The 57,138-nt window shown below is 60.2% G+C and carries 46 protein-coding genes (1 of these 46 only partly in view); 38 read left to right on the plus strand and 8 right to left on the minus strand.

Features of this window, described 5'->3' with window-relative positions:
- The 10 genes from EXY20_RS15970 to EXY20_RS16015 form a co-directional block, all read left to right on the plus strand.
- Positions 1-1,421 carry the 3' portion of a GH116 family glycosyl hydrolase gene (locus EXY20_RS15970; protein ID WP_135552843.1) on the plus strand. The gene continues 1,063 nt to the left of window position 1, outside the view, so the window shows 1,421 of its 2,484 coding nt (coding positions 1,064-2,484); the start codon falls outside the window, past its left edge; its stop codon occupies positions 1,419-1,421.
- Positions 1,422-1,442: 21 nt separating this feature from the next.
- Positions 1,443-3,800, plus strand: a complete 2,358-nt coding sequence (locus EXY20_RS15975) for a helix-turn-helix domain-containing protein (protein WP_135552845.1) — start codon at positions 1,443-1,445, stop codon at positions 3,798-3,800.
- Positions 3,801-3,983: 183 nt separating this feature from the next.
- Positions 3,984-5,432, plus strand: coding sequence for an ABC transporter substrate-binding protein (locus tag EXY20_RS15980; protein WP_135552847.1), 1,449 nt, complete (start codon positions 3,984-3,986; stop codon positions 5,430-5,432).
- A gap of 45 nt (positions 5,433-5,477) precedes the next feature.
- Entirely contained in the window at positions 5,478-6,368 is an 891-nt protein-coding gene (locus EXY20_RS15985; RefSeq protein ID WP_135552849.1) for a carbohydrate ABC transporter permease, read from the plus strand.
- Positions 6,369-6,381: 13 nt separating this feature from the next.
- Complete coding sequence (locus EXY20_RS15990; protein WP_235885975.1) at positions 6,382-7,215, plus strand: carbohydrate ABC transporter permease; 834 nt, start codon at positions 6,382-6,384, stop codon at positions 7,213-7,215.
- A 201-nt stretch (positions 7,216-7,416) separates the two neighbouring features.
- On the plus strand, positions 7,417-7,671 hold the full coding sequence (locus tag EXY20_RS15995) for a hypothetical protein (protein WP_135552851.1): 255 nt from the start codon (positions 7,417-7,419) through the stop codon (positions 7,669-7,671).
- A complete protein-coding gene (locus tag EXY20_RS16000) occupies positions 7,610-8,566 on the plus strand; it encodes a hypothetical protein (RefSeq protein WP_135552853.1) in 957 nt (318 codons plus the stop codon). Before EXY20_RS15995 ends, EXY20_RS16000 begins: the two co-directional genes overlap by 62 nt.
- 370 nt (positions 8,567-8,936) lie before the next feature.
- Positions 8,937-9,638, plus strand: coding sequence for a response regulator transcription factor (locus EXY20_RS16005; RefSeq protein WP_135552855.1), 702 nt, complete (start codon positions 8,937-8,939; stop codon positions 9,636-9,638).
- Positions 9,635-11,005, plus strand: coding sequence for a HAMP domain-containing sensor histidine kinase (locus EXY20_RS16010; RefSeq protein ID WP_135552858.1), 1,371 nt, complete (start codon positions 9,635-9,637; stop codon positions 11,003-11,005). The genes EXY20_RS16005 and EXY20_RS16010 overlap by 4 nt, the downstream gene beginning before the upstream one ends.
- A gap of 107 nt (positions 11,006-11,112) precedes the next feature.
- Positions 11,113-11,742: an HD-GYP domain-containing protein gene (locus EXY20_RS16015; RefSeq protein ID WP_135552860.1), complete on the plus strand. Its 630-nt coding sequence runs from the start codon at positions 11,113-11,115 to the stop codon at positions 11,740-11,742.
- Here EXY20_RS16015 and EXY20_RS16020 read toward each other — a convergent pair.
- Complete coding sequence (locus tag EXY20_RS16020) at positions 11,713-11,985, minus strand: hypothetical protein (protein WP_235886021.1); 273 nt, start codon at positions 11,983-11,985, stop codon at positions 11,713-11,715. The genes EXY20_RS16015 and EXY20_RS16020 overlap by 30 nt on opposite strands.
- A gap of 241 nt (positions 11,986-12,226) precedes the next feature.
- Between EXY20_RS16020 and EXY20_RS16025 the strand changes: the two genes are divergently transcribed.
- On the plus strand, positions 12,227-12,577 hold the full coding sequence (locus EXY20_RS16025; protein ID WP_135552864.1) for a hypothetical protein: 351 nt from the start codon (positions 12,227-12,229) through the stop codon (positions 12,575-12,577).
- Between the two features lie 3 nt (positions 12,578-12,580).
- On the opposite strand, the gene EXY20_RS16030 is transcribed toward EXY20_RS16025, so the two are convergent.
- Both EXY20_RS16030 and EXY20_RS16035 read right to left on the minus strand, forming a co-directional pair.
- Positions 12,581-13,843 (minus strand): BaiN/RdsA family NAD(P)/FAD-dependent oxidoreductase, encoded by a 1,263-nt coding sequence (locus tag EXY20_RS16030; RefSeq protein WP_135552866.1) that lies wholly within the window; start codon positions 13,841-13,843, stop codon positions 12,581-12,583.
- 168 nt (positions 13,844-14,011) lie between these two features.
- Positions 14,012-14,332 (minus strand): hypothetical protein, encoded by a 321-nt coding sequence (locus tag EXY20_RS16035; RefSeq protein WP_135552868.1) that lies wholly within the window; start codon positions 14,330-14,332, stop codon positions 14,012-14,014.
- A 236-nt stretch (positions 14,333-14,568) separates the two neighbouring features.
- Here EXY20_RS16035 and EXY20_RS16040 point away from each other — a divergent pair, with 236 nt between their 5' ends.
- The 3 genes from EXY20_RS16040 (at position 14,569) to EXY20_RS16045 (ending at position 17,409) form a co-directional block, all read left to right on the plus strand.
- A complete protein-coding gene (locus tag EXY20_RS16040) occupies positions 14,569-16,740 on the plus strand; it encodes an acetate--CoA ligase family protein (RefSeq protein WP_167859275.1) in 2,172 nt (723 codons plus the stop codon).
- Positions 16,741-16,863: 123 nt separating this feature from the next.
- A complete protein-coding gene (locus EXY20_RS40285; RefSeq protein ID WP_268966414.1) occupies positions 16,864-16,995 on the plus strand; it encodes a hypothetical protein in 132 nt (43 codons plus the stop codon).
- Between the two features lie 6 nt (positions 16,996-17,001).
- Entirely contained in the window at positions 17,002-17,409 is a 408-nt protein-coding gene (locus tag EXY20_RS16045; RefSeq protein ID WP_135552871.1) for a DUF3905 domain-containing protein, read from the plus strand.
- 133 nt (positions 17,410-17,542) lie between these two features.
- Here EXY20_RS16045 and EXY20_RS40425 read toward each other — a convergent pair whose 3' ends face one another.
- Together EXY20_RS40425 and EXY20_RS16055 are read right to left on the minus strand one after the other, a co-directional pair.
- The gene (locus tag EXY20_RS40425) at positions 17,543-18,139 is read right to left on the minus strand and encodes an acyltransferase (RefSeq protein ID WP_328592544.1); all 597 of its coding nucleotides are present in this window, start codon (positions 18,137-18,139) and stop codon (positions 17,543-17,545) included.
- The gene (locus tag EXY20_RS16055) at positions 18,136-19,371 is read right to left on the minus strand and encodes a YncE family protein (RefSeq protein ID WP_135552874.1); all 1,236 of its coding nucleotides are present in this window, start codon (positions 19,369-19,371) and stop codon (positions 18,136-18,138) included. The genes EXY20_RS40425 and EXY20_RS16055 overlap by 4 nt, the downstream gene beginning before the upstream one ends.
- Positions 19,372-19,705: 334 nt before the next feature.
- Here EXY20_RS16055 and EXY20_RS16060 point away from each other — a divergent pair, with 334 nt between their 5' ends.
- Both EXY20_RS16060 and EXY20_RS16065 read left to right on the plus strand, forming a co-directional pair.
- Complete coding sequence (locus EXY20_RS16060; protein WP_135552876.1) at positions 19,706-20,761, plus strand: glycoside hydrolase family 88 protein; 1,056 nt, start codon at positions 19,706-19,708, stop codon at positions 20,759-20,761.
- Between the two features lie 52 nt (positions 20,762-20,813).
- On the plus strand, positions 20,814-21,896 hold the full coding sequence (locus EXY20_RS16065) for a heparinase II/III domain-containing protein (RefSeq protein ID WP_135552878.1): 1,083 nt from the start codon (positions 20,814-20,816) through the stop codon (positions 21,894-21,896).
- Here the strand turns inward: EXY20_RS16065 and EXY20_RS16070 are convergent.
- Positions 21,881-22,774 carry a helix-turn-helix transcriptional regulator gene (locus tag EXY20_RS16070; protein WP_135552881.1) on the minus strand — a complete coding sequence of 298 codons (894 nt, stop codon included), beginning with the start codon at positions 22,772-22,774 and terminating at the stop codon, positions 21,881-21,883. The genes EXY20_RS16065 and EXY20_RS16070 overlap by 16 nt on opposite strands.
- Positions 22,775-22,861: 87 nt before the next feature.
- Here EXY20_RS16070 and EXY20_RS39490 point away from each other — a divergent pair, with 87 nt between their 5' ends.
- From EXY20_RS39490 to EXY20_RS38985, 16 genes are all read left to right on the plus strand, one after another.
- The gene (locus EXY20_RS39490) at positions 22,862-23,050 is read left to right on the plus strand and encodes a hypothetical protein (RefSeq protein ID WP_207671279.1); all 189 of its coding nucleotides are present in this window, start codon (positions 22,862-22,864) and stop codon (positions 23,048-23,050) included.
- Complete coding sequence (locus tag EXY20_RS16075; RefSeq protein WP_207671280.1) at positions 23,023-23,583, plus strand: RraA family protein; 561 nt, start codon at positions 23,023-23,025, stop codon at positions 23,581-23,583. Before EXY20_RS39490 ends, EXY20_RS16075 begins: the two co-directional genes overlap by 28 nt.
- Before the next feature lie 46 nt (positions 23,584-23,629).
- Positions 23,630-24,349 carry an SDR family NAD(P)-dependent oxidoreductase gene (locus tag EXY20_RS16080; protein ID WP_135552883.1) on the plus strand — a complete coding sequence of 240 codons (720 nt, stop codon included), beginning with the start codon at positions 23,630-23,632 and terminating at the stop codon, positions 24,347-24,349.
- Positions 24,350-24,584: 235 nt separating this feature from the next.
- Positions 24,585-26,138, plus strand: coding sequence for an ABC transporter substrate-binding protein (locus tag EXY20_RS16085; RefSeq protein WP_167859276.1), 1,554 nt, complete (start codon positions 24,585-24,587; stop codon positions 26,136-26,138).
- Positions 26,139-26,357: 219 nt separating this feature from the next.
- Positions 26,358-28,622 (plus strand): helix-turn-helix domain-containing protein, encoded by a 2,265-nt coding sequence (locus EXY20_RS16090; protein WP_167859277.1) that lies wholly within the window; start codon positions 26,358-26,360, stop codon positions 28,620-28,622.
- A 269-nt stretch (positions 28,623-28,891) separates the two neighbouring features.
- A complete protein-coding gene (locus tag EXY20_RS16095) occupies positions 28,892-29,821 on the plus strand; it encodes an ABC transporter permease (protein WP_235885976.1) in 930 nt (309 codons plus the stop codon).
- 20 nt (positions 29,822-29,841) lie between these two features.
- The gene (locus tag EXY20_RS16100) at positions 29,842-30,723 is read left to right on the plus strand and encodes a carbohydrate ABC transporter permease (RefSeq protein WP_135552889.1); all 882 of its coding nucleotides are present in this window, start codon (positions 29,842-29,844) and stop codon (positions 30,721-30,723) included.
- Positions 30,724-30,858: 135 nt separating this feature from the next.
- Positions 30,859-32,352 carry a glycoside hydrolase family 88 protein gene (locus EXY20_RS16105; protein ID WP_235885986.1) on the plus strand — a complete coding sequence of 498 codons (1,494 nt, stop codon included), beginning with the start codon at positions 30,859-30,861 and terminating at the stop codon, positions 32,350-32,352.
- Between the two features lie 97 nt (positions 32,353-32,449).
- Positions 32,450-33,190: a ThuA domain-containing protein gene (locus EXY20_RS16110; protein WP_135552891.1), complete on the plus strand. Its 741-nt coding sequence runs from the start codon at positions 32,450-32,452 to the stop codon at positions 33,188-33,190.
- Between the two features lies 1 nt (position 33,191).
- The gene (locus EXY20_RS16115) at positions 33,192-34,262 is read left to right on the plus strand and encodes a Gfo/Idh/MocA family protein (protein WP_135552893.1); all 1,071 of its coding nucleotides are present in this window, start codon (positions 33,192-33,194) and stop codon (positions 34,260-34,262) included.
- A 120-nt stretch (positions 34,263-34,382) separates the two neighbouring features.
- Positions 34,383-39,599, plus strand: a complete 5,217-nt coding sequence (locus tag EXY20_RS16120) for an Ig-like domain-containing protein (protein ID WP_167859278.1) — start codon at positions 34,383-34,385, stop codon at positions 39,597-39,599.
- 142 nt (positions 39,600-39,741) lie between these two features.
- Complete coding sequence (locus EXY20_RS16125; RefSeq protein WP_135552898.1) at positions 39,742-40,830, plus strand: alpha/beta hydrolase family protein; 1,089 nt, start codon at positions 39,742-39,744, stop codon at positions 40,828-40,830.
- 73 nt (positions 40,831-40,903) lie between these two features.
- Entirely contained in the window at positions 40,904-41,704 is an 801-nt protein-coding gene (locus EXY20_RS16130; protein WP_135552900.1) for a polysaccharide deacetylase family protein, read from the plus strand.
- Positions 41,705-41,929: 225 nt separating this feature from the next.
- On the plus strand, positions 41,930-42,436 hold the full coding sequence (locus tag EXY20_RS16135; protein ID WP_167859279.1) for a carbohydrate ABC transporter permease: 507 nt from the start codon (positions 41,930-41,932) through the stop codon (positions 42,434-42,436).
- 166 nt (positions 42,437-42,602) lie between these two features.
- Positions 42,603-43,040 carry a BrxA/BrxB family bacilliredoxin gene (locus EXY20_RS16140; RefSeq protein ID WP_135552905.1) on the plus strand — a complete coding sequence of 146 codons (438 nt, stop codon included), beginning with the start codon at positions 42,603-42,605 and terminating at the stop codon, positions 43,038-43,040.
- A 652-nt stretch (positions 43,041-43,692) separates the two neighbouring features.
- Positions 43,693-43,869: a hypothetical protein gene (locus tag EXY20_RS38985; RefSeq protein WP_167859280.1), complete on the plus strand. Its 177-nt coding sequence runs from the start codon at positions 43,693-43,695 to the stop codon at positions 43,867-43,869.
- 209 nt (positions 43,870-44,078) lie between these two features.
- Here EXY20_RS38985 and EXY20_RS16145 read toward each other — a convergent pair whose 3' ends face one another.
- On the minus strand, positions 44,079-45,947 hold the full coding sequence (locus EXY20_RS16145) for an ABC transporter ATP-binding protein (protein WP_235885988.1): 1,869 nt from the start codon (positions 45,945-45,947) through the stop codon (positions 44,079-44,081).
- 778 nt (positions 45,948-46,725) lie between these two features.
- Positions 46,726-48,000: an MFS transporter gene (locus EXY20_RS16150; RefSeq protein ID WP_135552909.1), complete on the minus strand. Its 1,275-nt coding sequence runs from the start codon at positions 47,998-48,000 to the stop codon at positions 46,726-46,728.
- Positions 48,001-48,281: 281 nt separating this feature from the next.
- Here EXY20_RS16150 and EXY20_RS16155 point away from each other — a divergent pair, with 281 nt between their 5' ends.
- The 6 genes from EXY20_RS16155 to EXY20_RS16180 all read left to right on the plus strand — a co-directional run bounded on the left by EXY20_RS16155 (position 48,282) and on the right by EXY20_RS16180 (position 56,700).
- Positions 48,282-49,271, plus strand: coding sequence for a zinc-dependent alcohol dehydrogenase (locus tag EXY20_RS16155; protein WP_135552911.1), 990 nt, complete (start codon positions 48,282-48,284; stop codon positions 49,269-49,271).
- Positions 49,272-49,304: 33 nt separating this feature from the next.
- Positions 49,305-50,264: an ABC transporter permease gene (locus EXY20_RS16160; RefSeq protein ID WP_135552913.1), complete on the plus strand. Its 960-nt coding sequence runs from the start codon at positions 49,305-49,307 to the stop codon at positions 50,262-50,264.
- A 15-nt stretch (positions 50,265-50,279) separates the two neighbouring features.
- Positions 50,280-51,167, plus strand: coding sequence for a carbohydrate ABC transporter permease (locus tag EXY20_RS16165; RefSeq protein ID WP_135552915.1), 888 nt, complete (start codon positions 50,280-50,282; stop codon positions 51,165-51,167).
- Positions 51,168-51,303: 136 nt separating this feature from the next.
- Positions 51,304-52,917: a type 2 periplasmic-binding domain-containing protein gene (locus EXY20_RS16170; protein WP_167859281.1), complete on the plus strand. Its 1,614-nt coding sequence runs from the start codon at positions 51,304-51,306 to the stop codon at positions 52,915-52,917.
- A 119-nt stretch (positions 52,918-53,036) separates the two neighbouring features.
- Positions 53,037-55,220 (plus strand): peptidase C14, encoded by a 2,184-nt coding sequence (locus EXY20_RS16175; protein ID WP_135552919.1) that lies wholly within the window; start codon positions 53,037-53,039, stop codon positions 55,218-55,220.
- A gap of 82 nt (positions 55,221-55,302) precedes the next feature.
- Positions 55,303-56,700, plus strand: a complete 1,398-nt coding sequence (locus tag EXY20_RS16180; protein ID WP_135552921.1) for an extracellular solute-binding protein — start codon at positions 55,303-55,305, stop codon at positions 56,698-56,700.
- Positions 56,701-57,138: the final 438 nt, after the last annotated feature.

The following is a 57,138-nucleotide window of genomic DNA, read 5'->3' on the forward strand; positions in this document are numbered from 1 at the left end:
ACGAAGTGCTGGAAGCCGCGGCGGCCAATTTGACGATACTCAAATCGCCGACCGTCATGCGCCAGACCGACGGCAGGCTGTGGGGCTGGGAAGGCGTTGCGCTCAAGGAAGGCAGCTGCTTCGGCTCCTGCACGCATGTATGGAATTACGCCCACGCGTTTGCGCATTTGTTCCCCGGGCTGGAGCGCAGCTTGCGCCAATCGGAGTTCAACGAAGGACAGGATGAGCTCGGCTTTCAGACGTACCGCATCCCGCTGCCGATTCGCCCGATTGTGGGCCGCTACACGCATTCGGCGGCGGACGGCCAGCTTGGCGGCATCATGAAGATGTACCGCGAATGGCGCATCGGCGGCGATACCGGCTGGCTCCGGGCGATGTGGCCGAAGGTGGAGCGCAGCCTGGGCTATTGCATCGAGACGTGGGACCCGGACCGGACGGGCACAATTGTCGAGCCGCATCACAATACGTACGACATCGAATTTTGGGGACCGGACGGCATGTGCTGTTCGATGTACGTCGGTGCGCTGAAGGCGGCGTCGCTCATGGCGCATGCGCTTGGCGAGCCGGCGCAGCCCTACGAAACGCTGTACGAAAAAGGCCGCGCTTACCTGGAGAACGAGCTGTTCAACGGCGACTATTTCGAGCAGCGCGTAGTTTGGGAAGGGCTGAGGTCGCCGTCGCCGCTTGACGTGGAAGTGAAGGCGGTATGGGAAGTCGCTTATTCGCCGGAAGCGCGCGAGCTGCTCCATACGGAAGGACCGAAGTATCAGTACGCGACCGGCTGTTTGTCCGACGGGATCATCGGCGCCTGGATGGCCCGCATGTGCGGACTGGGCGACATTGTCGATCCGGCGCAAGTCCGGAGCCACCTGCTCAGCGTCTATCGCCACAACTTGCGGCGCGACTTGTCCGATCACGCGAACCCGCAGCGTTCCGGCTACGCGCTCGGCCGCGAGGGCGGGCTGCTGATCTGCACCTGGCCGCGCGGCGGCAAGCCGTCGCTGCCGTTCGTCTACAGCGACGAAGTATGGACCGGCATCGAGTACCAGGTGGCGTCCCACCTGATGGCGATCGGCTGCGCGGAGGAAGGGCTCGATATTGTGCGCACGTGCCGCGACCGGTTCGACGGCCGGTTGCGCAACCCGTTCGACGAATACGAATGCGGCCACTGGTATGCGCGGGCGATGGCTTCCTACGCCTTGCTGCAAGGGTTGACCGGCATCCGTTACGACGCGCTGACCCGCACCTTGACGATCGAACCGGGTTTGTCGGGCGATTTCCGCAGTTTCATTTGTACGGAAAGCGGGTATGGAACGGCAGGCGTGCGCGGCGGCGAACCGTTCTTCGAGCCGGCCTCGGGAGAGATAAAGATCGAGCAAATCGATTACAAGGCGTTTGGAGGAGCAGAGAGCCGAAACTAGACGAAAAAACGGGGGGATTGCATGGCAAACCGGATTTTTTCGACAGGTCGGAACATATGGCGCAGAAGCGGCTTCGGCTTCGGGGGGGACGGACAACGGCAAGGAAGCCGGAGACGGTTCTCCTCGCCGTTTCGCCATTTCAAGCTGCATTTTAAGCTGATCGTTTCGTTTTCGTTCGTTTGTTTGCTGGCGTTGTCCATTTTTTCCTCGATTACGGTCATGATGTACAAAAACATACTGATCCAGAAAGAAACCAGTTCGGCGCTGCGCAATTTGAAAGCGTTTCAAACGAATCTGGACAGTTACCTGAAGGCGGTCGACGCGGCCGCTTCGACCATCGTGTACAATCCGGGCATCCAAAGCTACTTCTCGATCGACGTCAACCAGCTGCCTTCGGCGGAACGGCTTGCCGCCTACAACCAGATCAACGACCTGCTGAAGCAAACGCAGCTCAACAATATCGGCCTGAATTCGATTTCCATCATCGACAACTACAACAACTATTTCTCCTTCACCTTGCTGCCGGATAAAGTGTACTCGCAGGTGCTGGCGCAGAACGTTTCCAAGCAGGACGTGTTCCGCCAGGCGATTCTGGAGAATACGCCGAACTACTGGCTCATCAACGATTGGGCCAACGAGTCGAACACGATCAGCCTGATCCGGCCGATTATCAGCACAACGACGCTGCAGCCGCTCGGGTTTCTGGTCATCACCATTTCGCCGGAGCTGCTGAACAATTATTTCAATTCGACCGAACAGGCGGAGGGCGATTACATCCTGCTCGACGACAAGGGCGCGTTGATTACGGGCAGAAGCGGCGCGATTACGCAGGCGGACAGCCGGGAGATTACCGCGAACGAAGGCCACTACGCCGAGGTCAGGGACGGCAAACGCTACATTATTACCTATGTAAAACATCCGTCGACCGGCTGGCTGTTCATGTATGCGCTCGAAGAGAAGAAGCTGTTTCACGACATCGGTTCGATCAACCGGATTTGGGTGGTCGTCTTCGTCGTGACGTTTACGCTCGTTGCGCTGCTGTCGCTGCTGATTGCAAGGTCGATGGCCAAACCGCTGCGGAAGCTGACGAAGCTGCACCGCGAAGTGCAGAACGGCAACCTGGACGTGGCGTTCCGCGCCCATTCGCGCGATGAAATCGGGCTGCTCGGGGAAAGCTTCAACGACATGGTCGAACGAATCCGCGATTCGCTGCCGCTGCAGCGGGAGAAGCTGATCCGTTCGCTGCTCGAAGGCAACCTCAGCGGCGGCGAAATCAAGCGGATGAACCGGAATATCGGGCTGCCGCTGCAGCGCCCGTTCTTTCAGGTGGCCATTCTGGACAGCGGACGCGGCAACGTGGAGCGGACGGACGAAACGATAGCAACGGCAATGCAGGCCGAGCTGGCCAAGCTTGCCGCAATCGAAGCGTTCTGCTATATCCAGCTTGCCGCGGAACGGTTCTGCCTGATCCTCAATGAAGGCGAGCAGGAGGCGCAGCGCATCGTCGGCGAGCTGGTGCGCGCGATCGGGCGCGATGAAGACGGCCTGCAAGTGCACGCCTATTTCGGCAACCAGTACGATGAAGTGTTTTTCGTCAAACAATCGTTCGAGGAAGCGAAGCAGCTGATGCAGTACCGACTGTACAACCATGCGGAGCTCATCGGGTTCAACTATATCAACTCGCAGCTGTGGCAGGTGTCGTACCCGGAAACGTACGAAAGCCGGCTGCTTCATTACATCGAAACGGCCGATCTGGACAAGTGCCGGCTCGTGCTGGCGGAATTCGAGACCTATGTCGTCGAAAGCAAAGTCAAGCCGGCGTCGATCATGATTTTCATCCAGACGATTTATACGCATCTGTGCAAAACCGTGCTTAAGCACGGCGAACAGCCGGAGGACTGGTTCGGCAGCAGTTCGCTCGCCGGCAGCGTGCGGGAGCCGACTTCGATCAAGGCAAACATGAACGAGCTGGACCGTCTCATCGCCGTGTTCATCACCACGATGCGCGAACGCGCCCAAGTGCCGATGAATGCCAAAATTCAGCGGGCGATTGCCATTATCGAACGGGAGTACAACAACCCCGACCTCAGCACCGAGTTCGTCGCGGCCGCCGTGGAGCTCCACGCGGTATATTTCAGCCAACTGTTCAAGAAAGAAACGGGCGTCAATTTCGGCGAGTTTCTGAGCGAGCTTCGGCTCGGCAAGGCGAAAGACCAACTCCGCAGCACGGCGCTGAAAATCAAGGAAATCGCCGTCGCCGTCGGTTATATGGATTCGCACTATTTTGGCGTCTGGTTCAAGGAGAAGACGGGACTTACCCCGTCCCAATACCGCAAGATCGGCATGCAGCTCGGGCAAGGCCATAGCGAAGCGTTGTAAAGATGAGGGTGTTTTGTTAGGAAACACTTTGATTCTTACAGATTTCCGCAAATCTTGACTCTCCCGCCGTTCATCTTGCCAATTCGCCCTTATGCGGCGAGCCGCCGGGTGCTACGGTAGTTTCGGGATCGGGACAGCGCTTTCACACGTTCCGCCAAATCTCGCAGGGAGGTCGAACGATTCATGGCAGGGTTGAAAAGAACAGGCAAAACAAAAGCAGCGCAGGCATCGCTCTTGGCAGCGCTAGCGCTCACGACAGCAGTGGCGGGCTGCAGCAGCGGCAGCAAAAACAATTCGGCCGGCAGTCCGAGTCCGAAAGCTTCGGCAGCGCCGTCGACGGCGGCAGGAGCGTCAACCGCACCGTCCGCGAAGCCGGATCCGACGACCGAGCTTACAATCTGGATGCCGCCGCAGCTCAAGCTGAACAACAACGACAAGGATGACTGGGTTACGTCGGCGCTTATTCCGGAATGGAACAAGCTGCATCCGACCGTCAAGATCAAGGCCGAAACGCTTCCATGGGAAGGCATCAACGAGAAGGTTTCCGCAGCCATGGCGGCCAAAACGACGCCGAACATCATTTTCGACTACGGCGGCCGCGTTCTGCCGTGGGCGCAGCTCGGCGCGATCGAACCGCTGAACGATGCGCTGCCGAAGGACGATTTGGCCAAGTTCAAGAGCAATGCGATGCTGATGAAAATGACGGCGATCAAGGACGACATCATGGTCATGCCTTACCCGACCAGCGCGGTGACGCTGATGATCAACAAATCGTTGTGGACGGAAGCGAACGCGGCGAACCTGCTGCCGCAGGACGAATACCGCACCTGGACGCCGGATCAGTTCAAGGCCGCGCTGAAAGCCGTGACGAACAAGGACAAAGGCGTGTTCGGCGCCACCTTCTTCGCGCTCAACGAGCAGGGCGACCAGTTGTACAACAACATGATTTATTCCTTCGGCGCGAAGCTGTTCAACGACGACTACACCAAATATGTCGCCGCCGAAGATACCAAGTCGGAAGACGCGCTCAAATTCATCCAGTCGCTCGTTGACGAAGGCGTCGTTACGCCGCATCCGGAGACGATCTCGGCGGTTAACGCCGGCGACTACTTCAAGCAGCGCAAACAAGGCGTGCTTGTCGCTTCGGGCGCCACTTACATCTCGATCCTGCAGGCGCTTGCGGACGGCACGGCAACCAAGCCGATCGAACCGATGCTGGTCAACTTCCCGTCGACGATGGGCGGCAAGTCGGCGCTGAAGATCGAATACGGCAATGGCGCCGTGTTCAAAAGCTCGGATCCGGTCAAGGTCGAATGGTCGAAAAAGTTCCTGACCTGGATGTACACGGAAACGACGCTGCCGTACCAGGGCTTCAAAAACTTCAACGCCTTCGGCAAGGACGTCAAATGGACGGCCGGCGACAAAGAGCTGGAGTGGATGGCGAAGCTGGTTGCCAAAGGCGGCGAATGGCCGGTTATCGATCCGGGCTATGGCGTCAAAGGATTCAGCGAAATGCGCGCCGCAATGTTCCCGGAAATGCAGAAGATGTTCATCAAACAGGCGACGCCGCGGCAAACGCTGGACACGATCGCGAAGAAAAACAACGACATTATCGCGAAGTACAACAAGTGACGGGAATCGGGTAGGCAATCTTGAATAGCAAAGGAATGGGCGACGATGAATGCATTGTACCGGCGGATGAACGCGGCGGCTAGGAGAGAAGTGACGGGATGGCTGTTTATGCTGCCGATGATGTTGTTTTTCGTCACCTTCCTTTTCTATCCGATCGTGAAAGCGATTCGCATGAGCTTGTACGCTTTCGACTATACGAAGTATTATTGGGCCGGCTTCGACAATTACGTGGATATTTTCAGGAACGAAACGTTTCTCCTGGCGATCAAAAACACCGTGCTGTTCGTCGTGATCATCGTGCCGTGCGTAACGATTGTGGCGCTGCTGCTGGCTGTCGGCATCAACCGGCTTTCGCACTGGAAGCAGTCGTTTTTCAAAGCGGCCTTTTATATTCCCGGCGTCACGTCGGCTGTCAGCTTGACGATGGTGTGGGAGTACATTTACAACAACCAGTACGGCATTGCCAACTATACGCTGAAAAAAATGGGGATCGAGCCGGTCAACTGGCTGGGCGCGCAATACGGCGTTTCTTCGCTCTCCCTGATCATGATTACGCTGGCGCTGGGCGGTTCGCTTGTTGTGCTGAGCGCAGGCCTTAACGCCATTCCGAAAGATTTGTACGAATCGGCTTATATCGACGGGGCGAAGCCGCGCGACACGTTCTTCCGCATTTCGCTGCCGTTGCTCAAGCCGAGCCTGCTCTACGTCATCGTGACCGGCACGATCGGCGCCTTCCAGGTGTTTGCGATTATCCTGCTGCTTACGGGCGGCGGTCCGGCGTACAAAACGACGACGATTCTGATGCTGATTTACCGCGAGGCGTTTTTCAATTTGAATTACGGCATGGCGAACGCAATGGGCATCGTGCTCTGCGTGTTGATCGGCTTGATCGCGCTGGTCCAATTCCGGGCGCTCAAGTCGGACATCGAGTATTAGGAGGCGAGCACGCTTGCGACAAAAGACAGGTCCGCTGCAATGGATCGGCAATATCTTGCTTGTGCTGGCCGCCGCGTTTTTTCTGTGGCCGTTCTATTGGATGGTGTCCGGCTCGTTCAAAAATTTGCGCGTATCCATGCAGATTCCGCCGGAGTGGTATCCGCACGCGCCTTCGTTCGATAATTACCGCCACATTTTCACCGACTATCCGGTCTGGCGCTGGTTCGGCAACAGCCTGATCGTCACGCTGGCGACGACATTTCTTGTACTGCTGTGCAGCTCGCTGGCCGGCTACGCGCTGTCCAAAATCCGGTTCAAATCGGCGAAGCCGCTGTTCGTTCTGATCGTTTCGGCGATGTCGCTGCCGCATGCGGTGCTGTTCATTCCGCTCTACCAGATTCTGATCGACTTCAAGCTGGTGAACACGTATTTCGGCGTCATTCTGCCGGCCGTTGCCTGGCCGTTCGGCGTGTTCCTGATCCGACAGTTCATTGCGACGCTGCCGTCGGCGCTGATCGAAGCCGGCCGCATCGACGGCTGCAGCGAGTTCGGCATCTATGCCCGCATCATGCTGCCGCTGGCGATGCCGGGGCTGGCCGTGCTGGCGATCTTCACGTTCGTCAATACGTGGAACGACTACGTGTGGCAGCTCATCGTGCTGACGGAGAGCAAGCTGTTTACGCTGCCGCTCGGCATCAAGATCGCGCAGAAGACGATCGAAACCGAAACGAACTACGGCGTCGGCATGGCGGGCGCCGTCATCGCGACGCTGCCGGTGCTGGCGGTGTTCGTCTACTTCCAGAAGCATTTCACGCAAGGCCTCACTGTCGGGGCGATGAAAGGCTGAGCTAGCGGTATGGCCTTTTACGGAAGCGGGGGATACGCCCGCTTCTTTTTTTGTGAAAGAAAACCTCCGTTCGCATGCAATTGAACCGACCTAATGTTAGGTAGTCCCTCTTTATTTGTTGCCCATTGGTTTTAGAATGGAAAGTGCAGCATTCGATGAACGAAGCGTCCGGAAAGGCGAAAAATACAGGGGGCGGATGAAATGACAGTCGATGCCAAACATTGCAATTTGTTTAATGCGGACACGACCACTTGTTTTGTCAATCCCGAGAGATGGCAGCCGGAAGGCGGCCCTTATACCGCCAAGGCGTTTCATCGCTATGTCGACAACCTGGCTGGCGGAGATTGCGGCGGCGTGCAGGAACAGGGGGGTGTCCCCTTGGGTGAACATTCGGATGAACGATTTGCACGGATACAAAAACCCGAAGGGCAGCTTTTTCAACTTGCCGATGTATAAAGAGGAACGGTTCCTTTTGAAGCGCAGCGCTTATTCGCCGACGATTCACGAACCGCTTTATCGAACGGGCTTAAACTACGAATGCCCCGAAGTGCGCGACTTCATGTTTGCGCAAATTCGCGAGATTTTGCAGGGCTCGAGCTCGATTGGCTGCGCAACGGCGCTGACGATCTACGGCGTGGTCGAGTTTGCCGGCAATTTGCTGCCCGCTTATTCGCCCGAAGCCAATCAAACGACAGACATTCGGTATATCACGCTCAGCCGCCGGATGGTCGCCGCCAGCGCGGCAGGGAAGCTCGCGCTCGGCGCCGACGGCATATATGGGTTCAATTTCTACACGGCAGATCACGCGCGGGAACCGCGATTGCCGACCAACTACGCGAACTTGCGCGGTATGGAGCGGCTCGATCTGCTGTGCGGCGAAGAAAAGCACTACACGTTTTCGACCAACGGCGAAAAATTTTCGCACATTCCCTTCGAGACGCCTCCGCAGTTGCCGGCTATTTTGGAACCGGGCTGGCGGCAAGGGTTTCGTCTGCCGATGTGCGCCGAGCCGGACGGCACCGGACTGGAGCTGGTTGTGCAGATCGTCGTCAACGCGGACGATCCTGTCGTTTGCATGCCGGTCATGGCGAACGGCTGCTGGCCGAAGCTCGAGCACGAGCGCACCGACAAGCTGCTCTTTCCTTGCGGGCTGTACACGCATCATGTTGCGGCAAGCGGCCCGAGCGGGCCCGAGGCGCAGCGCCTCCAAGCGAACGTTGGCTATAACTACACATTCCCCGTATCGCTTGTGAAGGAAGGCTGGAACGAAATCGTGGTCGAAAACGGCAGCGAACGGCAAATCCGGATCGTCTGCATCGAGCTGGCGATCAGACAAGGCCGCCCGGAATAAGAAAGCCGGTTACATGAGCCACAAAGCGAATAAACCCGCGTTGTGGTTTTTTTGGTGCCGGGTCATCAAAATAGCCAATGAAAAATGGCTTATTTTCCCCATTTCGCCAGTCTCGTCGGAAATAGCCAGTGAAAATAGGGCTTATTTGCTCCTCCAGACCACAAATCAGGCCTTTTAGTTCAAATAGCCAGTGATTTCACTGGTTATTTTGGAGAAGCTGCCCGTTCTTAGTGAAATAGGCAATAAAATAGGGCCTATTTTGCAAAGAGGTTGGATCGTAGCGGCTGTGAAGCAAATAATTGCACCCTTACATAAAAATGCTGCATTCATCCCACGCTAGTCCTATCAAACGGATAAGGCTGGGGATGCGATGGCCCCGAAAGTGCTGATTGTCGAGGACGAGGACAAAATCAACCGCATGCTCCAACTGGAGCTGCAGCACGAAGGATACGATACGGCAGGCGCGGAAACCGGCCGGGAAGGTTTGGAGAAAGCGATGGCGGGCGGCTGGGACCTCATCCTGCTCGACGTGATGCTGCCCGGGCTGAGCGGAATGGAGGTGCTGCGCCGGCTGCGGTCGTCGGACAAACGAACGCCCGTCATTCTGCTCACGGCCCGCGATTCCGTGCCCGAGAAGGTGATGGGACTCGATCTTGGCGCCAACGACTACGTGACGAAGCCGTTCGAAATCGAGGAGCTGCTGGCGCGCATCCGCGTCGCCTTGCGTGCCGGCAAAGGCAAAGCGCCTGCGGCGGAAATCACCGTCTGGCAGCTGGACGGGTTGTTCGTCAACGCGCGCACGCGGGAGGTGACGCGGGCCGGCCAGTCGATCGATTTGACGCCCAAAGAGTTCGAACTGCTTGCCTATTTGCTCGGGCGCGACGGAGAAGTCGTCAGCCGCGAGCAAATTATCAATGACGTATGGGGCTACGACTTTGTCGGCGACACGAATATCGTGGACGTCTACATTCGCTATTTGCGCAAAAAAATCGATTACGGCTTCGGCAATACGCTGATCCATACGATTCGCGGCGTCGGTTACCAGATGCGCGATGCGGCAGCCTCCCCATGAATTTCCGCACGCAAATCATGCTGGTGTCCTCGATCTGGCTCATCTGCATCCTGATTGTGGTCAATGTCGCCGTCTACGCGATGTTCCTCAAAGTGGCGGCACGCAACGAAACCGACGAATTGCGGCTGCGCGGCGAGCGCATTATCGAGGAAATCGGCATCGACGCGCTGATGCGGCCGAACAACGAGCGGCTGCTGCGCAAATATTTGTCCGATCACGCGATGATTCGTACGGCAACGCCGGCAAAGCGCGTGATCAATTTGATGTACAACGATCCGCGCCTATCGGTCATCGCGCCGCTGTGCGACGCCGAGATCACGGCAGCGCACGACAAGGCGGACGGCGAAACGATTCATATCGTTCGTTTGCCGCTGCGCAGCGAAATCGACGAGCGGCACGTAGGCTGCATCGAACTGGCGGTCGTAACGCCCGGGCTGCAGCGCAATTTGCGCGCCCTGGTGACGATCATGCTGTTCTCCACCGTCGTGGCGGCGCTTCTGTCGATGCTGGGCGGCGCTTCCCTTGCCGGCATGCTGCTGAAGCCGATCAATCGCATCGTCGGCACAATGGAGGCGATCGAGAGCAGCTTTCAGTTCGCCCGCATTCCGCTGCCGTCCGGCGACGCCAAGGACGAGCCGTACAAAATGGCGGCGACGTTCAACCGGATGATGGACCGGATCGAAAACGGCTTTCACCAGCAGCAGCAATTCGTTTCCGACGCCTCGCACGAGTTGAAAACGACGTTGACCATTATCGAAGGGTATGCCGGCATGCTGCGCCGCTGGGGCAACAGCAACGAACAGGTCGCGCGCGAAGCGGTCGACTCCATCTACGAGGAAGCGCAGCGCATGAAAAAAATGACGCAGCAATTGCTCGACTTGGCAGCGGCCGAGAAGAAGGAGCATCCGCCGTTCGAAAAGACGGATCTGGCCGCTCTTGGCGCGCAAACGGCCAAAGTCGTCGAGCGGCTGGTGAAGCGGCCGATCCGCGTAATCGCGGAAGACGGCCCCGCGATCGTCACGGCCGACCCGCTGAAGCTGAAGCAGGTGCTGCACATTCTGCTCGACAACGCGCTTAAATACAGCACGGCCGGCATCGAAATGGAAATCGGCAAGGAGGGGGAATGGGGCGTCATCCGCGTCCGCGACAGCGGCATCGGCATCCCGCAGGAGCAATTGCCGCGCGTGTTCGAGCGATTCTACCGGGTCGATCCGTCGCGGCAGCGCAAAACGGGCGGCACCGGCCTCGGCTTGTCCATCGCCCGCTCCATCGTGCTCCAGCACGGGGGAACGATCGAGATCGCAAGCGAGGAAGGCGTCGGTACGGAGGTGACCGTACGCTTGCCGGAGACGCAGTTGGCGGAATAATTGCGAATGAAGCTGAAATTTGTCGAAATTGCGCGAACGATTGCCCGGCTGGCGGTGTCCATACCAATAAGGCCCCTCTACCGACGACGATAAAGGACGTGTGCGTTTTGACAAAACTGCCTTCCTTCAGCATCATGGTCTCAGCCGCAGAACGGGAAAGAAGGGCCGACGGCAGCGTCGATTTTTTGCTGCGCCGGCTGCAGGCGGGCTTTCCCGACTTGTACGATCATGCGATTCGTTCATCGTACGTAGTCAGAAGAATCGCTCAGGAGTATGGCGAAGCTGCCGAAACGGAAGCGGTGCTGTACCGCACCGCACTGCTGCAGGATGTTGGCATGCTGGCGGTTTCCATGGCCGGCTTCTCGCCCGTTCACGCCGCTTTTCTCCGGCATCCCGCGCTTGGCGCTCAGCTGCTTGCTTCGCAATTGCGCAGCGGTCGGCTGGATCGCGACGCCTTGCTGCAGCATCACGAAAATTTGGACGGCACCGGTTATCCGCTTGGTTTGAAAGGGAACAAGCTGTCGCATAGCGGCAAATTGTTGCGGGTGGCGAACGCTTTTGCCATGATGACAGGGGTTGACGCGAGGACGCGCCGCATCTTCGGTGCGGAGTTGGCGATTATGGAAATGTTTCGCCGATGCGGCGCGCTGTTCGAAGCGGACTTGCTGTTCGCGCTGAGCGAAGTCGTCGGGCAGGAGGAAGACGGTTTATTTGAGCAGCGTAATGCTGCCGATTAAAGGCAGCGGCTTGGTCGTTCCGTTAGCGGCATTGATAATGCCGAGAATCGCGAGCACCACGATCGCCAGATTGGCGAACGGCAGCAGAATCCAGCCGATGATCGGGATGATCGTAAAGACGATGTTGACGGCTACTGCGGCCAAAAACAACGTCAATCCCTGGTTGGCATGGTACATGGCGAACGGCGAATCCTTGGCAGCGAGCAGCGGGATGAAGAAGATGATATAGGCGACTATTGCCATCCCCTTGTTTTTTTCCACGTCTGCCGGGTCCAGGTGCTGATTCGAATTTTCTTGCAATCGAAACACCTCTTTCTCCCAATTGTTCGGGCTTCGAACGAATCCCGTACTAGCGTATTCGTCGCATGGTTTCGCTATTCCTTTTCTGCGGCGGTCATGCATGCGGAAATGGTTCGGAGGTAACGATATAGGTGACTTTTATCCCGCTTGCTACAGGCAATTGAAACCGGTAAAGGAGGTCGAAATGATCATGAGATGCGCTTCGATTCATTTTCAATTTGACGACAGGCGTTCGGCGCTGCTTGCCATGGATACGCTGCAAGAGCTTGGCTACCTTGCGGTGCCGCTCGGTTCGGGCGATTCGGGCAACGCGTCGCTGCTGGAAGTGGCGGTGGAGAAATGCGATTTGACTTCCGCGCTGGAGATCGCTCATGCGCACGGCGGCATGCTGCTTGAAGGTGAAGCAGGCGATGCGGGGGCGCTGACGATGGCGTACGGGCTGGACGCGGTGCCGATTCCGGCTCATCTTGTGGAGCCGGCCGAAGAGGAAGGGGAGGCCGGGTATGATCATTTCCCGGCCGGCATTCATTTGTAGCCGTCAGCGAAGCGCCAGGGCGGCGCTGAGTCCGGCGGTATAGCCGGTCGAGAAGGCGGCGGTTATGTTGTAGCCTCCCGTATAGCCGTGGATGTCCAATACTTCACCGCAAAAATACAGGCCGGAAACAAGCTTGGACTGCATCGTGCGCGGATCGATTTCTTTCAGATGGACGCCGCCGCCGGTGACGAAAGCTTCTTCGATCGATAACGTTCCCGATACGGCGAGCGGAAACGCCTTGATCAGCCGGCTCAGCGCCAGCCAGCCTGTCTTCGGAATGTGGTCGTAAGTAAGCAGCTCGTCCAGTTCTGCGAGCCGCAGCAGGGGAGCGATCAAACGTTCGTTGAGGCAGCTTTTCAGCACGTTTTTGATCGCTTTGCGCGACTCCGCCTCCGCCAGCGCAAGCGTCTCGCGGAACACTTCGTCGGCACTGCGGTCCGGCTGCAGATCGATGGTCAGCTGCACGGTCCCGCCGCCAGCCCGGGCGAGCTGCTTGACGACGAATTGGCTGCACCGCAGCGCAATGGGTCCCGACAAGCCGAAATGGGTAAACAGCAGGTCCCCGGCATGGCGGACGATCGCCTTTCCTTTCGGATCCCACACGGTCAGCGCCACACCGCGCAAGGACAGTCCCTGCAGCTCGCGGCTGCGGATGAGCGGTTCGTCCGAGGTTAGCGGCACTTCGGTCGGGAAGAGCGGCGTAATCGTATGCCCGGCCTCCATCGCCCAGCTATATCCATCGCCGGTTGAGCCCGTGTGCGGCACCGATTTGCCGCCGGAGGCGACAATGACGGCGCTGCTGGCCACCGTCTCCCCGCTGCGCAGCTCGACGCCGGCCGCCGTTCCGTCATGGAATGCGATCCGCGCCACCGGGCTGTTCAGCCGGATGTCCACGCCTTGCTTCCGCACTTGATTGACGAGCGCGTCGACTACCGTTTTGGCTTTGTCGCTGACGGGAAACATGCGGCCGTTGTCCTCTTCCTTCAACTGAATGCCAAGCTGCTCGAAGAAACGGACGATTTCCCGGTTGCCGAACGTCGCGAGCGAACTGTAAAGAAACCGGCCGTTGCCGGGAATATGCCGGATCAACTCGTCCGTTTCCTTGTTGTTCGTTACGTTGCATCTGCCGCCGCCCGAGATGCCGAGCTTGCGCCCCGGCTTGTCCCCTTTGTCGACGAGCAGCACCTTCGCTCCGTGCCCGCTGGCGGCGACTCCCGCCATCAGCCCGGCCGATCCGCCGCCGATCACGATTACGTCGTACTTCATGCATAACGCTCCCTGTAGGCCCGATTGATGGTTTCATCATACCATGCGGAAGGTTGCGGGAAAAATCCGGACCGTATTCGAAAAAACGACGGCGCCTTGCGCATGAAGGTATGCGCAGGCGCCGTCGATGGCGAACAGCGGATAGCGGACAGGAAACGGACAAAGCGGCTACACCTGGCTGGTCAAGCCGATCTCTTCCGTGTCGTTCCAATAAAACCATTGGGAGAGCTTCAGAAGCCGGCCGGCGACATCGGATATTTCCTGCACCAGCTGGCAGGTGAAGGCAAACTCCTCGCTGCGCGCAAGCTCCGCCTGTTTGCTGCGAATCGCCTGCTCCAGGTCCTGCATGCGGGCGAATATGGCATCGCGGGCGGACTCCCAATACGATGCCGCTTCCGCACGGTCGCTGTCGCTTGCGGACGTCCAGTCCAACTGCAAATTCGGCACCTCGATCTGCAGAATCGGATCAAATACGAATGATGGCCGCATCTCCATCGCCTCCCGTCGTGTTGTCCCAATCGGCAAAACAATCTAAAATTGATATAATACCAATCGAATATTGATATATGTCATTTTACAACGGATTGACGCGTTGTCAATCCCTAATTTTTGGCTGCCTGTCTCGCAACCGCTCTATAGTCGGATACCCGGCAAACGTGTATAATATAGTCACACTAATGGAGCGTTCAAAAAGTCGGCCTTTGCGGAAGGAAGCGATTCCACACATGATGCACCCGTCGTTGCACGAATCGCTGTCGCATTTGCTGAGTCCTCGCTCGGCCGCCGTCGTCATTGCCGAGGAGGCGCTTGCGGCCGGAACGGGGATCGTCCTGAATATGAGGCGTGCCGGGTTTCCCGGACGCCTGTTCGTCGTGGCGCCGAATGGAGCGGACATCCCCGGGGAGCCGTGCCGCGAGCGGCTTGCGGACATTCCCGAGGCTGTCGAACTGGTCATAGCGACTGTGCCGCCGCAAGCGATCGAAGCGCTGCTGGCGCAATGCGAGCAAATGAAAGTGGGGGCCGTGCTGCTGCTCAGCCCGGGCATCGCCGGCGCGGAGGCGGAAGCCGCTCAATCCGGGGAAGAGGAGCGCGCGGCATCGTTCGTGTCCGCGTGGTCGGAGCGGACCGGCATTGCCGTATGCGGGCCGCGGAGCGCGGGCATTGCGAGCGTAACCGGCCTGATGGGCGTCTGCATGGCGACGGGCAACGAATGGACGCTGCGCAGCGAAGGAGCGCTGGGGCTTGTGGCTTCCGGCGGCAATGACGTTATGGCTCCGCTGCTGGCGAGCGGCTTCGACCGGAACGCGCCGCTTCGCGCCATCGTATCGACCGGGTCGGAGCATGGCTTGCTAGCGCTGGAGGCGGGGGAAGCGCTGCTGGACGATCCTTGCGTCAAGGCGCTGGCGATCGCAACAGATGTCATCCGCGACGGCCGCGCGTTCGTTCGTTTGGCTGACAAGTCGCTGACGTTGCGCAAGCCGCTTGTGCTTCTGCGACCGCAGGATACGACAGCGGCCGTAAACGATTCCCTGTTTGCCGCGGTTTGCCGGCAGAAGGCGATTTATTTGGCCCAGGACGCGGAACAATTCGCCGCCGCCGCCGTTTGCGCCGGGAGCGGCAGGGAGCTCGCCGGCAATCGGCTCGCTTTGCTCGATTTTACGGGCGGAGCGGCGGGCGATCTCGTCGGCGAGCTTCGTTACGCCGGTTTTCGCACGGTGTCGCCGCCGGACAAGCTTTCGGAAGCGGAGGCGGGAGAACCCGAAGGGTGGGACGGCGCTGTATGCATCGCCGGCCCCCCCGAGCCGGATGCCGAACGGTTGCGCAGGTTGCTTCACGAGGCGGACAAGCTGGTTTGTTTGCTGTGGCTGGGCGACCGAAGCGATGAAGCTGTCGCCTTCTGGCGCCGGGACGGGGTAGCGGTGTTCCATTCGCTGGATCACCTGATCGGCATGCTGCGCCACCTGTACGCCTTTTCCGAGAAAGGCGTCAAAAGCAAAACCGGGCTCAGCCGGCTGCGGGCCGATCGTTTTGCACTGGATAGGCTTGGCTTCGGCAAGTTTGAAGACGTTCGCCGCGTCCAAGGCGCCGGCGCCCCAAGCTTCGGCGATAGCGCTGCCGCGCCGGGCTGGAATGACCGCGAATTGCCGAGCGGCGACGAAATTTTGCCGGTTGCGGGGCAGCTTGGAGGCGGCGAGCGGTCTCCGGCGTCAGGCGCCGCCGGCCGCGAAACGATCGTTCGGCTGAGCGAAGTGGAAGGGAAGCGGGTGCTGAACGCGATCGGCATTTCCACGCCGCGCAGCCGCTTCGTTGCCCGCGGCGACGATTTGCAGCGCATGCTGCAGACGATCGATTTTGACGGCCGGCCGTTCGTGCTGAAGGTCGTTTCCCGGCAGCAGACGCGCAAGCGGGATTTTGGCGGCGTGCGTCTCCATGTCAAAGATGCGCAGGAAGTGACGCGATTTTATTGGAAATGGTTGTCGTCGCCGGGAGGGTTTCCTTCAGCGGATGGCATTCTGGTGGAGGAAATGGTGCTCGAGAAGCTGGAGCTCCGGTTGAGCGCATCCGTCGAACCGTCGTTCGGACCGGTTGTAACGCTCTCGATGCGCGGCGAAAGCGGCGATCCTCCGTATGCCGTGCGCCGTTTGGCGCCGTTCGACCAGGCGGAAGCCGCCCGGATGGTGGCGGAAATGCCGGAGCTGTCGGCCCAGTTGTCCGGCAACCGGCAGATGCCGCCGGCAGACCGGGAACGGCTGTACGACATGCTGGCGATGTTCTCCCGGTGGGTGTACGAGCTGCGCGACCGTCTGGTCGCCGTGGAAATCGACCCGCTCGCCGTCCGCCCGAAAGGCAAGGGCGTCTGCGCCCTCGACTGCGCGATGTCGCTGCGGGACAAATAAGGTTTTGTCCGCAGACAGCGGCAACGGACGGCAAAGGCATCGCGTACATGCTTCATGCGGCATTTGGGCACAATAGGGGCGGTTCCCGATAGGGGGCCAAATCGCATGAAGGAGCGTGTGTCCATGGCAAACAGCAACTCACGCGAGCAAAAACGGCAAGCGGGCGGCGGCGCAAAAGCGGCGAACGAGCGGCAGCGGCAGCAATCGGGCGCCGCAGACAAAAAGCTGAACGGCCCCAACCGGCCTTCCACCTGATCCGGTATGCGCGACTCGAAAACATCGTCCGGCCGCGGAGCGCCCGATCCGGCTGCCACCGGCGACCCGTCGCTCGATCCGTTCGAAATCGAATTTTTACCGCAATTCCGCGAGAACCGCGGGCCTGAAGCGCCGTTCGTCAACGAGCATGGCGTCGTCATCGGCGACCACGACTACAAGTCGCCGCAATCGCCGCTGGAGCAATGGAGCGCGGATACCGATCCCGCCGCGATGGCCGGGGACCAGTGGGTTCATCCGTTCAAGGACATCGGCTTTCAATCGGCGGAAAATCGCGACCTGTTCGAAAAAGGCATTGCCCCGCAATCGGGCATTTTTATGCACCCGGACCAAAATACGGCTTACGGCGCCGAACCGACCGAAGCGACGGACGAAGCGAACCGTCCTGGACCGTGAGCTCGCGCGAGCTCGTGTGCGGCGGGAACCGCTCCGGACGGCAGCCTGCTGCCGCGGGGCGGTTTTTTGTCGGCTTCGACGCCGAGGCGCGCGGGGACACGCGCGACGGCTGCGTACAGCCCAGCGCATAAGGTCAGAGGACGCCCCGCCGCCGTATCACCCGTGCGGGAACGCCGACTGCGACGCTGTACGGCGGGATGTCCTTCGTCACGACGGAGCCTCCGCCGATCACAGAGCCGCGGCCGATCGTCACGCCCGCCGTAATGTTCACGCGGCCGGCGATCCATACGTCGTCCTCAATTGTAATCGGCGCAAATTCGACGCCCTGCATGCGGATCGGCTTGTCTGGATCGGCGAAGCGATGGTTGCCGGCGATGAGGATCGCGTGCGAGGCGATACGCACATCGTTGCCGATTGCGATCAGGCCGCCGGGACTATCCGGCGTGCCGTACCCGACAATGTTCGAGTATGCCTGGATCGAACAATTACGGCCGATGGTCACATTTCCCTGCAGCAGCACGCCGATCGCAATCATCGAGTGCTCCCCGATACGAATCGCTCCCTCGCGCGGGTTAATCCGCGCTTGCGGGCTGATCAGGCAGGTAGGATGGATATCCGCCCGCGGATGTCTGGATGCGAGCCAGGACCCGGCGCGACAAGCCATCCGCCGTCCCCACGTTTGTTTCCCCGGCATGCTGTACCCGCCGTCTAATAGCGTCCACCAGCTCACCTCAGCACCTCGGCAACGTCCAGTTCGCACACGGTGGCGTGTTCGCCCGGCATCGTATTGACGATCAGTTTGCGGCCATCCGGCGAAAATACCGGGTGTAGGCAGACGCGGAAGCGATTGCGTCCGGACGGCTCGCGCTCGCCGAATACGCGCGGCAAATAGATGCGGCGGATGACCTCGCCGGTGCGGGTGTCGATGAATGCCACTGCGCCCGGATTACTGCTCTCGTCGGTGACGAGCAGGTTGTAGTCCGCCGGCGATACGCTCGGATGTCCGCCGCTGCGGTGCTCGCTGATTTTGCGATAGTCGCTGCCGTCGTAGTGCACCTGCGCGAGGCACATGCCCGCCGGATCCTGCGGGTCTGGTCCGTAACCGAGCAAGTGCTCACCGTCGGGGTGCCATGACCAGTGCAGGCCGCTGCGTCCGTAGCTCAGATCGACGGCCAGGTGCAGGTCGCGCAGCTCCCGGTCTGCGGTAAAGATATAGGTTAGCTTCGGCTCTTTGCGGCTGGCGTGGACGCAGTGGTTGCCGAAGTAGAACAGCAGCCGACTGCCGTCCGGGTTCCAGCGCACACAGTAGCACATTAGCGTCAGTCCCTCTGCGCTGCCGAGCCGCGTCCGCAGCTCGCTCTCGCTTTCCAGAATGCGCGCCCGGTCCGGATGCCGCTCCAGCACCTCGGCAACGCTCAGCACGAGCGACGAGCGGTTCGGCTCGAACATGTAGCGGAACAAGCCATGCTCGCGCCGCTGCAGGAACGGCACCGGGGCCAGCTCCGGCTTGAAGAGGTCGTACCCGTATCCCGCCGCGTAGAGCATGCCCATCAGTCCCGATACCAGCGGCTCCCCGGAGGGCGGAGCCCCCTCCATATCGCCCGCCTGCGTCAGCTCGTCTCCGGTTACCAAATCGTGTCGCACGATGAGCGGCCGGTTCAGCGTGCCGGCCTGGTAATACACATAACGCCCATCCGGACTCCACGTCTGCCACAGCCCCGTATGGAAGAAGCCGGAATGTAGTGCCGTCCGGCCGAAGCGGGTCAGCACTTCGCCGCCGGCGCCGAGAACGAGCACCTCGCCGGTCTGGCGATCGAGGTCTCCGCCGGCCAGCAGCAATCTGCCGCTCCCATCCGGCGCATACGGGCTTATGGTGTAATAGCTGTGCACGCACCATCTCCCTTGGACCGGCAATGGCCGCACCAGGGAATCGTCCGCAAGCTTGCTAGGGTCGCTTCGCATCTCAGCTGCCTCCTCGTCAAACAAACTATGTTCACAACTGTATCCATTATAGCCCCGCGCCTGCGTGGCCCTCCATTCATGATACGACCTTCATTTGCACAAATTGATTAACTTGCCGCTGCCGGTTTGGCAAATTGCGTTGCCGATCCGGGTAGCTGCCTTCCGGCTTGCCGAGCAGCGGATCGGATAAAAAATCATTGTTTCATTCATGTAGCAACAGCAGGTTTTTCAATAAAATGGGGAGGAGAAGCGAGCAAGCGGTACGCGCCGCTTAGGCGAATCTTACTAATACGCAGTCAGGCAAATCTGCAAAAATCAGTTCAAGGAGGGGCGTATGAACCCGCTGTATATGGCGCAGAAGCTGTACGAGCACTACGAGCACATCGACGAAGTGAAGCATTATTACGGGTTGCTAGCGATCTTCGCCTTGCTGCAGACTGCCGAGGAGAAACAGGACTCGGCGCTGCTGGAGAAAGGGAAGGCGATCCTCTCGCGGTTCCCCGAGCGGATCGAACATCCGCGGTACAACTTTCCGAGCTACACGATCGGCGGTATTGCCAAAGCATACGCGCTGATGAAGGGCTGGATGCCGGAAGCGGCAACGCAGGTCAGGGAATATGCGGAGGAAATGCTGACGGCTCCCCGCGACCGCAGCGGCATCATGTGTTATCCGTATGAGCCCGAGAAGGAGCTGATCTGGATCGACGTCGCCACGGCGGTTACGCCATACCTGCTATATGCAGGGCTGGCGCTTCGGGAGCAGCGCTACATCGACGAGGCGGCGCGTCAGACGTTCCTGATGTACGAGGAATTTCTCGACAAGAGCAACGGCCTGCTACATCAGTGCAAAAACTGGAACGGAGCGGGACGGTACTCCGAGGATCACTGGAGCAGAGGCAACGGCTGGGGGTACTTGCCGCTGGCGGAGCTGGTGCTGCGCTTGCCGCGCGATTCCGCGCACCGAGCACAGGCGGAGCGCTGCTTCACGGACTTGTCGGCGGCACTGCTGCCGCACCAATCGCAGCGGGGGATGTGGCGGCAGGAAATTCCGTTTGACCACTCCTACGAGGAGTGTTCCGGCACAGGTTTGATTTTGTACGGTATGGGAGTCGGCATACGCGCCGGGCTGCTCGATCCGGCGACGTATGGTCAAGCCTTCCGCCGCGGCATTGAGGGGCTCAACCGGCTATGCATCAACCGCGACTTTTCGACGGAGCTGAGTTGTCCGGGGTGCCTCTGTCCGGGGGAAGGCGAGGAGAAGGGGACGGTCAAATCATACGTGACGCTAAAGCTGCCCTGTCGCGACGAGCGCCATAGCTTCGCGCCGCTGATGCTGGCGCTGGTGGAGGCTTATCGCAACGGCATATACGGTTTGCTGCGGGAGCTGTGACAGCGGCGCGAAGTGAGTGGCAGGACGAAGATGATAACGGGGGGCAGCGGCAATGGAACTGTTGATACACAACGTCCGGCGGGTGCGCGCCGAGCTTGCTGCCGCAGGCGGCATCCGGCGGCCGCTATCGCTTGAGCAGGCGGAGCTGCCGCTGCTGTCGGCATTTGCTTCGGGCAGGGTCATCGCCCGCGACAGCTGGCGGGATCCGCTGACAGTGCTGGCTGTGCAGGGCGGCGGCAGCGAGCCGCAACGTGTCGGCGCGCACTGCCACGAGGACGCCATCAGCTTCATGCTCATGCATCGGCAGGAGCGCTTCTTCGTCGATCCGGGTTACTGTTGCCGCTTGCTACAGACGCAGGAGCAAGCACGATCGACAGCGCAGCTCGGCACCTGGCGTTTCCTGGCGGAGCAGCCGGGAGCAGGGTCGCTGCAGCTCGGGCAACACGAAGCGGGCGGGGACGTATTGCGTCCGGCGGCGCGGCGCGCCTATAACCGGATCGTCACGCAGCGAGGCGGCGTACACGTGATCCGCTGCGAGGCGTCCGAGCTGTACGGCGCGCCGATCAGGCGGGCGGAGCGGACGTGGATCGCCGTTATGCCGCACGTGCTGTTCATCGTCGACCGGATCGAGGCGGAGCAGGCCGTGCAGGTGGAGAGCGCGTTCGTTGTCAACAATTGCGACAACCAGCTGCAGCTTAAAGTCGCGGCCGAGACGAAGCTCGTGCTGCGCCGCGGTGGCGCCGGCATGAAGTTTTTTCAGGTGCATGCGTCGTCCGGCAGCGAGCCGAACGCGGGCAGGTTGTCCCGCGGTTGGGAATACGCGCATGACCGCAACGACCCGCAGCCGACTCGACCGGGACAAGGAGCAGAAGGCAGCGCCGTGATCCTCCGCTATACGAGCGAGTCGTTTCGCCGGAGCCATACGATCGTATACGCGGCGGCGATGGACGATACGGATACGGTGCGCCACTGGCATATTATCCCGCTTTCGCAGCGGCATTTCTATGTGGAGCCCCCGGCCAAAAGCGGCGGGTATTCGCTGGAGCTTGCAGATGACGATGCGCTGATCGTACATGACCGGACAGCCGGCAAGGCGCACCGCATCGACTTGGCGGGCTTTCATCCGTTGGCGTAATGAGACGGCGACTCGCGCGTCAACTTTTTGAACAAGCGGCTGAAATAGTAAATGTCCTGAAATCCTACCGCCAACGCCGCTTCCGTCACGTTGTATTCGCCGCTCATCAGCAGTCCCTTCGCTTTATTAATGCGGATACGATTCTGATATTGGACGGCGGTCATGCCGATGATCCTCTTGAACAGCAGGCGAAAGTGCGAGGAACTGAGACCGGCATGGGACGCCAGTTCGTCGATTGAGAAATGATCCTTGTAGTTCGTCAAAATCAGCTGGGTCGTCCGCTCAATCGCATTGTAATGGGCCACGCCGAACTTCGCATGGTCCTGGTCCTGAATCAGCGTATGCAGGATATCCATAACGATGCTCTTGCACTTGATCGTGTAGCCGCTGCGTTGGCCGGTCCAGACGTGAAGCAGCTCGGCGAATAGCGCGGGCATCCGGTACAAGTGGGGGCTGCGGATGACCGGTTTGAAGCGGTCGAACAGCTGCCGCGTCTGTTCGTTGTGGAAGCGGACCGTGAACGAAACGGTGCAGAACGACCACGGATTGTCCGGATCCGAATAAGCAGATCGGACTAATCCTTTCGGCAGAAACAGCAGGTCCCCCTTGCGTACGTGGTGCTGATCGCCGCTCTCCGCAGGCTGAACGCTGCCGACGTGCTGCCTGTCGTCATGCGCGAGAGGCGGCTCTCCGCCGTTATGGCGCTGCCCTCCATGCACATGGTACACCGCTTCGCCTTCCCGGCAATAGACGAGCATGTATACATTCGCGTAGGAAATAGCCGTTATTTTCCAGTTTGGATTCGGCTCCCGTTCTGTCATATGACTGATGGCCTCAATGTCGAAGTCGTAATCGACAAGCAGTGCATTGCCCGGCATGGCTATCGCTCCTCGTGAACGGGTGTCACTTAATTATACAGAAGAATATCATCATTTTGTGCAAAAACATAAGGTGCACAAACACAAATGGAGGAATCGCATATGGATCTGGAGCAGCTTAAGGCGGACCGGGGCGCCAGAGAGCTCGCCCCGTTGCCGATATCGGAGCAAGAGCTGTGCGACCGGTATGAGGCGACGTTTACCGCAGCTGTCAACGATGTGCTTCGCGAGCGGGACTGCTCTACCAAGTGCTGCCGACCGGCATCATGCCGCTGAGGGACGATATGAAGGTGTGCGGAATCGCCTTCACTGTGAAGGGCTCGAAAAACTTGACGCTGGAGAGCGAGATGGAGCAGCGGGCGCGCATGCTGGAGGAGATCGCGCCGGGCAGCATCGTCGTATGGGATACGAGCGGCGACGACGAGTCGGCGCAATGGGGCGAGGTGATGACGATGGCGTCGAGGCGACGCGGCTGCCGCGGTGCGGTCGTCGACGGCGGCGTGCGCGATACGAACAAAGTGCTGGAGATGAACTTCCCCGTTTTCTGCAAATACCGCACGTCGAACGGAATGCTCGGCCGCTTCCGGATGCTCGGCTGGCAGCTGCCAGTGATGATCGGCGGCGTCTTCATCTATCCCGGCGACGTCGTATTCGGCGACATCGACGGCTTGATCGTCGTTCCGCGGGCGTTGGCATACGAGGTGCTGCTGCGGGCCGAGTATATCCGCGAGAACGAGAAGGAAATTAAGCAGATGGTGCTGGATGGATTGACGCCGACGGAGGTCGTCAGGAAAGGCGGATATTTCTAATCTGGCCCGGGTTTTCATTTTCATTTCATTAGGAGGTGCAAGGAACATGAATACGAATCGGCGGCAACATCTGACGGTGGCGATCGTCGGCGCAGGCGGAGGGATCGGACAGGCGACAGCGCGGGCGCTGGCGGCGCAAGGGGCGCGGCTGGCGCTCGGCTCGGGCCAGGAGCCGGTGCTGCGGCAGCTGACGGAGGAGCTGACGGCCGACGGAGCGACGGCGGCCTATCGCACGGTGGACGTGACGAAGGAGCAGGACGTGCGCTCGTTTTTTGCTTGGGCCGGCGAAACGTTCGGCAGCCTGGACGTGCTGGTGAATGCTGCGGGGCTGAGCATCCCTGCGCAGCTTGCGGAGATGTCGGTGGAGGCGTATGACCGGACGTTCGACGTCAATGTGAAAGGCAGCTTCCTCTGCGCCAAGCATTACATCCCGCACGCCGACCGGGAACGAGGCGGCCTTATCGTATTTACCGGCTCGATGGCGGCGAAGCGGGCGAACGCCGGTGCGCCGCTGTATTGCACGGCCAAGGCGGCGGTAAACATGCTGTCGCAAGGGCTGGCGCTGCAGCTGATCGAGCGCAACATTCGGGTGACGACGGTTAATCCCGGCGCGACCGACACCGGCTTCTGGGGAGAACGGCAAGTGCCGCGAGAGAAGTTCATGACGGCGGACGACGTGGCGGACGTCATCGCCTTCATCGCGGCGATGAGTCCGCGTATCGTCGTGCACGAGATCAATTTCGAATCGTTCGCTTTCTTCAAGTAAGCAACCCGCAGCGCCTACTCCACAATCGCCCGGTGGACTGCAATAACGGCCAATGCCGGCGAATCGCCGTAATTGCAGTCGTTTCGGACGATATTGCAGTATTTTTTCAGCTCCCCGCCACCTTATACTCGAAGCGTTGACACGAGGCGCAGCGCCCGACGAATATGGATTTTGAAAGCGTTGTACCCCCTGGCAACACAATATAACAGGATAAGAAATGGGGTTGGCTGCCAAAATGAACAAGGCAAAACGTGTTGCCGTTATGCTCCCGCTGCTGTCGGCGCTCGCAATCGCCGGTTGCCAGACGGGTGGGTCCGACAAGTCGGCAGCTTCGCCGAGCGCGAGCACAAGCACAGGAGCAGGTGCAAGCGCAAGCACCACGGCGAGTCCGAAAAACGAACTGAAGCCCGTCCATCTGAAGTATTATTTTTACGGCGCGGCCAAGCCGGGCGATCAGACCGTGTATGACGCCATGAACAAAATTTTGCAGGAGAAGATCAACACAACGGTCGACTTCATCAAAATTCCGAACAGCGGCGACTACACGCAAAAAATGACCATCATGGTGAACGCCCAGGAAGAGTTCGACCTCGCGTTCACGTCGCCGAACTATTTCGATTACTACGCCAATGCAGCCAAAGGCTCGTTCGTCGACCTCACCGCCCTGCTGCCGAAATACGCGCCGCAGACGTACGCGCAATTCAAGCCGGAAATCTGGAACGCCGCCAAGGTGAACGGCAACATTTACGCCAGCATCAACCAGCAAATTTTCGCCCGCCAAGCTGGGTTCAACATCTCCAAGCCGATGGCGGACAAGTACCAGTTCGATCCGAAGAGCGTCAAGAAGCTGTCCGATCTGATGCCGTATCTGGAGAAAGTGAAAGCCGGCGAGCCGGCCGACAAGACGGATCAGCTGTACAACGCGCAAATGAAAAACCAGGTGTTCAGCTACTTCTTCCCGTACTACAAGTGGGAAACGATCGGAGCGACGGACGTGCCGGGCGTGGCCGGCTCGGTCGAAGCGCAGCCGAAGGTGTTCAACGAGTACGACACGCCGGAGTTCAAGGATTTCGTCATGACGCTCAGCCAGTTCCAGGCCAAAGGGCTGATCGCCAAGGACGCATTGACGCGGCCGACGTTCGACTCAGCGAAATATGTGGCGTCGGCAATCGCCACGCTGATGCCCGGCATCGAACAAACCGTCAAGACGACGTATAAGGCCGAGCAGTACATTATTCCGCTGGGCGATCCGATTCTGACGACGCCGAATGCCATCGCTACGATGACGGCCGTATCGGCCACCTCGAAAAATCCGGAACGCGCGCTGATGGTGCTCGAGCAGCTCAACATCAACAAAGAATTGTACAACCTGCTCGTGTGGGGCATCGAAGGCGTTGACTACAAGAAAGTCGGCGACAACCGCATCGAGTCGCTGCCCGGCTCGACTTATGGCCCGGCTCCGGGCTGGATGTACGGCAACCAGTTCAACTCCTTCGTCAGCGGCAACCAGTCGGACGACGTGTGGACGCAGACGAAGGCGCTCAACGATTCGGCGACGGTGTCGAAGCTATACGGCTTCAACTTCAGCCCCGACAAAGTCAAGACCGAAATTGCGAATTGCACGGCAATTGTGAATGAATACAAGGCCGCCTTCAACACCGGCATGTACGGCGCGGACACGGAGAAGAAATACGCCGAATTCCTCGGCAAGCTGAAGGCGGCGGCCGTCGACAAGGTGATCGCGGAGAAGCAAAAGCAAATCGATGCGTTTTTGGCCAAGAAAAGCTGATCCGCACGGATTTGGGATATAATCGAACGAAGGGGAGGCCGCGTTTGCTCGCGGCCCCGCTTCGCCGCGGATGTCCGTTTACAGCAGCCTCCTGTCCACGTTCAAGTGGCCCGGGAGGCTTTTCCGCCCTGACCGGCGGGCGGCGCTGTCGCAGCCGCCCCCGCAGGGCTATTCCGCGGCGTATTTGCCGGCTGCACGATCATGGGAAGGAGGCGCATCATGTTCGCGTTCGCGGGCAACAAGAAAAGAGCGTCGATGCTCAGCCATGTCAAAATATTCGTTTCCTTCGCCGTCATCGTGATGGCCGCGAATATCGCGCTGTCCACCGCCATGTACGTGAACTACGAGCGGCATTCGGTCAAGCTGGTCCAGTCGTATACCGTCGAGGAGCTGTCGCAGATCAGCTACAGCACCAACTTCATGTTCGAATCGGCGAAAATGACGCTGCTGCAGCTGTACAGCAATCCCGCGGCGCTGAAGCTGATGAACTACGCCGACCTGGGCGAGCTGGAGACAGCGTCGCTGCTGCGGCAAGTGGGCATTGTCAACATCAACATGCCGTTCATCAATTCCGTGTACATTTACAACAAGCGGGCGCAGCGGATGTACTACGACGGCATGGCGTTCCCGCTCGGCTCGTTCCCCGACAAGGACATCGTCGCGAAGCTGCAGACGAGCGGACAAATCCGCAACCTGCGGCCGGTTCCGCGTCATATTCCGGCGCCGGACAGCTTCGCCGGCCCGAAGTACGACCCCGAGCGGACGAACGACGTGTACACGTTCGTCTTCTATGACAGCAACACCGACGAGATCGACAATGCGATCATTTTGAACGTGTCGCAGGAGTGGATGGAAACGACGATCCGGGCGATGGACCCCGGCACCGGGAGCGAAACGGTCATTGCCGATGCCGACGGCCTGATCGCGCTTGGCAATGACCGTTACGCGTACCTCGACAACCTGAACAGCTACGCCGACTTCGGCGACATGCTGAACCGGCGCGACGACTCCGGCTACCTGGAACAGACGATCGACGGGCGCTCCTATTTGATCTCCTACGTATCTTCGCCGATTTTGAACTGGAAATACATCCGTTTCACACCGTACGACGTCGTATCCGGCAAGCTGCAGCGCCTGCTGCTGGTGACGCTGCTCATTTTCCTGCTCGTCACCGTCGTTGCGGTGCTGGCCGTGCTGTTCATCTCCCGCGCCGTCTACGGGCTGTTCCGCCGCAACATCAGCGAAATCGAGCGGAAATACGAAGCGGAGAAAAACGCCGGCTACGACAAAAAGCAGCAATATTTGCGCATGCTGGCGACCCGCCGGATGGAGGAGAGCGCGCTGCGCAAGCGGTTCGCCCAGTACGGCATCCGCTTCGACCTCAGCCGCGGCTTCTTGACCGTGCTGCTCAAGATCGACCGCTACGCGCTATATTGCGACCGCTATTCGCTGGAGGATCGCGCTCTGCTGTCCTACGGGCTGATCAACATCATCGGAGAGCTCGCCGGGCCGCGCTTCACGCACGAGGCGGTCGACCTCGGCGACGGCGTGTTCGCCATCCTGTTCAACCTCGACCCGAACGACGACGCGGAAAGCGCTCTTGTCATGGAGGGGCTGATCCAGGACATTCGCGACAAGGCGGCGCACTACTTGCACCTGTCGCTGTCCGCGGCCCTGGGCGAGCTGCTGGACGAAATCGCCGAGGTGCCGGACAGTGTCGCCGAATGCCGCGAAGCGCTCGCTTACAAGCTGTTTGGCGGGCCGGGGGCGATGCTCTACGTGTCCGTCGTGCGCGAGCTCAACAAGATGGACTACACGTTTCCGGAGAAACGTGTGGCGGAGTTGTTCGATCATCTGCTCGCGGGAGACGGCGACGCCGTGCGCATCATCTGCGGCGAGCTGATCGAAGGCACGCGCGGCCATTCCATCGCCTCGCTGCAGACGGCCGTGCTGCGGCTGGCGATTGCGGCGCAGGAGTTTCTGCGCAAGTACGGCATACTGGCCGAAGACAACAGCTACGAGCGGTTCATCGACATCGCCAACCGGGCTGCGTCCTTCGAGACGTTGGACGAAATCGCCGCGGCGCTGCAGGAGCGGTTCGACGCGATCGCCGCCGCCATCTCCCGTTCGCAGGAGAACGTGAAGAAGTACGAGCGCTACAGCGACATGATGGACAAGGTGCACGCGTTTCTGGAGCGGGAATTCGCCAACGAGCGCCTGGACCCGGAGCTGATCGCCGAGCACCTCGGGATTACGGCCAAATATTTGCGCACGCTGTACAAGAAGACGTCCGGCGAATCGCTTGGCGAATCGATCAACCGCTACCGGATGGAGCGGGCCAAAAGCCTGCTGGAGCATCCCGACATGTCGGTGCAGGAAGCGGCGGCGCGCAGCGGGTTCACGAATATCAACTACTTTTACACGCTGTTCAAAAAATACAACGGCCTCACGCCGAACGAATTCCGCAGCCTCAAAAGCCGCTGAGGCTCGTTGTTTTCACCGCCTTCGGCCTCCCCGTCCGACCGGAAAGCGCTGCCCATGCACCTCCTGCTCGCCGCAAAACCCGCCCGGAACGCTTCGGGCGGGTTTGCTCTGTTTGCGGCGACTGCGGAATCGGCCGAAGTGCCGGCGTTGGCCATATTTGCAGCGATTTTGGCCGATATTGCAGTATCCGGCGGCAGGCCGCGCCCCCTATACTGAAGCGGCAAGCCGGGATTAACCGCCAAGAATTCGCCAAAAGGAGCGCTGCAGGAATGAGTGTGCAAGGGCTGCGCCGCATGCTGAAGCCGTTCAAGGACAATCGGCAGCTGTTGCTGATGTCGCTGCCGGCTGTCGTGAAAATCTTTATTTTTTCGTATTTGCCCATGTTCGGCATCATTATGGCGTTCAAGGACTATGTGCCGATCAAGGGGATACTGGGCAGCGCGTGGAACGGCTTCGACAACTTCGCCTTTTTTTTCCGCTCGGTCGACGCCTGGAAAATATTGCGCAACACGATCGGACTGAACGCGATGCTGATCGCCGTCGAGCTTGTTGCCAGCGTCTTCTTCGCGTTGCTGCTGTACGAGGTGACGAGCAAAAAAATGCTCAAGCTGTACCAGTCGATCATGTTCTTCCCGTACTTCTTCTCGTGGGTGCTGGTCGGGCTGATGCTGACGACGCTGCTCAATCCCGGCACGGGGATGCTGACCTCGCTGCTGCGCCGGCTGACCGGCCACGAGGTGGCTTTCTACGCCGAGCCGTGGTACTGGCTGATCATTTTGCCGCTCGTCGGCATCTGGAAGGGAACGGGCTTCAGCAGCCTGGTCTACTATTCCGCGCTGATGAGCATCGACAAGGAGCTGTTCGAGGCCGCGGAAATCGACGGGGCGTCGCGGGTGCAGTCGATCCGCCACATTTCGCTGCCATTCCTCGCGCCGATGATGGTCATGCTGACGATTCTCGCCATCGGCCACATTTTGCGCGCTGACTTCGGCCTGTTCTATTTCGTGCCGCGCAACGTCAGCGTGCTGTATCCGGTCACCGACGTGCTCGACACATACGTGTTCCGGGCGCTTACGGTCAACGGCGATTTTGCGATGAGCTCGGCGGTCGGGCTGTTTCAGTCGGCGGTTGGCTTCGTGCTCATTATCGGTACGAACCGGCTTGCCAAAATGTTCAATAAAGAATATGGGTTATTTTAACCGGGGAGGGACAACTGACGATGACGATATCCCGTCCCGTGCAGACGATGGTTCATCTGTGCCTGATCGTGTTTTGCGCGCTTTGCCTGCTGCCGATGGTGCTCACCGTCTCGGTTTCCTTGACGGACGGCGCGGCGATCCAGCGGTTCGGCTATCAGCTCGTGCCGGTCCATTTTTCCTGGCAGGCGTACGCCTACATTTTGCACGAGCCGATGACGCTGCTGACCGGCTACCGCAACTCGATCACGATCGTCGTGGTCGGCACGACATGCAACCTGCTGGTAACGTCGCTGATCGCGTACCCGCTCGCCCGGCGCGACTTCCGCTTCCGCGGCGTGATTTCGTTCTACATCTTCGTGACGATGATTTTCAGCGGCGGCATGGTGCCCTTCTACATCCTGATCGTGCAATACCTGCATTGGAAAAACATGCTGATCTCGCTGATCGTTCCCATGTTTGCTGCACCATTCCAAATCTTTTTGCTGCGCGTGTTTTTCCAGGACATCCCGCCGGCGCTGATCGAATCGGCCAAAATCGACGGCGCCTCCGACCTGCGGACGTACCGGAGCATCGTGCTGCCGCTGGCCAAGCCGGCGCTGGCGACGCTGGCGCTGATGATGACGCTGAACTACTGGAACGAAACGTTCCACGCGATTTTGTTCATCGACCATTCAGAGCTGTACCCAATCCAGCTCATTCTGAAAAACATCACCGCCTACATCGAGCTGATGAAAAACGGCGGCGTCGACCCGAGCGGCAACCCGATCAGCGCGTCCGACGTGCCGACGGATGCGATCATGTACGCGATGATGGTGCTCACCTCGCTGCCGGTCATGTTCGTATTCGCCATTTTGCAAAAGTATTTCGTCAAAGGGCTGACGATCGGCGCAGTCAAAGGATGAGCGCTCTCCCCGTTCCGGATGCGGACAAGGCCGCTCGTCCGGCGAGCAAGTGACGGGTCGGCTCCGAAGCAAGCTGGCCCGAGGTAATGAAGCGGAGCCGCTTCGGCTCCGGAGGGCATACACGAGGAGGCAACGATGCGACACCAGATGGAGGCAGAGGGCTTGGAACTGCAATATGCGATCGCGAAATTCAATTCGGCGCGCTATGACCCGCCGCCGGTCGGCAAACGGTTCCCGTTCGGCTGGAAGGCGGCGGCGGTTGGAGGGGAGTCGAATATGACGGCTCGGCTGGGCTGGCCGGACGACGCCGATCTGGCCTGCGTCGGCGAGGCGGTCCAGGTGCGGCTGCGCATTACGGCCGCTCTGGACGTCAGGGAGGAGCTGCAACTGGAGGCCGTTGCGGCCGAGTCGCGCCGCCGGCTCGGCGTGTTCGATATCCGGTATGCCTCGCCGCTGCAGCCGTTCGAGATCGAGCTGTCCCCCGCGCACCTGGAGGCGATACTGGGCGAAGGCCTCGAGCTGCAGCTGGTCAGCGGCGGAAACGAGCCATTCCGGATACTGGCTCCCGATCCGGCTTTCATTGAGCGAGCCCCGCTGCTGTTCCCGCATCTTCTTCTTGTCGGACGCGATGCGGATCGACCCGGGAGCCGCGTCCGGCATATGCTCCGCTCGCTCGCCTCCCTGTCCTCGCTCCAGCCGTTCGGCTGGCTGGAAGGCTGCGTGCTGGACGGGCTGACGGATCTAGGTCGGGCGCTGGCGGATCGCAAGTTCGAAGACGCGGCGCGGGAGCATCTCGGGCTTTTCTGCGACGCGAACCACGTGCTGACGTATGAGGATCCCCGCAGCGAGCCGGCGGACGGCCGCGTGTACGGCATCGAAGGCACGCTGCCTTTCGCGGCGTGGGCCCGGCTGCAGCCGGATCACCCGGCCCTAGAACGGGCGATTGACTTATGGAGGTCCCGCACGCGCGAGGACGGCGCCGTATGCGGATCGGGCATGCTTTCCGCCGAAGGAAGCTACACGGTCGCCTACCCGATGGCCGTGCTGGCCCGCGTCCGAGGCGATGCGGAGTTGGCGGAGAAGGCGGTTCGGCAGCTGGAGGTGCGCCGGGAACAACTGAGCTTGCCGGGCGGCGAATTGCATTTGCGCAGCTACGCCGACGGAAGCCGGACGTTCCGGCACTGGGCCAGAGCCCACGCCTGGTACTTGCTGGGGCTGATCCGCACGCTGAACGAGCTGCGGGCAGCAGGCTATTCCGGCTCCGGCGTGAGCCGCTGCGCCGATGAGTTCGTGCGGGCGGCGAACGTTGCGCTTGGCTTTCAGGCGAACGACGGGTTATGGTCCGTGTTCGTGGATGAGCCGTCGACCGGAACCGATGCGTCCGGCTCGGCGGGCATTGCCGCGGCGCTGGCGCTCGGGGCGAATGCAGGCCTGTTGCCGGCAAGCTCGCGCACGGCTGCCGGGCACGCTTGGCAGGCGCTGCTGTCGCATCTGACGCCGGACGGCATTCTTGCCCATGTAGCGCAGAGCAATAAGGGCGGAGAGGCGCTGCAGCGCAGCGGCTACCGCGTCATGTTCCAGATGGCCTCGGGACTGCTGGGGCAATTGTATGCCGCCTTGCGGCAGTAGAAGGAAGGCATGCTCCCGGCAATTATGCCGGCAAACGAGAGTTGCGCCGGTTCGCGAAGCAGACCGGGGAAAGCAGAATGGGAAAGGAGAGATTGCGATGGGCGAAACGATCCGGGTGACCGTATGGAACGAATACCGACATGAGGTTAACAAGCCGCACGTACGGGCGATTTATCCGCAGGGGATGCACCACACGATCGCCGAAGCGCTGACGGTCGACTTCGCCGTACGTACGGCGACGCTCGACGAACCGGAGCACGGGCTGTCCGAGGCGGTGCTGGCGGACACGGACGTACTCGTCTGGTGGGGGCATACGGCGCACAAGGAGGTGCGGGACGACATCGTCGACCGTGTCGCCGCCCGCGTGCTCGCCGGCATGGGGCTGATCGTGCTGCACTCCGGCCATTATTCGAAGGTGTTCAAGAAGCTGATGGGCACGAGCTGTGCTCTGCTGTACCGCGACGAAGGCGAGAAGGAGCGGCTGTGGGTAACCGCGCCGGGGCATCCGATCGCGGCCGGGATCGGGCCGTATTTCGAGCTGGAGCAGGAAGAGATGTACGGCGAGTTCTTCGACGTGCCAACGCCGGACGAGGTCGTGCTGACGAGTTGGTTCGAAGGCGGCAACGTCTTTCGCAGCGGCTGCTGCTACAACCGGGGACAGGGCAAAATCTTCTATTTCCGCCCCGGCCACGAGCTGTACCCGACCTACCATGACCCTAACGTGCGGCGCGTCATCGCCAACGCCATCCGCTGGGCGGCCCCGGTGCAGCGCGAAACGCAGCGCTTCGGCAAGTCCGTGCCGGCCCTGGAGCCGATCAAACCGAAGGGAACGAAATAACATGAGCGCACTCAAAGTTGGCATTGTCGGCACCGGCAAAATTTTTACCCATTCGCACGCCCCCGCCTGGATGTCCCACCCGGACGTCGAAGTCGTCGCCCTGTGCGACATCTATAAGCCCGCGGCGGAGGAGCATGCCCGCAGGCTCGGCGTAAGCCGCGTGTACGTCGACTACGTGGACATGATGGAGCAGGAGCGGCTCGACGCGATCGATATTTGTTCGCCCAACGTGTACCACTCCGAGGTGGCGATTGCCGCGCTGGAGCAGGGCATTCACGTATTTTGCGAGAAACCCGATGCGGTCAACCCGGTCGAAGCGCAAAAAATGGCCGATGCCGCCCAAACGTCCGGCAAGCTGCTGATGGTCATGCGCAACAACCGGTTTACGCCGCAAACCGAATTTTTGAAGCGCTACGTCGAAAGCGGCGCGATGGGCGACATTTATACCGGCCGCACCGGCTGGGTGCGCCGGCGCGGCATTCCGGGGCACGGCGGGTGGTTCACGACCAAGGCGCTGTCCGGCGGCGGCCCGCTGATCGACCTCGGCGTGCATATGATCGACCTGGCGATTTGGCTGATGGGTAACCCTCGCCCGGTCGCCGTCAGCGGAGCCGCTTATACGAAATTCGCCGATTCCGCGCTGTCGGACTCGGCGGACAGCAGCTTCGGCACGGCGCAGCAAGGCGGCATTTTCGACGTGGAGGACCTCGCCACGGGCTTTATCCGCTTCGACAACGGGGCGACGCTGCAGATCGAATTCAGCTGGGCCGCCAACATCGAGGAGGGGCTGAAATATGTCGAGCTGCGCGGCACGCAGGCCGGATGCAGCCTGAAGAACGGCGAGCTGAAGCTGATGACGGAAATCGACGGCGTGCTCTGCGACATTGTGCCGCGCTTCGGCAAAGACGAGAGACAGCCCCATTGGCGCAACATTCACCATTTTATCGAGTGCCTGATGGGTCGGGACGAGCCGACCAACCATCCGGAGGGCGGGGTGGACATGATCCGCATCCTGAGCGCGATCTACGAATCGGCGCGCACCGGCGCGGAAGTGCGGCTCGACCGGCCGTAAGCCGGCCCCGGCGGCGGGCGCACATTTCGACATATGAGGGAGGTGGTGCCGTTGTTTGCGCCTGCAAAGGCGGGGAAGGCACGGTAAACGACAAGTTCAAAACGGAAAGGTGGACGGATGATGTTGCGCAAAAGTTGGCATCGCATGATGGTGATGGTTGTTGCGATTTGTCTGCTGGTGGGAATGACCGCCGTGTCGGGCGGCATTCCCGTCTTCGCGGACGATCCGGGTCCGGGCGATCTCGCGCATGAAACTTTCGACGGTATTGCGACGGGCGCCAAGCCCGGCGGCTCGGGCTGGAGCTTCAAGGAAACGAACGGCAATGTCACGGTGGCCGAAGTGCCCAGCGCCACCGACAAAAGCCTCAAAATCGAACGCACGGCGACGGACACGGGCACCAATCTGTACGCCCGGCAGACGCTGGCGAGCGCGATCGCCGGGCAATACGTCGTCCGCGCCAAGGTGATGGCGGCGCAAACCGACGCGATTATTATCGCCATGCAGCTGCGTTCCTCCGACAGCAACGAACTGGCGACGATCATGTTTACCCAGGATGGCAATATTCGCTACCAGACGGCCAGCAGTTCGGTTATCATGCAGTCGTATGCCGCGGATACGTGGTATGACATTGCGGTCGTCCTCGACACCGACACGCAGTTGTACAGCGTCATCATCGACGGTGTCGCCAAAACGGGAGCGCTTGCGTTCAAAAACGCGAACGCCCACAATCTGAAGCAGTTCGACTATCAAACGTACCGCACGACGCCGGGCATCGCTTACTGGGACGAACTGCATCTTTATACGCATGACCTCAGTCTGAATCCGTCGACCACGACGCTGGCGCTGGGAACAAGCGCGTCGCTTGCGGCCACTGTCATTCCCGCCATGGATGTGTTGCAAGCGATTACATGGAGCTCCAGCGACAACGGCATCGTGCGCGTGGACGAGAACGGCACGATCACCGCGACCGGCTACGGCGAAGCGGTCATTACCGCATCGGCGCCGGGCGGGGTGCTTGACCAGTGTACGGTCACGGTGCCGTCCGGGCCCGCCGTGCCGGTGGCCGGCATCGCCGTTTCGCCGCTGAACGCCGCGATGTACGTCGGGGAGAGCAAGACGGTTACGGCGCAGCTCGACCCGTTCTACGCCACCGACAAAAAGATGGTCTGGTCGTCCAGCCAGCCTTCGGTCGTCTCCGTCGTGTATGACGTATATGGCGGCGCGGCCACGCTGACGGCGCTGCAAGCGGGCACCGCCATCGTCACCGCCACGAGCGACGATGGCGGTTACACCGCAAACGTTAACGTTGCGGTGCGCACGCCCGGCGACGTGTTCAGCGAAGGGTTCGAGTCGTACCCGGACGGGACGAAGCCCGGCACGCTCAGCATTCCGACTGTGAGCGGCGTGACCGCCACAACGGCGGCGCGGACGGATGGCGCGGGCGAAGCGTTCCGCATCGTCAAGCCGGCGGCGACGGAAACGAGCTACAACGTCACCGCATCGCTTCCCGCCGGACACACGAAGATGAAGCTGTCGCTGCAAGCGATGGCGGAGCAGACGAACGCCGTCGTCTACGCGGCGATTGTCCGCAACAGCGCCGGAACCGCCGTGCTGTATGCGGCGTTCCACTCGAACGGCAACATCGCCGTCATGAACAACGGTTCCTGGCTGTCGCTTATGCCTTATGAGGCCGGCCGCTGGTATCAATTCGAGCTTGCCGTAAACGCCGATACCGACACGTATGACCTGTACATCGACGGCAAGCCGGTGAAGCTGGGGCTCGACCTGATCTCGCCCGCCGACGAAATCCGCAAGCTCCAGTTCGGCATATACGGCCCGTCCTCCGGCAACGCCTGGTTTGATGATCTGCAGCTAAGCAGCTATAAGGCGGTCACGGGCCTATCGCTCGCTTCGTTGCCCGAACAACTGGCGCTGGGCGATACGATTGTGCTGCGGCCGGATTTTACGCCTGCCGATCCGACCTTCGCCGCGGTGCAATGGAGCAGCAGCGATCCTGACATTATCCGCGTCGACGCGTTTGGCAACGCCACCGGGGTGGCGACGGGCGACGCGGTGCTTACGGCCGTATCCGCCGACGGCAGTTTTACCGATAGCGCGGAAATCGAGGTTTACGTGCAGCATCCCGAGGGGGTGGCACCGGATACCGGCGCCTTCACGCTGCCCGTCGGTTCGGAGCGGATGCTGACGGCGACCGTTCTGCCGGCCAACGCCAGCGACAAGACGGTAAGCTGGAGCAGCAGCAACGAGGCCGTCGCCACCGTCGACGAGGAAGGCAACGTATCGGCCGTCGCTACGGGGACGGCGCAAATCGTCGCGACGACCAACGACGGCGGCTTGACGGCGACGAGCGTCGTTACGGTTGTGGTGAGAACGGTGCAGGCCTCCTTCTACGTATCGCCTTCCGGCAGCGACAGCAATCCGGGCACCGAGGAACTGCCGTTTCTGACGATACAGCGGGCGCGGGACGCCGTTCGTACGATCCGTGACGCCATGACCGGCGACATCATCGTGTATCTCCGCGACGGCAGCTACCGGCAGCAATCGACGCTGCAGTTCGACGAACGGGATTCCGGCAGCAACGGCTACTGGATCGTCTATCAGGCGTACGAGGACGAAACGCCCGTCATTGAGGGCGGCCGGGACATCACCGGCTGGACGCTGTACGACCCGGTGCGCCACATTTATAAAGCCGACGCGGGCAGCGACATCGAGACGCGTCAGTTGTACGTGAACGGCGTTCGCGCCGTGCGGGCCCGAAGCGAGGGCGGCTTGACCAACCCGGTCAGAACCGCGACGGGCTACACGTCGGACGATACCGTGCTGACCAGCTGGAACCATATCAGCGACCTGGAATTCGTCTATAAGGCGGAATGGACCAACCCCCGGAACGGCGTGCAGTCGATCACGACGGAGGACGGCCATGCCGTCATCACGATGAAGCAGCCGGGCTGGCGTTATGTGACCATCCGACCTTCGGTCGTCAATCCGTGGTATTTGGAAAATGCGTACGAGCTGCTGGACGAACCGGGCGAATGGTATTTGGACCGCAGCACCGATACGTTCTTTTACATGCCGCGTTCCGGCGAAGACATGAGCACGGCGCAGGTCGTCGCCCCGGTCGTCGAGGAGCTGGTAACCGTTTCCGGCTCGTCGCTGGACACGCCGGTGGACGGCATCCACTTTGCGGGGCTGACGTTTTCGTATACGACCTGGCTGCGCCCGAGCTCGGATCTGGGCCACGCCGATGCGCAAAACAACCTGCTTCGCTACGGCATCGACAAGCTCCCCATCGGAGCGGTCACCGTCGAGCGGGCCAACCACATCGTGTTCGAGCGGAACCATTTTACCAAACTCGGCATTATGGCGATCAAGATGGTGGGCGGTGTCCGCAACAGTCTCATCCGCGGCAACCGCTTCGACGACATTTCCGGCGGCGCGATCAACGTCGGTGATCCGACCAAATCCGATCCCGAAATTTACAGCCCGTCCGACCCGCACCGGCTGCTGAAAAACGTCGACATCGTCAACAACTACATTCACGACATCGGCATCGATTACCGCTCTTCGGCGGCGATCGGCCTCGGCTTCGTCGTTGATGCGGACATCAGCAACAACGAAATTTTCAATGTTCCGTATGACGGCATCACTATCGGGTACGGGCTCGCCCACGTGAAAACGTCGGCGCTGCGCAACGCGAACATTCACGCCAATTTCATCCACGACCTGCTGGGCGATGAGATTTATGACGGCGGGGCGATTTACACGCTGGGCGGCACCGGCGGCACGGCCGGGCACAAAAACGTGATCAGCGAAAACTACTTGCGCAACCAGCAAAATCGTTACGGCGTCATCTACAACGACGAAGGCTCGACCTATTGGCAAAGCGAACGCAACGTGATCGACCAGAGCGAAACGCCTGTGTGGGACGAAATTTTTCCCGTTTCCTGGGCATTTGTCAACGGCCCGCTGACGAGCCACGACATCGTCTTCGACACGAATTACACGACAACGGCCAACATGAAGCTGGTTGGCATCGATTCTTCGGAGAGCAACACGCAGGTGTATCCCGACGCAAACTGGCCGGTCGAGGCGCAGGCCATTATCGCGAACGCGGGGCTCGAGCCCGCCTACCGCGACTTGGCGGCAGGCATACCGGAGCGGATTGTGCTGCCCGCCGCGCTGACCCTGAGCTCCGAAGGCAGCACGCAGCTTGATGTGTCCGCCACGACCGGGAAGGATGTGCCCGTCGATCTGAGCGGCGCGGTTATCACCTACGCCAGCGGCAACGAAGCCGTCGCCCGGGTCGATGCGACCGGCGAGGTCGAGGGGATCGGACCCGGCGCCACTGTTATCCGGGTGTACGTGCAGGTCGGCGACATGCGCTGGACGCGAACCGTTCCCGTTTACGTGGACGACAGCTTCGATCATATCGAGGTATACTACGTCGAGAACAAGGCGAAGCATCCGCTTGGGGACACGTATGCGATGCTGCAGGGCGAACGGCGACAGCTGTCGATCCAGGCGATTTCGCTGTATGGGCGTCGCATGACCGTGACCGACGTCGCGTACACGAGCAGCGACCCGCTGATGGTGCAGATCGGCGCAGGCGGTTTGCTGACCGCGCTGGCCGGCGGCAGCGCCGAGCTGGCGATCTCGCTGAAGGCGGACGGCGTTTTGCAGACGCGCACGATCGCTGTCGACGTGCAAGCGTTCGGCGATCCCGCGGGCCTCGAATACGACCCGTATCCGATTGACGATGTGATCGCCGATCCCGAACACTGGTATGTGCAGGCGACGGACGGCAATCTGGTGGCGGACGAAGGCAGCATGACGGTCGTGACGCCGAGCGGCTTCGCTACCTACCAGGGCGGCACATTCGGCGACGAATTGCTGACGATGGACCTGCAGCTCGACGCGGAGAGCGGCTGGCCGTCGCTCGTGCTTCGCAGCGCCCAGCCGAACAAAGACTTCACATCGTCGACGAACGCCTTGTACATGTTCAGCTTCAAGCCCGACGTGATCGAGCTGCACCGGTTCAATGGCGGTGTGCGGACCGTCGTGTACGGCAACATCAACGGCTATACGAGCATCGGCGGGGCGGCCATCCCGAACAATTTCCTTCCGGCCCATGAGCTGCACCGGGTGCAGGTGGGTGCGGTGAACGAAGGCGGCGGCGTGCGGCTGATTCTTAACATCGACGGCGAAAATCTTATTTACTTTTTGGACACGGAGCCGAACCGCATCACCGCTCCGGGCTATTTCGGCGTATACGCCCGCACGGGCACCATGACGCTGCGAGCGCCGGCGACGGAGTAAGCCGGAATCGCAGCCGCCTCAAGCGAAGGAGCAGGGTAGGAAACGGAGCTGCCTGAGCGAAAGGAGCGAGGTCAGGCAGCGACGCTGGGCGGAACAATCGGCGGGGAACCCCATTCAGGCTTGCGGGAGGGTGTGGCGAACAATGGTCAATGAAAGCGGTCAAAGCGGACGGTACGAAGAGGCGGCGGGGCACGCCGACTGGTGCAGAGTGCGCCAATACGAGGAACTGGAGCGCTGGGTCGGTCTGGAGCGGCAGCATGCGAATGCGCATAGGAGGCAAGCGTTTGCGCCCGACTTCTCCTCCGCGGAGACGTACGCCGCCAGCTTGACGCCGTATCGCCGCTCGCTCCGCCGCATGCTGGGCCGGCCGTTGGCCGATTTGCCCAATGAACGCACGCCGCCCGTGGCGGAATGCGAATGGGTGGCGCGGGACGACCTCGCCGACATTTACCGGCTGACCGTCCATGCGGATGAGCGGCTGAGCCTGTACGCCCTGCTGTTCATGCCGCAGGGCGAGCGGCCCCTGCCGCTTGTACTCGTGCAGCACGGCGGCTCGGGAACGCCCGAGCTGTGCGCGGGCTTCTACGGGCCGAGCAACTACCACGACATGGTGCGGCGCTTCCTGCGCCGGGGCGCTGCCGTGTTCGCGCCGCAGCTTCACCTGTGGACGGCCGAACGGGGACCGGACAACAAGCGGCCCCTGTTCGATAACCGGCTCAAGCAGCTTGGCGGCTCGATCGCCGCGATCGAGCTGTACAAGCTGATGCGCGGACTCGATTATGTGCAGCACCGAGACGACATCGACGGCGACCGTATCGCCATGGCCGGCTTGTCTTACGGCGGATTTTACACGCTGTTCGCGGCCGCGCTCGATGAGCGGATCAAGGCGGTCTATTCATCCTGCTTCTTCAACAATCGGTTCGTGTACGACCGGAGCGACTGGATCTGGTTCGACTCGGGCCGGCTGTTTCTGGATGCGGAGGTGTGCGGGCTGATTTGTCCCCGTCCCTTGTATCTCGAAGCCGGGGACGAGGATGAACTGTTCGATCCCCGTCACGCGGCGGACGAATACGGGCAGATCCGCGCTTGCTACGACCGGCTGCTGCTTGCCGAGCGGCTACGGTACCAGGTGTTTCGCGGGAAGCACGAATTCGACAAGAACGACGACGGCGTCGACTTTGTTTGCCGGTCGCTGGGGCTGCGGCACCTGGGGCCCCCGCAAAGTACCTGAGGGCGCTTCGAAGAATAATCTCCACTTTGTAGGGCTGTTTGACACTTTGGCGGCACAAGGAGAGACCCTTCGAATGAAACGAATCGTCAAATGTTTTCCCCATGGCAAGCACAAGGCGCTAACGATGAGCTACGACGACGGACGCAGCGCGGACCGTCGGCTCGTCGCCACATTCAACCGACACGGCATTCGCGGCACGTTCCATCTCAATTCCGGCATGCTTGGCGAAGGCGACCGGCTGCCGGCGGATGAAATTGCCGCGCTGTACGCCGGGCATGAAGTATCGGCGCATACGGTGACGCATCCGACGATCGCGCGCAGTCCGCAGGAGGCGCTGGTGCACGAGGCGATGGCGGATCGGGAAGGTCTGGAGCGGCTCGTCGGTTATCCGGTCCGGGGCATGTCGTACCCGAACGGCTCCTACAACCGCCGCATCAAACAGCTGCTGCCCGCGCTTGGCATCGGTTACGCGCGCACGACGAAGAGCAGCGGCGGCTTCGGCATGCCGGACGATTGGCTGGAATGGCAGCCGACCTGCCACCACAACAACGGGCTGATGGAGCTCGCGGAGCAGTTCGCGGCGCTGAATAAGCGCCATAATATGTACCTGATGTATGTCTGGGGACATAGCTACGAGTTCGATCAGCAGAGCAATTGGGACGTCATCGAACGGTTTTGTGAGTTTATCGGGGAGAGCGACGACATTTGGTACGCGACGAACAGCGAAATCATGTACGACGCTGTCGCCTTCGAGCAGCTGCGTTTCTCCGCGGCGTGCGATTTCGTGTTTAACCCGTCGGCGGCGTCGGTGTGGTTGAGCGTCGACGGTCACATCGTCGAGGCCAAGGGTGGCGAGCAAACGGTGCTGGCTTAGCGCCGTCGCCGCGGCGGCCCGGCAACTCGGCAAGGCAGGCATTCAGCCTAAGAATGGGGCGTCTTCTTCGGCAGCTTGAAGATATAGATCCACCCTTTTCTTCCACGTATTCAATCACCGCCGGATCCGCGAACCCGCAATCGGCGCGATTTCCGGTTGCGCGGCGTCATCTCGTTCTAGCTCTTCTTCACGATGATATTCAGCGGCGGCATGGTGCCCTTCTATATGTTGATCGTCCAGTATTTGCATTGGAAAAATACGCTGCTCGCGTTGATCGTACCCACCTTTGCCGCGCCGTTTCAAATTTTTTTGCTGCGGGTGTTTTTCCAGGAGATTCCGCCGCCGCTGATAGAATCGGCGAAGATCGACGGCGCTTCCGATTGGCGGGCGTATTGGAGCATCGCGCTGCCGTTGTCCAAGCCTGCGCTGGCGACGCTGGAGCTGCTGATGACGCTTCACTACTGGAACAAGACGTTCAATGCGATTCTGTTCATCGACCATATCGATCTGTATCCGATTCAACTGATTCTGAAAAATATTACCGCCTACATTGAGCTGATGAAAAACAGCGGCATCGATCCGAGCGGCAATCCGATCAATCCGTCGGATGTGCCTACCGATGCGATCATGTATGCGATGATGGTGCTTATGTCGCTGCCGGTGATGTTCCTGTTCGTCTTCCTGCAAAAATATTTTGTCAAAGGGATGACGATCGGCGCGGTCAAGGGCTGAGGCGGAGGTGGAGGCGGCGCAGGCGTGCAAGCACTCTGTGAACCTTGCCGGCGCCGAGTCAAGCTCGCGCGAACGCCAAATATTTTGCAAACGATTGCGCCGGATGTATAATTGACGTAGAAGTAGTTGTTATTTTACGCCAATCAGGCATAAGGAGTGAACGTTAATGTCGATGTCTTTCGAATCATACATGCGCGATATGGTGCAGCCGATGCGCGACGATTTGACCCGGATCGGCGTGGAGGAACTGCGCACGCCGGATGATGTAGTCGAGAAGCTGCCGACAGCCGAAGGAACGACGCTGCTGGTTATTAACTCGGTATGCGGCTGCGCCGCCGGCCAATGCCGCCCCGGCGTTGCCAAAGCGCTGCAGCACAGCGTGACGCCGGACCATTTGTTTACCGTGTTCGCCGGCCAGGACAAGGAAGCGACAGCCAAGGCGCGCGAATATTTGGCGCCGTACCCGCCTTCTTCGCCTTCGATCGCGCTGTTCAAGGACGGCAACCTCGTCCACTTCATCCAGCGCCATCAAATCGAGGATCGTTCGGCCGAGATGATCGCCGCCGACTTGACTCGCGCCTTCGAGGAATATTGCCAGGCGTAACGGCCGGCGCTCATTTGAGAAAAACCTGCGTGTTCGGAAGCCGAACCGCAGGTTTTTTGTGTTTTGCAATAAGCTCTGTTTTCAGGTGGGGTGGAGCAAATAAGCTGGAAAAGTCGGCTTGCGCGCCTAGCCAAGCTAGGCACAACTAGTCGGTGAAAGTCCGACCGAGGTAGGGACCGAGCCTCGTAGCTAGCAGGCAGACGATGGGGAAATCCAGCTGCTGAAGTCCTGCGAAAACCTGCGCTAAGCGCAGGGAAGCAAGCACACAGGCCGTAACGTACCGACCGTGAATCCTGCCGCATCGTAAATTTCACCCCGAAAGGGACAAGAGAGAGTCGAGCCCCGAAGCCGAGGGCGAAGGCCAAGGAATGCGCGAAGAACTTGGAGTTGCAGCGCAGAAGAACTCTCCGGTGTATAGGGATCGGCATGTGAAGACAGTTGTGACTGGAACTAGGGAGACCCTCCCCCGCACGGCGGCAAGATGTTGTAAGAGGCGAACCTAAAAGCCCCAAAGGTGAAGTGGCGAGCCGCGGGAAGGGAGTCGGAGGGGGCCATAGTACCAATGAAGCAAGGACAACATAACCTTGTGGAGGGAAGGGCGCTGAGAAGCAATCCCCCACTTTGTTCACGGGAATCGAGGAGGTACGAGCGAGTGAATGCCGGCAAACGGCTAACGACACAGAAAGAGAAAGCTCAAGAACTCCAGCGAGCCCTCTACCTGGTGGCTAAGGAAAACCCGAAACGACGCAATGTGGAAGGCAAGTACGTAACTGCCCCAGGTGAAGAACATCGGAAAGCCGTATGCGGGAAAACCGCACGTACGGTTTGATGAGGAGGGGCTGGCAATCCCAGCCCTTTACTCTACAAATCGCCGTCGGAGCCTGGGGCGGGGCAAATAAGCCGGAAAAGTCGGCTTATTTCGCCGCCGAAGCCAGAGTCGGAACAAATAAGCCGGAAAAGTTGGCTTATTCCGCCGCCGAAGCCCGGGTCGGAGCAAATAAGCCGGGAAAGTCGGCTTAAATCGTCGTCGGAGAAAGGTTATTCCGCCGAATGGATGCCGCTGCCGGCTCCTCTGCGCCTTGGCTGCCTATCGCGTTCGTCGCGTGCCTGCGGTTCTTCCGCAGAAGCCGCGGCGGCTGCCGCGAACTGGGTTTCGTACAATGTCGCATACAAACCGCCGGCAGCCAGCAGCTCCGCATGCGTGCCCTGCGCCACGATGCGGCCCTGGTCGAGCACGACGATGTTGTCGGCGGCGAGCACTGTGGAGAGACGGTGCGCGATGACGAGCGTCGTCCGGCTGCCGAGCAGCCCTTCCAGCGCAGCCTGCACGTAAGCTTCGGACTGCGAATCGAGATGCGACGTCGCTTCGTCGAGAATAAGCACGCGCGGATCGCGCAGAATGGCGCGCGCAATCGAGAGGCGCTGCCGCTCGCCGCCGGACAGCCGGTAGCCGCGTTCGCCGACGACGGTATCGTAGCCGTCCGGAAGCGCCGCGATCGCGTCGTGGATGTAAGCTTTGCGGCACGCTTCGATCAGCTCGGCGTCCGTGGCGTTTTCGCGCGCGAAGCGCAGGTTGCCCGCGATCGTGCCGTGGAACAGGAACGATTCCTGGGTAACAACAGCGATCGAGCTGCGCAGCGATTCGAGCGTAACGTCGCGGATATCGTGGCCGTCGAGCAGAACGGCGCCGGCGGTTGGGTCGTAAAGCCGCGCCGTCATGCTGATCAAGGTCGATTTGCCGGCGCCGCTCGGGCCGACCAGCGCAACCGTTTGCCCCGGCTCGGCTGTGAAGCTAACGTCGCGCAGCGCATATCGTTTCGGCCGGTAGGCGAACGACACGCCGCGGAACTCGACGCGGCCGCGCACGCCGGCCAGCGTCCTGGCGTTCGGCGCATCGACGATGTCGGGCGCCAGGTCCATGTACTCGAAAATGCGCTGAAAAATGCCGAGCGCCGTAGCCAGCTCGAGATGCAGGTTAAGCAGCGACTGGGTCGGTTCGTACAGCCGGCGGATGTAAGAGACGAAGGCGATGATGCTGCCGAGCGACATCGCGCCGGAGATCACGTTCCAGCCGCCGTACAAATAAATGATCGCCGTGCCGAACGGCACGAGCAGCGCCAGCGCCGTCCCGTACCAGCGGCCGATGAGCGCCAGCCGCAGCTCAAGCCCCATGACGCGGTCGTTCAGCTGGCGAAACTGCCGCTCTTGCGAAGTTTCCTGCGTGAAAATGCGCGTCAGCATGGCGCCCGAAACGCCGAACGATTCGGTCAGCTGCGACGACATGTCGCCTCTGGCCTTCTGCGCGTCGAGCCGCAGCGTTTTGCGCAGGGCGGATACTTTGCGCACGGGGATGAGGAACAGCGGCACGATAGTGAGCGCAAGCAGCGCGAGCCGCCAGTCGAGCCGGAACAAGATGGCGGCGGTGCCGAGCACCGTAATCGCCTGGGTGATCGCCTGCACGACGGTGCCGGTCACCGCGCTTTGCACGGCTTGCACGTCGCCGACGAGCCGTTGGATCACGTCGCCGGTGCGGGTGGACGTGAAGAAGGCGATCGATTGGCGCTGCAAATTATGGAACAGCGTGTAGCGCAAGTCGCGCATGACGCTTTGCCCCACCTGGTTGTTCAGGTGGTTTTGCCAGATGCCGATCAGGCCGCTGGCCGCCGGCAGTGCGATCATCAGCAGCGCCAGCGTGACGAGCATCGTTTTGTCGGCGCCGGGGATCGCCGTGTCGACGATTTCTTTCATCAGCAGCGGCGGGACAAGCCCGATCAGCGTCGTGGTGAGCGCCAGCACCAGGATGACCGCGAGCCGCCGCCAATACGGCCGAAACAGCCGGAACACGCGTCCCAGCTTCACATCTTTGAACGTAGCCCTCGCTTCGTTTTTGTCGCTCAGTCCTCGCAAGTTTTTGCCCTCCCTTGCCGTGTTGCTCCTTCCGGGTGAAAGCATGTTTTTATCATACCGCTTTTTCGGATGGTGTGGGAGGATAAAACTTACTCAAATTTGATTAGTGGGCAATGTCCGTAGTCCGGCAATCGTTCCGCCGTCCCGACGGCTTCTTATCTGCAAATCGACCTTTTCGGAGTAATATGCCTATAATCGCGCCCTACTCGTTCGCCGTCAAGCTGCTTGCTCAAATAGTGCATCCGTCTGGTTGAAGTAGAAGCTCGCTTTGTTTTTCGACCGCTGACAGGTTCGTGATATAGGCACTTCGGTCAGAAAATAGAGCGCCGCGAAGTATTCGTCTTGTCCGTTTTGGATAGTGGGGGAGTAGTGGAAGGTAACGAGGATGGCGGAAGTAGTGGGAGGTGGTGGGGCGATGAGAGGTTGCGGGGATGGCGGGAGTAGCAGAAGGTGATGGGCTGATGGGAATGGTAAAGGAGGGGCGTTAAAAAGCAACATAAACTTCCTCAAAATAGCATCCATTTGCATGACCGCCTGCTGTCGGGCCGGCCTCGGATCAGGCATGTTTCAAAATAAGCCATGTTTTGTTGGCTATTTCATCAAAAAGGTGCAGTCGCGAAGAAATAGCCAGTGATTTCGCTGGCTATTTCATAAAAAAGCTCATTTTTGGGGCAGTTTACGCAGAATAGGCCATGTTTTCACTGGCTATTTTCGATGCGGCGAGTGAAATTGGGCGAATAAGCCATTTTTTATTGGCTATTTTGCGAATGGGGCGGCTTTACCCACCCGCCAGCGCGCCCCGTTTGCGCGTGCCGTACCAGAACAGGACCGAGCCGGCGGCGGCAATAGCGGCCGAGATCAGCAGCAGCGACGTTATCGATACTTGCGAAGTCAACAGCGTGCTGGTGAGCGGGCCGAGAGTGCCGCGGAAACCGAACATCATCAAATGAAGCCCGAACAGCGTCGCTTCGCGGCCCGGTACGATACGCAGCAAAAACGACAGGATGCCGAAGTCCCAAATCGCTTCGCCTATTCCTTGCACGGCATTGCCCGCAATGACGGCCGAATACGTGCCCCATGCGCCGTAAAGGAACGGCACGACGGCATAAGCGGCGATGCCGCCAAACAAAATATATTTCAAATCGAAACGGTCGATCAGCCGGCCGCCCAAAAAGTAAGTCAGCAGCAACCCGGCAAAATAGCCGACGCGGGCGTAGCCGATCTGCACGTTGCTGAGCTCGAGCACGTCGACTTGCACGATTTGGTAAAGCGGGCTGGCGAGCATATTGCCGAAGCCGGAAAACATCGTGGCGACCAGAAACACGAGCAGCATGCGATTGCCGGAAACAAGCTGCCATTGATCGCGCAGCGAAAACCGCTTTGCGCCTTTCGCCGAAGTCGCTCCGTTCCCCGCACTTGCCTCGATCGCCGCCCCCGCTTCGCTTTCGCCGTTTGCCGCGGCCGGCAGCTTCAACCGCGTAAACAGCAAAATCGACGTCACGCCGGCCGCCACGGCGGCGAACAGCGGGCCGGACGGGCCGGACCAGTCCGCCCAACTGCCGACCGCGTAAGCGAGCGGAATCATCAGGCAGCCCATCGCCACGCGCACGTAGCCGAGCAGCCGGCCGCGGATGTCGGCCGGGTACATGCGCGGAACCAGCGCCGCATAAGCCGTCGCATTAATGCCCATCAGCAGCTGGTAAAGAAACGACGTGCCGAGGAAAACGCCGGCCACCGGAAAAAAAGCGGGCAACAACATCAGCAGCCGCCCGATCAAGTTCGGCACGACGACGAACGGGAGCGGATTGCGCGCCTTTTCGACCCACTGCGCCCATAACGGCGAAAAAAGCAGACCAAACGCAGGAGCTGCCGACAACAAGCCGACTTGCAGGTGGGTTGCCCCTTGCTGAATCGCAAACGTGATGTAGAACTGATTTATAACGACGTTGAACAAGCTGACGATCGAAGCGGCGCCGATGTCGATTTTTGCGTTGCGCCAAACGTTGGGCATCATGAACAGGCCGAGCTTGTACAACGGTTCGTTTGGTTTCATCAAAGCTCGAAACACCGCGTTTCTGTTGGGATAAAGCGCACGTCTCCATCATAGGGGAGGAAACGCTTACATGACAAGCCACCAATCGTCGTTTTGTCGAATAATAGCCGCTTTTCGCGAGCCGCGTCACATTACCTCACATCAGCGAAATTTTCCCGTTGACAATCGTGTTTATCTCCCCCTATAATCAAATTAAACCAGAAACAAACTAGAGTATTCTTATCCCGTTAATAATCCTCAATAACAAACTCAGATGAAACGCAGAAAGAGGTTGGGCAACTATGAAAGCGGTAAAAGGCCGGAACGGTACGGCGGAATTGGTGGAACTCCCGGTTCCGGAAGTGTTGCCGCAGCATGTGCTGGTGAAGACGGACGTTTCCGCCGTCAGCGTTGGCACGGAACTCATGATGATTCGCGTGAACGGAGAAGCTAATTTAGGATATAGTGCCACAGGCACCGTGGCTCAAATTGGCGAAGGCGTCACCCACGTCGCACCCGGCCAGCGCGTTGCTTGCTACGGCGTGCCCACGCATCGCGAGTATTTGCTTGTGCCGAAGCATTTGACCGTGCCCGTGCCGGAAGGCGTGTCGCCGGAAGAAGCGGCCTTTGCCGGCATCGGCGCCATCGCCGTGCATGCGGTGCGTCAGGCGAATCTTGCCTTCGGCGAAACGATGATCGTCGCCGGCCTCGGCATTCTCGGCCAGGTAATTGCACGTATTGCGCACGCCGCCTGCTACCGCGTCATCGGCCTCGAGCTGATGGAGGAGCGCTGCCGCATGCTCGAGGCCGCGGGCATTACCGCCTGCCGCAACGAAGCGGAGCTGCGCCGGGCGCTCGAAGCCGGCGATCCGGCGGTCAAAGGCGCGGACGCCGTGCTGCTGTGCGCCAGCGACCGCAAGCGCAGCATGGTCGACCAGGCGCTCGGCTGGCTGCGCGACCGCGGCCGCGTCGTTGTCGTCGGCGATACGGGAACGGAGTTCGACCGCGACCTGCTTTTTATGAAGGAAGCGAGCATCCACATTTCGCGGGCCGGCGGCCCGGGGCGCTATGAGGAATCGTACGAGAAGCAAGGCGTCGATTACCCGGTCGGCTACGTGCGTTGGACGGAAGGGCGCAACGTCGGCGAATATTTGCGGCTCGCGGCGGAGAAACGGATCGATATGCGCCAGCTTATTACCGGCGAATGCTCGCTGGCCGGCTTGCCCGCCATGTACGGCAGCCTGGCCAGCGCGCCGCAGCGATCGATGGGCGTTGTCGTTCGGCATGTTTGATCTTCATTATGGGAATAAAGGCGGTGAACGAACATGCGCGCGAACGGAGCCACGCTGACGGCGCCCGGCGACAAGCCGGCCCGCTACCGCCGCAGCTTCTGGAAGACGCTTGTCCGGTACAAATGGCTTTACCTGCTGATGCTGCCGGGCGTGCTGTACTACATCATTTATCATTATGTGCCGATGTTCGGCCTCTTGATCGCTTTCGAAAACTACAACCTGCTCAAAGGACCGTTTCACAGCGAATGGGTCGGGTTCGCCAACTTCCGCACTATTTTCAATTCGCCCGACTTTCCGATTCTGATGCGCAACACGCTGTTGCTCAGCTTTTACCGGATTTTGTTCAACATGCTGCCGGACGTGCTGCTCGCGCTGATGCTGAACGAAATTCGTTCCCGCTGGTTCAAACGGATCGTGCAGACGATTACGTACGGGCCGCATTTTCTGTCCTGGATCATCGTGTACAGTCTGGTGTTTTCGTTCTTCGCGCCCGGCGCGGGGCTTGTCACCACGTTTTTCCGAGATATCGGCTGGGGCAATCTTGACGTCCTGACCAATTCGGATTATTTCCGCCCGATGTTGCTGATCACGGAAATATGGAAAAGCACCGGCTTCGGGGCGATCATCTATCTCGCGGCGCTCGCTTCGATCAACCACGAGCTGTACGAGGCGGCGGTCGTCGACGGCGCCGGCCGGTGGCGCCAGCTGTGGCATATTACGCTGCCGGGCATCCGAGAAGTGTTCATTCTGCTGCTCATCCTGCGCATCGGCAACATCATGGACGCCGGGTTCGAGCAGGTGTACATTTTCCTCAACGCAAGGGTTTACGACGTTGGCGACATTCTCGACACGTGGATATTCCGCCGCGGCATCGAGCAGATGGAATTCGCCGTGCCGGCCGCCATGGGCGTGTTCAAATCGGTGATCGGGCTCGTGCTCGTCTTCGGCGCCAACAAGCTGGCCAAAAAAATTAGCGGATCCGGAATCTGGTAGAGGAGGCGAAAGCACATGATTGCCGCAGCGAAAAAAACGCCGTCCGACCGCGTCGCCGACGCTATCATCTACGGGATTCTCGGCTTGTTTTGTCTCGCGACGCTGTTTCCGCTTTATTTTGTCGTCGTCATGTCGATTACGCCTTACACCGAAGTGCTGCGCAACGGCGGCTTCGTCATCGTGCCGAAGTCGTTTACGTTCGACGCGTTCCACGCGATCTTCAGCAGCAATGTCGTGCCGAAGGCCGTGCAGGTGACCGTGTTCATTACCGTCGTCGGAACGGCGTGCAACCTGCTCATTACGACCATGCTGGCATACCCGTTGTCCAAAAAGTTTTTGCCCGGCCGCAACGTTGTGCTGATGGGGATCGTGTTTACGATGCTGTTTTCCGGCGGCCTTATCCCGACGTTCCTGACGGTCAAGGCGACCGGACTGATGAACACGCTGTGGGCGCTGATCATCCCCGGCCTGGTGTCCTCTTTTAACATGCTGATCATGAAAACGTATTTCGAAGGGCTGCCTTACGAAATCGAAGAGGCGGCCAAAGTCGACGGCTGCAGCGACATCGGGACGATGGTGCGCATTGTGCTGCCGCTTTCGCTGCCGATCATGGCGACGCTTGGGCTGTTCTACGGCGTGACGCATTGGAATGCGTATTTTGCCGGGATCATGTACTTGAACGATCGCCACTTGTACCCGCTGCAGGTGGTGCTGCGGAACATGATAATGTCGCCCGCGGTCAGCCAGGAGCTGGCGGTGCCGCAATCGACGCTGCAGACGATGCCGCCGGAAACGATCAAGATGGCGACGGTCGTCGTGGCGATCGTGCCGGTCATGATCATCTACCCGTTCCTGCAAAAATATTTCATCAAAGGCATGCTGCTCGGCGCCGTTAAAGGCTGACGTACAAGGTTTACTTTTTCGAGGGGGGATGCGGGGCAAGGTTGTCGGGCTGCGGAAGGTCGGTCATACGGGAATCATGTTTTCATTAGGCTTGGGCAGGCAAAATCGAACGTACGAAAAAAGGGAGGCCAATCGATTGAAAACGTTACCGAAAGCAATGTCCACACTCATCGTCGCTTCGCTCGTGTTGTCCGCATGCGGCAGCAATGACAAAAAGGATTCCGCCTCTTCGCCGGCTCCGTCCGCCAGCGCAGGCGCATCGGCTTCGGCCAGCCCCGCGGCAACCAAAGAGAAGCTGGAGCTCAAGTGGAACGTCATCGCCGACGCTACTTTCCAGCTGCCGTCCGGCGACAAGGACGCGATCAAAAAAATCATCGACCAGAAATTCAACGTCGACCTGAAGCTGACTTATTTGCCGATGGGGAACGACTACAATAACAAGCTGAACACGATGATCGCTTCCGGCGACATTCCGGACGTCTTCTTCGCCGAAGGCATCGCTTCGAACACGTACATCAAGGACGGCATCGCCCGCGATTTGACCAAGCTGGTGACGCCGCAGACGATGCCGAACTATTTTAAATACTGGATGAAGGAAGATACGCTGAAAAAGTACCAGGTGCAGAGCGTGTTCAAACGCGCCGCGATCCCTTACGATCCGGACATTTACCGCACGTTCTATATCCGCAAGGACTGGCTGGACAAGCTTAACCTGAAGATGCCGACGAACTACGACGAACTGGTCAGCGTGATGAAGGCGTTTACGTTCAACGACCCGGACGGCAACGGCAAAAACGACACGTACGGCTTCACCGCCGTCGGCAACGGCACGAACATTTCGATGGACTTCCCGGAGTTTTTGAAAAATGGTTTCGTTGGCGACACTTACGTCAAGGACGACAAGCTGGTCGACGTGCGCACCGACATCGGCATGACGAACGTGCTGAACGACATCAAGAAGCTGATGGATCTGAAAGTGGTCGATCCGGACTGGCTGCTCAACAAATCGAACCAGCAATATGAAAAAGCGGGCCAAGGCAAAGTCGGCATCATCGTCGGCCAAGGCAAGGACATCGCGTTCGACAACAACCCGGCCAGCTTCCAGTACAAAGCGAAGCAGCTCGATCCGAAAGCCGACTGGGAGCCGTTCCATCCGTGGGAGAAGACCGGCACCTGGGTCGAAACGATCCCGGGCAACCCGTTCGTCATCAGCTCCAAATCGTCGGAGGCGAAAGTGCAGCGCTCGATCGAAATTCTCGACTGGCTCGCCGGCGAAGAAGGGTTCCTGCTGACCAAATACGGCACGGCGAACGTCGACTACAAGCGCGACGGCAATAAAATCGAAGTGATCGCCGACGCCTTCAAGAAGGACTTCACCGACAACAACAGCTATAATGAAATTTACGGCTGGTTCACGCCGCGCAAGCCGGAAATTTACGGCCTCGACATCGTCGACAGCAAAATTACCGACCGCGACAAGAAGATCGTCGAGAAGATCCGTTCCTACAAAATCTTGCCGTCCGTCGGCACGAGCCTTGGCATCAAGGAAGGCATGGACCTTGCCGGCATGCGCAAGCAAATGAACGTGTACCTGACGCAAGTGCTGTTCAAGGACAAGGACGCTTCGAACTGGCCGCAATATCGCCAGGACATCATGAACAAATACGGCGGCAAAGCGATTTTTGATTATTATGCGGAGCAAGTGTCGGTCGCTTACGGCAAAACGATAACGTTCAAAGCGGAGAATTAATCGGACCGGTTGTATGGACAAAAGGCGTCAAAGGCGGCCGCCCTCTTCAGGAGGGCGGCGCAGCCGTTTGCGGCGCGTGACTGGCCGCATCGCATCACATCGGGAGGAGGATGGGACAGATGCAGCATGTACCCGATATTGCGGCCTTGCTTGCGCTCGATCCGGCGGGGCTGGAGGACGGCGCTCTCGTTTACGTCGGCGGCAGCCGGGAGGTTGGCGACGGCGGCGCCCATGTCGCCAGATGGGCGGCCGATTGCACGGCGCCGGGCAACGGCGGCACGGTGCGCGATCCGTTTGCCGGCACGCGGATGGGCGTCAGCGTTTCGCCGGAGGCGGAAGGAGGACCTGGCGGGAGATGGCTCGTGTTGCACGAAGGCACCGGCGATTACCGCTGGTTCGGCGTGATGAACGAGATTTATCCGGCTGACGACGCGCTTGAAGCGATGGTCGCCGATCCGTCGATCCGCTCCGTGGTCGCCCGTTCGGATTTGCGCTTAGTGCGCCGCCACGTGTTCGCCCGCAGCGATATAACGCTCGATTTCGGCGGCTTTACCGTGCGGACGGACGGGATTGAGGAAGCGAAGCCGAATGATCCGTTTGCGGCGGTGCTGTTTTTTCGCGGGGAAGCGATGGGCGGTCAGCAGACGGTGACGCTGACGCACGACATAGCCGAGCTGAGCGATGTGCTGGAGGTAGCCGACGCGTCGGCGTTCGCCGAAGAAGACTGGTGGGTCGCGCAGGTCGACATTGTGCGAGGCGGCGCGGAGCGCGAGTTGAACTACATGCTGCGGGTGGCGCGAATTGTCGATGCCACGCACGTGCAGTTCAACTATTGTATGGGCTGGCCGCTTGCGGCGGGGCGGACGATCGCCTACAAACGAATGAACCCGGTGCAGCGCGTCGTCGTGCGCGACATGACGTTCATCGGCGGCGGCTCGAAGGACACGACCGGCTCGCAGCCGGTTGCTTTCGAATATGCCGCGTACTGCGACGCGATTGGCATTCGCGCCTTTGCCACGTTCTGGCCGGTCGTCATGCGCCGGTACAACTCGCATTACGTTACCGAGCGGTGCGAGCTGACGAATCCGACGGAGGTGATCGTCGGCGGCACCGGCTATTTGACGCAGCAGATCAACTGCCTGTTCGGGCATGTGCGCGACTGTCATTCGGTTAATGCCCGGCATTTGAACGATTTTACCCATGCGGCTTACTGCATGGTCGACAACTGCCACGCCGCCGGCGAGGAGCACGGCCCGTACGTGACGCACGGGCAATACGAGCACGACCTGACGTATACAGGCAATTCGGGGCTGCTGTCGTTTGCCAACAGCGGGCCGACGTGGGGCGACAGCGCCAAGCGCATTACGGTGCGGAAGCATGTCGGCTCGCGCATCATCGCGCATAAGAAAATCAGCGACCTGACGCTCGAGGACTGCCATGCGATCAAGTACGAAGGGCTGCCCGATTCCGGCACGATCTGGGTCAATGCCGACGGCGTGCAGCTTCGCGGCTGCACGGCGACGCACGGCATCACGATCACGCAGCGGACGAGCCGCTCGACGCGGCCGAACGTGGCCGACGGCTGCTCGTTTGCGCTGCAGGCGGGCGGCGTCATCGCCGACGCGTCGGTGACGGCCGACTTTACGCTGCGCAGCTGCGTACTGCTCGGCGCGGACGGCAACACGATCGGCGGCATCGGCCGCCTGTTGCTGCACGACACGCGCATCGCCGGCGCGTCGCCGCATGCGCAGCCGCTGCGCGTCGCTTCGCGGCACGTCGTTGTCCGCGGCGGGGAGCTGCGCGACACGGGGGTGTTGCTTGTTGCCGCGGCGAGTGCGGCGGGAGACGGCGAAGCGCAGGGCGGAGCGGGAGCGGCGGGTGAAGCAGGAGCGGCGGCGGTCGACGGCGTGGCGGGAGACGGCGTTACGCAAAGAGGAGCGCGGGATGAGCGCAGCCTGACGGTCGACGGCGGCGCCGCGGTCGGCGGCACGAACGCGCGCAAGGCGCTGCTGGAGAGCGCGCCGGAGGCGGGAGCGGTGACGTGGAGCCTTGGCGGCTATGCGAGCATGGCCGCGGATGCGGCGACGGCGCATTTTCGCCTGGGCGGCGCGGGCAGCCGGTTCCGCGCATCGGGTGCACGATTTACCGGCGGCAAGTACGCCGTGGCGGGAACGAGTGCGGCAGAGGGGTACTTCCTGCTGGCCGGCTGCATCGAGGAAGGCGTCGACCGGACGGAGCTTCCGCCGGAAGACGGCGAGGCCGGCCGCGTCCGCCATGTGGCGGGAAATCTTCTCCTTCCCTGATTGACAGCCGCTGGCCGTTCGTTGCTATAATAACGGATAACATCCTTGCGAGCGGCATTTAAACAATAAATGAGGGTTTCCCATGGAAAAACGGACAAGTCGGCAATCGTCCCGCACGCGACTGAACGAGCTGGTCGCGATGCTGCGGGAAGAGATTTTGATGGGCAAACGCCCGGTCGGCGACTACTTGCCTTCCGAGAAGACGTTCGCCGAACAATACAACTTAAGCAACCAATCGGTGCGCAAAGGACTGGAGACGCTCGTCGCGGAAGGACTGATCGAAAAGATCCCCCGAGTCGGCACGAAAGTGACCGGCCCGGCGGACGGCAACGCCATCACCGTCACATTCGGCTTTCATACGTCCGTAACCGGCGAAGCGGACATTCACCGGCTGCTGACTCAATTCCAGAAGCAGCATCCGCACATCCGCGTGAAGGCGGTGCCGTTTCCGAGCAACGACTACAGCTATATCCGCAATTATTTGACCGGCGGCTTGTTTGACGTCGTGATGATGAACATCAACAACTTCCGCCAGTATCTCGAAAGCGACGACAAGGAGCTGTTCGAGCCGCTTTCGCGCGACCCCGGCATTTATTCGTTTCTTACGAACGCCTTCCAGTCGGGAGGAAAGCTGCTGGCGCAGCCGTTCATCTTTTCGCCGCTGGTGCTTTGCTACAACCGCGAGCACTTCCAGGAGAAGAAGCTGCCCGAGCCGGACAGCAGCTGGCAGTGGAGCGACCTGATCGAGCACGCGGCGAAGCTGGCCGCGCCGAACGAGCGGCTCGGCTTCCATTGCGACATCTACTCGCCGAACCGCTGGCCGCTCCTGCTGCTGCAGACCGGCGCTGCGTTCGAGAGGCAGCCGGACGGCCGGCTGCAGCTGGCGGATACGACAATGCTGACGGCGCTGCGTTATTGCCGCGAGATGCAGCAGGCGCTGCCGCTGCTGTCGGAAGGCATTGCAACCGGCGAATCGGAGCGGCTGCTGGCGCGGGGCAAAGTGTCGATGATTTTGACCAGTTATTTTTACTTGAACTATTTGGCGGGGGAGAACGTGCCGTTCGACGTGGCGCCGGTGCCGCATCTTGGCACTCCGATGACGCTGCTGCTGAACATCGGGCTCGCCGTCAGCCGCCAGACGCCGAACAAGGAAGCGGCCGTGAAGCTGGTCGACTTCCTGACGTCGGAGCAGGCGCAGCTGTTCATCCGGCAGATGACGTACAGCTTGCCCGCGCGCAAGTCGGCCGCCGAATGGATCGGCAAGGACACGCTGTACCGGCCGTCGCGCTTCTCGTTGTTCCGCGAGACGATCCCGGGCTTCCGCTACTTCACCGACCTCGGCATTACGGCCGCCGAACTGGCCGCGATCAACCAGGAGGCGAAGCTGTACTGGGCCGGGCTCGAGAACGAGGAGACGTTCGTTGCACAGATCGAAGCCTACGCGGAACCGAAACCCGAAGGCACCGCTGCGGCGAAATGAGCCGCGGCAGTCCCGCTGAGGCGCCGCAGCGCCGGGAACATTGCCGAAGCGTCGCTGTAAGGCTGAAATCAGCCTTATTTCGCTCGCCGGACGCCGAAGCGTCGCTGTAAGGCTGAAATCAGCCTTATTTCGCTCGCCGGACGCCGAAGCATCGCTGTAAGGCTGAAATCAGCCTTATTTCGCTCGCCGGACGCCGAAGCGTCGCTGTAAGGCTGAAATCAGCCTTGCAGCGCATGAAACCTGCGCTAAACGCCTCGCGGCAGCCTTGCGGAGCCGTTGCAGCGCATGAAACCTGCGCTAAACGCCTCGCGGTGAATTTAGACTAGAAAGTAGACACACTGTAACAGCGACCTGATACAATACAAACAAACGAAAGGTCGAGGTGTGTCATGGGAAATATCCGCCAACATTTTGATGAGGAGTTCAAACGCCAAACCA

It is taken from the genome of Paenibacillus cymbidii, from assembly GCF_004764705.1.
GTDB lineage: Bacteria > Bacillota > Bacilli > Paenibacillales > NBRC-103111 > Paenibacillus_AN > Paenibacillus_AN cymbidii.

Coding starts and splice junctions, on each gene's coding strand:
- EXY20_RS16060 (WP_135552876.1), top strand. CDS start 19,706: ATGAACCCGCTGTATATGGCGCAGAAGCTGTACGAGCACTACGAGCAC.
- EXY20_RS16090 (WP_167859277.1), top strand. CDS start 26,358: ATGTTCGCGTTCGCGGGCAACAAGAAAAGAGCGTCGATGCTCAGCCAT.
- EXY20_RS16140 (WP_135552905.1), top strand. CDS start 42,603: ATGTCGATGTCTTTCGAATCATACATGCGCGATATGGTGCAGCCGATG.
- EXY20_RS16025 (WP_135552864.1), top strand. CDS start 12,227: ATGATCATGAGATGCGCTTCGATTCATTTTCAATTTGACGACAGGCGT.
- EXY20_RS16095 (WP_235885976.1), top strand. CDS start 28,892: ATGAGTGTGCAAGGGCTGCGCCGCATGCTGAAGCCGTTCAAGGACAAT.
- EXY20_RS16035 (WP_135552868.1), bottom strand. CDS start 14,332: ATGCGGCCATCATTCGTATTTGATCCGATTCTGCAGATCGAGGTGCCG.
- EXY20_RS15980 (WP_135552847.1), top strand. CDS start 3,984: ATGGCAGGGTTGAAAAGAACAGGCAAAACAAAAGCAGCGCAGGCATCG.
- EXY20_RS16045 (WP_135552871.1), top strand. CDS start 17,002: ATGCGCGACTCGAAAACATCGTCCGGCCGCGGAGCGCCCGATCCGGCT.
- EXY20_RS16150 (WP_135552909.1), bottom strand. CDS start 48,000: ATGAAACCAAACGAACCGTTGTACAAGCTCGGCCTGTTCATGATGCCC.
- EXY20_RS15985 (WP_135552849.1), top strand. CDS start 5,478: ATGAATGCATTGTACCGGCGGATGAACGCGGCGGCTAGGAGAGAAGTG.
- EXY20_RS16010 (WP_135552858.1), top strand. CDS start 9,635: ATGAATTTCCGCACGCAAATCATGCTGGTGTCCTCGATCTGGCTCATC.
- EXY20_RS16070 (WP_135552881.1), bottom strand. CDS start 22,774: ATGCCGGGCAATGCACTGCTTGTCGATTACGACTTCGACATTGAGGCC.
- EXY20_RS16175 (WP_135552919.1), top strand. CDS start 53,037: ATGCAGCATGTACCCGATATTGCGGCCTTGCTTGCGCTCGATCCGGCG.
- EXY20_RS16165 (WP_135552915.1), top strand. CDS start 50,280: ATGATTGCCGCAGCGAAAAAAACGCCGTCCGACCGCGTCGCCGACGCT.
- EXY20_RS16105 (WP_235885986.1), top strand. CDS start 30,859: ATGCGACACCAGATGGAGGCAGAGGGCTTGGAACTGCAATATGCGATC.
- EXY20_RS16130 (WP_135552900.1), top strand. CDS start 40,904: ATGAAACGAATCGTCAAATGTTTTCCCCATGGCAAGCACAAGGCGCTA.
- EXY20_RS16005 (WP_135552855.1), top strand. CDS start 8,937: ATGGCCCCGAAAGTGCTGATTGTCGAGGACGAGGACAAAATCAACCGC.
- EXY20_RS16120 (WP_167859278.1), top strand. CDS start 34,383: ATGTTGCGCAAAAGTTGGCATCGCATGATGGTGATGGTTGTTGCGATT.
- EXY20_RS16085 (WP_167859276.1), top strand. CDS start 24,585: ATGAACAAGGCAAAACGTGTTGCCGTTATGCTCCCGCTGCTGTCGGCG.
- EXY20_RS16125 (WP_135552898.1), top strand. CDS start 39,742: ATGGTCAATGAAAGCGGTCAAAGCGGACGGTACGAAGAGGCGGCGGGG.
- EXY20_RS16040 (WP_167859275.1), top strand. CDS start 14,569: ATGATGCACCCGTCGTTGCACGAATCGCTGTCGCATTTGCTGAGTCCT.
- EXY20_RS16020 (WP_235886021.1), bottom strand. CDS start 11,985: ATGGCAATAGTCGCCTATATCATCTTCTTCATCCCGCTGCTCGCTGCC.
- EXY20_RS15975 (WP_135552845.1), top strand. CDS start 1,443: ATGGCAAACCGGATTTTTTCGACAGGTCGGAACATATGGCGCAGAAGC.
- EXY20_RS15995 (WP_135552851.1), top strand. CDS start 7,417: ATGACAGTCGATGCCAAACATTGCAATTTGTTTAATGCGGACACGACC.
- EXY20_RS16180 (WP_135552921.1), top strand. CDS start 55,303: ATGGAAAAACGGACAAGTCGGCAATCGTCCCGCACGCGACTGAACGAG.
- EXY20_RS16030 (WP_135552866.1), bottom strand. CDS start 13,843: ATGAAGTACGACGTAATCGTGATCGGCGGCGGATCGGCCGGGCTGATG.
- EXY20_RS16115 (WP_135552893.1), top strand. CDS start 33,192: ATGAGCGCACTCAAAGTTGGCATTGTCGGCACCGGCAAAATTTTTACC.
- EXY20_RS16000 (WP_135552853.1), top strand. CDS start 7,610: ATGAACGATTTGCACGGATACAAAAACCCGAAGGGCAGCTTTTTCAAC.
- EXY20_RS16160 (WP_135552913.1), top strand. CDS start 49,305: ATGCGCGCGAACGGAGCCACGCTGACGGCGCCCGGCGACAAGCCGGCC.
- EXY20_RS16155 (WP_135552911.1), top strand. CDS start 48,282: ATGAAAGCGGTAAAAGGCCGGAACGGTACGGCGGAATTGGTGGAACTC.
- EXY20_RS39490 (WP_207671279.1), top strand. CDS start 22,862: ATGGAGGAATCGCATATGGATCTGGAGCAGCTTAAGGCGGACCGGGGC.
- EXY20_RS16065 (WP_135552878.1), top strand. CDS start 20,814: ATGGAACTGTTGATACACAACGTCCGGCGGGTGCGCGCCGAGCTTGCT.
- EXY20_RS16135 (WP_167859279.1), top strand. CDS start 41,930: ATGTTGATCGTCCAGTATTTGCATTGGAAAAATACGCTGCTCGCGTTG.
- EXY20_RS16100 (WP_135552889.1), top strand. CDS start 29,842: ATGACGATATCCCGTCCCGTGCAGACGATGGTTCATCTGTGCCTGATC.
- EXY20_RS16110 (WP_135552891.1), top strand. CDS start 32,450: ATGGGCGAAACGATCCGGGTGACCGTATGGAACGAATACCGACATGAG.
- EXY20_RS16055 (WP_135552874.1), bottom strand. CDS start 19,371: ATGCGAAGCGACCCTAGCAAGCTTGCGGACGATTCCCTGGTGCGGCCA.
- EXY20_RS40285 (WP_268966414.1), top strand. CDS start 16,864: ATGGCAAACAGCAACTCACGCGAGCAAAAACGGCAAGCGGGCGGCGGC.
- EXY20_RS16080 (WP_135552883.1), top strand. CDS start 23,630: ATGAATACGAATCGGCGGCAACATCTGACGGTGGCGATCGTCGGCGCA.